55 protein-coding genes are annotated in these 55,522 nt (G+C 69.5%); 16 read left to right on the forward strand and 39 right to left on the reverse strand.

The window, feature by feature from the left end:
• Nucleotides 1-95: 95 nt before the first annotated feature.
• A complete protein-coding gene (locus E3O44_RS15030) occupies nt 96-683 on the reverse strand; it encodes an NUDIX hydrolase family protein (RefSeq protein WP_134446366.1) in 588 nt (195 codons plus the stop codon).
• A 215-nt stretch (nt 684-898) separates the two neighbouring features.
• Here E3O44_RS15030 and E3O44_RS15035 point away from each other — a divergent pair, with 215 nt between their 5' ends.
• On the forward strand, nt 899-1,657 hold the full coding sequence (locus E3O44_RS15035; RefSeq protein WP_134535598.1) for an alpha/beta hydrolase: 759 nt from the start codon (nt 899-901) through the stop codon (nt 1,655-1,657).
• Nucleotides 1,658-1,962: 305 nt separating this feature from the next.
• On the opposite strand, the gene E3O44_RS15040 is transcribed toward E3O44_RS15035, so the two are convergent.
• Entirely contained in the window at nt 1,963-2,403 is a 441-nt protein-coding gene (locus E3O44_RS15040; protein ID WP_174775088.1) for a DUF5997 family protein, read from the reverse strand.
• 87 nt (nt 2,404-2,490) lie between these two features.
• On the opposite strand from E3O44_RS15040, the gene E3O44_RS15045 reads away from it, so the two are divergent.
• On the forward strand, nt 2,491-3,282 hold the full coding sequence (locus E3O44_RS15045) for a LysR family substrate-binding domain-containing protein (protein ID WP_166792677.1): 792 nt from the start codon (nt 2,491-2,493) through the stop codon (nt 3,280-3,282).
• Nucleotides 3,283-3,552: 270 nt separating this feature from the next.
• Here E3O44_RS15045 and E3O44_RS15050 read toward each other — a convergent pair whose 3' ends face one another.
• The 4 genes from E3O44_RS15050 to E3O44_RS15065 form a co-directional block, all read right to left on the reverse strand.
• Nucleotides 3,553-4,257: a GyrI-like domain-containing protein gene (locus tag E3O44_RS15050; RefSeq protein WP_134535600.1), complete on the reverse strand. Its 705-nt coding sequence runs from the start codon at nt 4,255-4,257 to the stop codon at nt 3,553-3,555.
• Nucleotides 4,250-4,678, reverse strand: a complete 429-nt coding sequence (locus E3O44_RS15055) for a VOC family protein (protein WP_134535601.1) — start codon at nt 4,676-4,678, stop codon at nt 4,250-4,252. Before E3O44_RS15055 ends, E3O44_RS15050 begins: the two co-directional genes overlap by 8 nt.
• A 110-nt stretch (nt 4,679-4,788) precedes the next feature.
• Complete coding sequence (locus tag E3O44_RS15060) at nt 4,789-5,619, reverse strand: ABC transporter permease (protein ID WP_134535602.1); 831 nt, start codon at nt 5,617-5,619, stop codon at nt 4,789-4,791.
• Nucleotides 5,616-6,632 carry an ATP-binding cassette domain-containing protein gene (locus E3O44_RS15065; RefSeq protein ID WP_134535603.1) on the reverse strand — a complete coding sequence of 339 codons (1,017 nt, stop codon included), beginning with the start codon at nt 6,630-6,632 and terminating at the stop codon, nt 5,616-5,618. The genes E3O44_RS15060 and E3O44_RS15065 overlap by 4 nt, the downstream gene beginning before the upstream one ends.
• Nucleotides 6,633-6,701: 69 nt before the next feature.
• On the opposite strand from E3O44_RS15065, the gene E3O44_RS15070 reads away from it, so the two are divergent.
• On the forward strand, nt 6,702-7,385 hold the full coding sequence (locus E3O44_RS15070; protein WP_134535604.1) for a TetR/AcrR family transcriptional regulator: 684 nt from the start codon (nt 6,702-6,704) through the stop codon (nt 7,383-7,385).
• Nucleotides 7,386-7,546: 161 nt separating this feature from the next.
• Here the strand turns inward: E3O44_RS15070 and E3O44_RS15075 are convergent, their stop codons facing one another.
• Nucleotides 7,547-8,848, reverse strand: a complete 1,302-nt coding sequence (locus E3O44_RS15075) for an ABC transporter permease (RefSeq protein WP_134535605.1) — start codon at nt 8,846-8,848, stop codon at nt 7,547-7,549.
• Nucleotides 8,845-9,543 carry an ABC transporter ATP-binding protein gene (locus E3O44_RS15080; protein ID WP_134535606.1) on the reverse strand — a complete coding sequence of 233 codons (699 nt, stop codon included), beginning with the start codon at nt 9,541-9,543 and terminating at the stop codon, nt 8,845-8,847. Before E3O44_RS15080 ends, E3O44_RS15075 begins: the two co-directional genes overlap by 4 nt.
• A gap of 236 nt (nt 9,544-9,779) precedes the next feature.
• Between E3O44_RS15080 and E3O44_RS15085 the strand changes: the two genes are divergently transcribed.
• The 3 genes from E3O44_RS15085 (at nt 9,780) to E3O44_RS15095 (ending at nt 12,456) form a co-directional block, all read left to right on the forward strand.
• The gene (locus E3O44_RS15085) at nt 9,780-11,048 is read left to right on the forward strand and encodes a sensor histidine kinase (protein ID WP_134535607.1); all 1,269 of its coding nucleotides are present in this window, start codon (nt 9,780-9,782) and stop codon (nt 11,046-11,048) included.
• Nucleotides 11,045-11,719: a response regulator transcription factor gene (locus tag E3O44_RS15090; protein ID WP_198415958.1), complete on the forward strand. Its 675-nt coding sequence runs from the start codon at nt 11,045-11,047 to the stop codon at nt 11,717-11,719. Before E3O44_RS15085 ends, E3O44_RS15090 begins: the two co-directional genes overlap by 4 nt.
• Nucleotides 11,720-11,814: 95 nt before the next feature.
• On the forward strand, nt 11,815-12,456 hold the full coding sequence (locus tag E3O44_RS15095; RefSeq protein ID WP_198415960.1) for a potassium channel family protein: 642 nt from the start codon (nt 11,815-11,817) through the stop codon (nt 12,454-12,456).
• 166 nt (nt 12,457-12,622) lie between these two features.
• Here E3O44_RS15095 and E3O44_RS15100 read toward each other — a convergent pair whose 3' ends face one another.
• Nucleotides 12,623-13,420, reverse strand: a complete 798-nt coding sequence (locus E3O44_RS15100) for a transglutaminase-like domain-containing protein (protein WP_134535609.1) — start codon at nt 13,418-13,420, stop codon at nt 12,623-12,625.
• Nucleotides 13,421-13,565: 145 nt separating this feature from the next.
• On the opposite strand from E3O44_RS15100, the gene E3O44_RS15105 reads away from it, so the two are divergent.
• Nucleotides 13,566-14,102, forward strand: a complete 537-nt coding sequence (locus E3O44_RS15105) for a pyridoxamine 5'-phosphate oxidase family protein (RefSeq protein WP_198415961.1) — start codon at nt 13,566-13,568, stop codon at nt 14,100-14,102.
• Here E3O44_RS15105 and panD read toward each other — a convergent pair.
• The 18 genes from panD to E3O44_RS15195 form a co-directional block, all read right to left on the reverse strand.
• Complete coding sequence (panD, locus tag E3O44_RS15110; protein ID WP_134535610.1) at nt 14,055-14,465, reverse strand: aspartate 1-decarboxylase; 411 nt, start codon at nt 14,463-14,465, stop codon at nt 14,055-14,057. The genes E3O44_RS15105 and panD overlap by 48 nt on opposite strands.
• Before the next feature lie 82 nt (nt 14,466-14,547).
• Nucleotides 14,548-15,519 (reverse strand): FKBP-type peptidyl-prolyl cis-trans isomerase, encoded by a 972-nt coding sequence (locus tag E3O44_RS15115; protein ID WP_241976361.1) that lies wholly within the window; start codon nt 15,517-15,519, stop codon nt 14,548-14,550.
• A 102-nt stretch (nt 15,520-15,621) separates the two neighbouring features.
• Entirely contained in the window at nt 15,622-16,254 is a 633-nt protein-coding gene (locus E3O44_RS15120) for an FKBP-type peptidyl-prolyl cis-trans isomerase (RefSeq protein ID WP_134535612.1), read from the reverse strand.
• A 51-nt stretch (nt 16,255-16,305) separates the two neighbouring features.
• Complete coding sequence (locus E3O44_RS15125) at nt 16,306-17,250, reverse strand: glycoside hydrolase family 16 protein (protein WP_134535613.1); 945 nt, start codon at nt 17,248-17,250, stop codon at nt 16,306-16,308.
• Nucleotides 17,243-18,619: a hypothetical protein gene (locus E3O44_RS15130; protein ID WP_134535614.1), complete on the reverse strand. Its 1,377-nt coding sequence runs from the start codon at nt 18,617-18,619 to the stop codon at nt 17,243-17,245. Before E3O44_RS15130 ends, E3O44_RS15125 begins: the two co-directional genes overlap by 8 nt.
• Nucleotides 18,616-20,457 (reverse strand): hypothetical protein, encoded by a 1,842-nt coding sequence (locus E3O44_RS15135; RefSeq protein WP_134535615.1) that lies wholly within the window; start codon nt 20,455-20,457, stop codon nt 18,616-18,618. The genes E3O44_RS15130 and E3O44_RS15135 overlap by 4 nt, the downstream gene beginning before the upstream one ends.
• Complete coding sequence (locus E3O44_RS19390; RefSeq protein ID WP_174775089.1) at nt 20,454-20,909, reverse strand: hypothetical protein; 456 nt, start codon at nt 20,907-20,909, stop codon at nt 20,454-20,456. The genes E3O44_RS15135 and E3O44_RS19390 overlap by 4 nt, the downstream gene beginning before the upstream one ends.
• The gene (locus E3O44_RS15145; protein ID WP_134535616.1) at nt 20,906-22,390 is read right to left on the reverse strand and encodes a glycosyltransferase family 2 protein; all 1,485 of its coding nucleotides are present in this window, start codon (nt 22,388-22,390) and stop codon (nt 20,906-20,908) included. The genes E3O44_RS19390 and E3O44_RS15145 overlap by 4 nt, the downstream gene beginning before the upstream one ends.
• The gene (locus E3O44_RS15150; RefSeq protein ID WP_134535617.1) at nt 22,387-23,970 is read right to left on the reverse strand and encodes a lipopolysaccharide biosynthesis protein; all 1,584 of its coding nucleotides are present in this window, start codon (nt 23,968-23,970) and stop codon (nt 22,387-22,389) included. Before E3O44_RS15150 ends, E3O44_RS15145 begins: the two co-directional genes overlap by 4 nt.
• Nucleotides 23,967-24,962 (reverse strand): glycosyltransferase family 2 protein, encoded by a 996-nt coding sequence (locus E3O44_RS15155; RefSeq protein ID WP_134535618.1) that lies wholly within the window; start codon nt 24,960-24,962, stop codon nt 23,967-23,969. The genes E3O44_RS15150 and E3O44_RS15155 overlap by 4 nt, the downstream gene beginning before the upstream one ends.
• Nucleotides 24,959-25,825, reverse strand: a complete 867-nt coding sequence (locus tag E3O44_RS15160; RefSeq protein ID WP_134535619.1) for a glycosyltransferase family 2 protein — start codon at nt 25,823-25,825, stop codon at nt 24,959-24,961. Before E3O44_RS15160 ends, E3O44_RS15155 begins: the two co-directional genes overlap by 4 nt.
• Nucleotides 25,826-26,223: 398 nt before the next feature.
• The gene (locus E3O44_RS15165; RefSeq protein WP_134535620.1) at nt 26,224-28,062 is read right to left on the reverse strand and encodes a MinD/ParA family ATP-binding protein; all 1,839 of its coding nucleotides are present in this window, start codon (nt 28,060-28,062) and stop codon (nt 26,224-26,226) included.
• A 443-nt stretch (nt 28,063-28,505) separates the two neighbouring features.
• A complete protein-coding gene (locus E3O44_RS15170; RefSeq protein WP_134535621.1) occupies nt 28,506-28,703 on the reverse strand; it encodes a hypothetical protein in 198 nt (65 codons plus the stop codon).
• A 369-nt stretch (nt 28,704-29,072) separates the two neighbouring features.
• Nucleotides 29,073-29,804: a PRC-barrel domain-containing protein gene (locus tag E3O44_RS15175; RefSeq protein ID WP_134535622.1), complete on the reverse strand. Its 732-nt coding sequence runs from the start codon at nt 29,802-29,804 to the stop codon at nt 29,073-29,075.
• Nucleotides 29,805-29,889: 85 nt separating this feature from the next.
• Nucleotides 29,890-31,080 (reverse strand): ArsB/NhaD family transporter, encoded by a 1,191-nt coding sequence (locus tag E3O44_RS15180; RefSeq protein ID WP_134535623.1) that lies wholly within the window; start codon nt 31,078-31,080, stop codon nt 29,890-29,892.
• A 122-nt stretch (nt 31,081-31,202) separates the two neighbouring features.
• The gene (locus E3O44_RS15185; protein ID WP_134535624.1) at nt 31,203-32,384 is read right to left on the reverse strand and encodes an acyl-CoA dehydrogenase family protein; all 1,182 of its coding nucleotides are present in this window, start codon (nt 32,382-32,384) and stop codon (nt 31,203-31,205) included.
• Between the two features lie 62 nt (nt 32,385-32,446).
• The gene (locus E3O44_RS15190) at nt 32,447-33,382 is read right to left on the reverse strand and encodes a TetR/AcrR family transcriptional regulator (RefSeq protein WP_134535625.1); all 936 of its coding nucleotides are present in this window, start codon (nt 33,380-33,382) and stop codon (nt 32,447-32,449) included.
• A 74-nt stretch (nt 33,383-33,456) separates the two neighbouring features.
• Nucleotides 33,457-34,428 carry a S1C family serine protease gene (locus E3O44_RS15195; protein ID WP_134535626.1) on the reverse strand — a complete coding sequence of 324 codons (972 nt, stop codon included), beginning with the start codon at nt 34,426-34,428 and terminating at the stop codon, nt 33,457-33,459.
• A gap of 310 nt (nt 34,429-34,738) precedes the next feature.
• Here E3O44_RS15195 and E3O44_RS15200 point away from each other — a divergent pair, with 310 nt between their 5' ends.
• Nucleotides 34,739-35,518 (forward strand): COG4705 family protein, encoded by a 780-nt coding sequence (locus tag E3O44_RS15200; protein WP_241976362.1) that lies wholly within the window; start codon nt 34,739-34,741, stop codon nt 35,516-35,518.
• Between the two features lie 47 nt (nt 35,519-35,565).
• Here the strand turns inward: E3O44_RS15200 and E3O44_RS15205 are convergent, their stop codons facing one another.
• Complete coding sequence (locus E3O44_RS15205; protein WP_241976363.1) at nt 35,566-36,666, reverse strand: ABC transporter substrate-binding protein; 1,101 nt, start codon at nt 36,664-36,666, stop codon at nt 35,566-35,568.
• Between the two features lie 257 nt (nt 36,667-36,923).
• On the opposite strand from E3O44_RS15205, the gene E3O44_RS15210 reads away from it, so the two are divergent.
• Nucleotides 36,924-37,901, forward strand: coding sequence for a magnesium transporter CorA family protein (locus tag E3O44_RS15210; RefSeq protein ID WP_134535628.1), 978 nt, complete (start codon nt 36,924-36,926; stop codon nt 37,899-37,901).
• A 74-nt stretch (nt 37,902-37,975) separates the two neighbouring features.
• Here the strand turns inward: E3O44_RS15210 and E3O44_RS15215 are convergent, their stop codons facing one another.
• From E3O44_RS15215 to E3O44_RS19435, 3 genes are all read right to left on the reverse strand, one after another.
• A complete protein-coding gene (locus tag E3O44_RS15215; RefSeq protein ID WP_134535629.1) occupies nt 37,976-39,874 on the reverse strand; it encodes a polysaccharide deacetylase family protein in 1,899 nt (632 codons plus the stop codon).
• Between the two features lie 148 nt (nt 39,875-40,022).
• Nucleotides 40,023-40,289 carry a GlsB/YeaQ/YmgE family stress response membrane protein gene (locus E3O44_RS15220; RefSeq protein WP_134446342.1) on the reverse strand — a complete coding sequence of 89 codons (267 nt, stop codon included), beginning with the start codon at nt 40,287-40,289 and terminating at the stop codon, nt 40,023-40,025.
• A 160-nt stretch (nt 40,290-40,449) separates the two neighbouring features.
• Nucleotides 40,450-41,106 carry an Asp23/Gls24 family envelope stress response protein gene (locus tag E3O44_RS19435; RefSeq protein WP_134535630.1) on the reverse strand — a complete coding sequence of 219 codons (657 nt, stop codon included), beginning with the start codon at nt 41,104-41,106 and terminating at the stop codon, nt 40,450-40,452.
• Nucleotides 41,107-41,249: 143 nt separating this feature from the next.
• Here E3O44_RS19435 and E3O44_RS15230 point away from each other — a divergent pair, with 143 nt between their 5' ends.
• From E3O44_RS15230 to E3O44_RS15240, 3 genes are read left to right on the forward strand one after another with little or no spacing between them, the layout of a single operon-like run.
• Nucleotides 41,250-41,825, forward strand: coding sequence for an RNA polymerase sigma factor (locus tag E3O44_RS15230; RefSeq protein WP_134535631.1), 576 nt, complete (start codon nt 41,250-41,252; stop codon nt 41,823-41,825).
• The gene (locus tag E3O44_RS15235; protein WP_241976364.1) at nt 41,822-42,481 is read left to right on the forward strand and encodes an Asp23/Gls24 family envelope stress response protein; all 660 of its coding nucleotides are present in this window, start codon (nt 41,822-41,824) and stop codon (nt 42,479-42,481) included. Before E3O44_RS15230 ends, E3O44_RS15235 begins: the two co-directional genes overlap by 4 nt.
• Nucleotides 42,474-42,803, forward strand: coding sequence for a hypothetical protein (locus E3O44_RS15240; RefSeq protein ID WP_134535632.1), 330 nt, complete (start codon nt 42,474-42,476; stop codon nt 42,801-42,803). The genes E3O44_RS15235 and E3O44_RS15240 overlap by 8 nt, the downstream gene beginning before the upstream one ends.
• A 30-nt stretch (nt 42,804-42,833) precedes the next feature.
• On the opposite strand, the gene E3O44_RS15245 is transcribed toward E3O44_RS15240, so the two are convergent.
• Nucleotides 42,834-43,817, reverse strand: a complete 984-nt coding sequence (locus E3O44_RS15245) for a GGDEF domain-containing protein (protein ID WP_134535633.1) — start codon at nt 43,815-43,817, stop codon at nt 42,834-42,836.
• Nucleotides 43,818-43,952: 135 nt separating this feature from the next.
• On the opposite strand from E3O44_RS15245, the gene E3O44_RS15250 reads away from it, so the two are divergent.
• On the forward strand, nt 43,953-44,366 hold the full coding sequence (locus E3O44_RS15250) for a DUF1304 domain-containing protein (protein ID WP_241976365.1): 414 nt from the start codon (nt 43,953-43,955) through the stop codon (nt 44,364-44,366).
• Between the two features lie 30 nt (nt 44,367-44,396).
• Here E3O44_RS15250 and E3O44_RS15255 read toward each other — a convergent pair whose 3' ends face one another.
• Genes E3O44_RS15255 through E3O44_RS15265 form a run of 3 tightly spaced genes read right to left on the reverse strand, consistent with a single transcriptional unit; the run spans nt 44,397 to nt 46,398 of the window.
• A complete protein-coding gene (locus E3O44_RS15255; protein WP_241976366.1) occupies nt 44,397-44,852 on the reverse strand; it encodes a hypothetical protein in 456 nt (151 codons plus the stop codon).
• On the reverse strand, nt 44,849-45,904 hold the full coding sequence (locus E3O44_RS15260) for an MAB_1171c family putative transporter (RefSeq protein WP_134535634.1): 1,056 nt from the start codon (nt 45,902-45,904) through the stop codon (nt 44,849-44,851). The genes E3O44_RS15255 and E3O44_RS15260 overlap by 4 nt, the downstream gene beginning before the upstream one ends.
• Nucleotides 45,904-46,398 carry a hypothetical protein gene (locus E3O44_RS15265; RefSeq protein ID WP_134535635.1) on the reverse strand — a complete coding sequence of 165 codons (495 nt, stop codon included), beginning with the start codon at nt 46,396-46,398 and terminating at the stop codon, nt 45,904-45,906. Before E3O44_RS15265 ends, E3O44_RS15260 begins: the two co-directional genes overlap by 1 nt.
• Nucleotides 46,399-46,951: 553 nt before the next feature.
• On the opposite strand from E3O44_RS15265, the gene nrdD reads away from it, so the two are divergent.
• The 3 genes from nrdD to E3O44_RS15280 all read left to right on the forward strand — a co-directional run bounded on the left by nrdD (nt 46,952) and on the right by E3O44_RS15280 (nt 51,509).
• Complete coding sequence (gene nrdD / locus E3O44_RS15270) at nt 46,952-49,189, forward strand: anaerobic ribonucleoside-triphosphate reductase (RefSeq protein ID WP_134535689.1); 2,238 nt, start codon at nt 46,952-46,954, stop codon at nt 49,187-49,189.
• Complete coding sequence (gene nrdG, locus E3O44_RS15275; RefSeq protein WP_134535636.1) at nt 49,182-49,784, forward strand: anaerobic ribonucleoside-triphosphate reductase activating protein; 603 nt, start codon at nt 49,182-49,184, stop codon at nt 49,782-49,784. Before nrdD ends, nrdG begins: the two co-directional genes overlap by 8 nt.
• Nucleotides 49,785-50,186: 402 nt before the next feature.
• Nucleotides 50,187-51,509, forward strand: a complete 1,323-nt coding sequence (locus E3O44_RS15280; RefSeq protein WP_478213357.1) for an HNH endonuclease signature motif containing protein — start codon at nt 50,187-50,189, stop codon at nt 51,507-51,509.
• A 169-nt stretch (nt 51,510-51,678) separates the two neighbouring features.
• On the opposite strand, the gene E3O44_RS15285 is transcribed toward E3O44_RS15280, so the two are convergent.
• From E3O44_RS15285 to E3O44_RS15300, 4 genes are all read right to left on the reverse strand, one after another.
• Nucleotides 51,679-53,136, reverse strand: a complete 1,458-nt coding sequence (locus tag E3O44_RS15285) for a glycoside-pentoside-hexuronide (GPH):cation symporter (protein WP_134535638.1) — start codon at nt 53,134-53,136, stop codon at nt 51,679-51,681.
• 257 nt (nt 53,137-53,393) lie between these two features.
• Nucleotides 53,394-53,867, reverse strand: coding sequence for a peroxiredoxin family protein (locus E3O44_RS15290; protein ID WP_134535639.1), 474 nt, complete (start codon nt 53,865-53,867; stop codon nt 53,394-53,396).
• 144 nt (nt 53,868-54,011) lie between these two features.
• Nucleotides 54,012-54,482 (reverse strand): MarR family winged helix-turn-helix transcriptional regulator, encoded by a 471-nt coding sequence (locus tag E3O44_RS19815; RefSeq protein WP_134535640.1) that lies wholly within the window; start codon nt 54,480-54,482, stop codon nt 54,012-54,014.
• Nucleotides 54,483-54,558: 76 nt separating this feature from the next.
• Nucleotides 54,559-55,395 carry a DUF1684 domain-containing protein gene (locus E3O44_RS15300; protein ID WP_134535641.1) on the reverse strand — a complete coding sequence of 279 codons (837 nt, stop codon included), beginning with the start codon at nt 55,393-55,395 and terminating at the stop codon, nt 54,559-54,561.
• Nucleotides 55,396-55,522: the final 127 nt, after the last annotated feature.

Here is a 55,522-nt window from a genome sequence, read left to right on the forward strand (position 1 = left end):
CGCCGGCCCCCGCTCCCACGGCCGGTTCGTAGCGGCGGGTGCGGCGGCTGCGGCCGCGGCTGCGGCTGCGGCAGGCGGCTCGCCCACCGGGCGCGTCAGCGCAGCTGACCGACCGAGGCGAGCGCCATCCGCAGCAGGGAGCCGCGGCCGCCCTCCATCTCGGCGGACACGGCCTCGGATGCCGCCTCGAGCGGCGTCATCCAGGTGAGTTCGAGCGCGTCCTGGCGGGGGTCGCAGGTGCCGGTGACGGGCACGACGTAGGCCAGCGAGACGGCGTGCTGGCGCTCATCCGTGAAGGCGGTGATGCCGGGCAGCGGGAAGTACTCGGCGACCGAGAACGGCACCGGGCTCGCGGGCAGCTGCGGGAACGCCATCGGCCCGAGGTCCTTCTCGAGGTGCCGGAACAGCGCGTCGCGCAGGGTCTCGCCGTAGAGCACGCGCCCGGAGACCAGGGTGCGCGTCATCTCGCCGGTCGGCCGCGCGCGCAGCAGCACGCCGAGTTCGACGACCTGGCCGAGCCCGTCGACCCGCACGGGGACGGCCTCGATGTAGAGGATCGGCAGGCGCCGGCGGATGTCCGCGAGTTCGACATCGCTCAGCCAGCCCTGATTCTGATTGGGTGGCTGGATGTTCTCGGGGCCAGGCGTCCAGTCCGGGTCGGGGTCAGGGGTGCGCACGCTCATGCACTCATTCTCCCCTAACCGGGGAACGGATGCGCCCTGCTCCGTTTGGGGCGAGTCGCGTTCGCCCGCAGGCTCCTCCTGTAAGCCTGCGGAGTAGTCGCGCTCCTCGGGCGGGCGGCGCAGAATGCGGGGTCGGCGCAGCATCCGGGGTCGAGGCAGTGGAAGTATTGACTGGTCGACGCGTTCCGGCCTCGGCGCACGGCAGGAGGACCGACATGGACGACCACGATCTGGAGAACACCGGCGGCACCGGGAACACCGGGAGCACCGGGAGCACCGATGACGGTGCATCCATCTCTGCCGCCCTCGCTATCGATCCCGGCGCGGTGCTCTGGTCGGCGTCCGACGCCGACCGGGTCGGGCGGCCGCTACTGCTGATCCTGCACGGCTATGGCTCCCACGAGGGCGACCTCTTCTCGCTCGCGCCGCACCTCCCGCTCACACCGGTCCTTGCGGCGCTGCGCGCACCGCTGCCGGTCGGCGACGGCTGGGCCTGGTTCCCGATCGGCGTCCCCGGCGAGAACGTCAACCCGAGCTCCCCGAGCGCGTCCGCTATCGAGGCGGCAACGGACGGCGTGCTCGCCTGGCTCGACGCGCTCGTCGTGCCGCCGGCATCCGTCGGGCTGCTCGGCTTCTCGCAGGGCGGCGCGATGGCGCTGCAGCTGCTGCGCCAGGCACCCGACCGGTTCACGTTCGCGGTGCAGCTCTCGGGCTTCGTCGCCGCGGCGCCCCAGCCCGGTGACGCCGACCTCGCCGAACGGCCCGTCCCGGTGTTCTGGGGGCGCGGCACCGCAGACCCGGTGATCCAGGCGGATGCCGTCGGCCGCACCCAGGACTGGCTGCCCGGCCACTCAGTGCTCACCGAGCGCATCTACGAGGGCATGGGCCACTCGATCTCGCAGGGCGAACTCTCCGACATCGTCGGATTCCTCCGCACCCAGTACGCGGGCGCACCAGCAGGCACCGACGCGTAACAACGTCGGAGTTTTTCGCGCGCAGCACGCCGACGCGCCGTCCCCGCACTGCCGCGGGGTCTCCCGCGTCGCAAAGTCGGAGTTTTTCGCGACACGCCGTCTGCGACGGCAGCGGATGCCGCGAGTCGCGAAAAACTCCGACATTGCGTTCCCCGCCACCGGCGGCGCGCGTCCAGGCATCCGCTCGACCCCACCAATTCGATGAAGTTTCTGCCGGAAAGCGCTTAACCCGGGCTCTTGCGTACCAAGAACCAAAGAGTCCGTCGAATTGGTACGGGCACAGCGTGGGAAAGCGAGCGCGCGGGCTAGCGCTTCTTCGCGGCGGCCTTCTCGTTCTGGGCGGCGAACCGGGCGGCGTGCGCGGCCTTGCGGGCGCGCTCGGCGTCGCGGTCCTTGACGCGGATCTGCTCCTCGCGCACCTCGAACTGGGTGGCGCGCTCGGTGACCAGCCACGCCGGCGGCTGCTGCAGCAGCGCGAGGATCTCGGCGCTCGTGAGCGGCTCGGTGACCTTGCCGCGCGTGAGCCCGGAGATCGAGACGCCGAGCTTCGCGGCGACGACCTGCTTGGGGTGCGGGCCGTTGGCGCGCAGTTCGACGAGCCACTCCGGCGGGTTCGTGTCGAGTTCGGTGAGCTCGGTGCGCGAAATCAGGGTGTTCTGGAAGTCTTCGGGGGCTGCCTCGAGCAGAATCCCGAGCTTCTGGGCCGCCGTTGCGGGCTTCATGGTCTGGGTCTTCTTCTCGCTCATCAGTCCAGCGTATAGCCTGAGAGCACCACCGCTTCGGCGGATCATAACGGTGAGCCGCCCCGCGCGCCACAAACAGAGAGGATGCCGGTGACCTTTTCCATCGCCTTCGCCGCCGGCGTCACGCCGACCAAGTGGACCCGCGCCTGGGCAGAACGGCGCCCCGACCAGCCCCTCGAGGTCTTCCGCACCATGCCGGACGAGCAGTCCGCCGTGCTCCACGACGGCCGCGCGCAGGTCAGCATCGTGCGGCTCCCGGTCGACGAGCACGACCTGAGCCTGATCGCGCTGTACCGGGAAATCCCGGTCGTCGTCGCCGCGAAGGACCATTTCATCGCCGACGCCGACAGCCTGCTCGTCGCCGACCTCGCCGACGAGCACCTGCTGCAGGACCCCGACGCCGTTCCCGAGTGGCGCGACGTGGCGACCGAGGTGCGCGACGGCATCCGCCGCCCGCTCGCCGCTGTGCGCGACATGGACGAGACCATGGAGCTCGTCGCCGCGGGCGTCGGCATCGTGATCGTGCCGCATTCGATCGCCCGGCTGCACAGCCGCAAGGACCTCGTCTCCCGCCCCGTCGAGGACGTCGCCGAGAGCCAGGTCTCCCTCGCGTGGCTCGCCGCCGAGACGACCGAGGACATCGAAGAGTTCATCGGCATCGTGCGCGGCCGTACGAAGGCCAGTTCCCGGGTCGACTCGGTGCCGGCCGGCGGCGAGAAGGTCAAGAAGGAAAAGAAGACCGACAAGGCCAAGGCGGCCGCGAAGGCGTTGCGCGTCGCCGCCGCGAAGGCGAAGCCGGCCGTGGCCAAGAAGACCCAGTCCGCGCCCGGCCGCACCCGCAGCACCGCGAACCTCAAGCTCGGCAAGCGCACCGGCCGCTGAGCCGCGCGGCTGCCGGCTGCCGGCTGCCGGCAGCGGATGCCGGGCTCGGCCACCGCATCCGCCGCGCGCAGGTCTTCGCGCGCCACAAGCGCCGCTTCGCGCCAGGCACGCGTGGCGCGAAGCGGCGCAACTGGCGCGCGGACCGGATTCTGCCGACACAGTTGGCGCGGAACGGCGCAACCGGCGCGCGGACCGGATTCTGCCGACACAGTTGGCGCGAAGCGGCGCAACTGGCTCGGGAGGCCGGCAGCGCCGCGGCAGATGCCGGACTCAGGCGGGGCCGACCGGCTGCCGCAGGACCGTCTTGAGTTTGTCCGGGGCGGCTCGCCGCGGGTCCCCGAGGTACACCTCGTGGTGCATTCCGTTCAGGCGCAGCCCGTGTTCGGTCAGGAACTCCCCGTGCAGCCGCGCGAGCGCGGGCGCCTCGTCGTCGTAGGGTCCGACGTGCAGCAGTTGCGCGCAGAGGCCCTCGTCGAGGGACTCGATGCGCACGCTCCCGAGGGCGGGAAGCTTCTTCTTCGCCACCGTCGCCGTGACGGCGTCAGTGATGAAGGCATCCGTCACCCAGTCTGGCTGGCTGATCAGCATCGTCCAGCTCCACGCCGCCTTGTCGCCCGCGGCGAACGCGGCATAGCCGGCCGGGTCGGCGGCGTACCAGAGCCCTTCGAGCGGGGCGACGACGAGGTCGCGCCCGAGGCCGCGCTTGGCCGCGAACTTGATCGCATACGCGACGGCATAGAGGGCCTCGACCGCCTCGGTGTACGCGGGCGCGACGTTCGGGTCGCCGCGCCCGTCGACCGCGATGAACCGCTGCGCGGGAACCTCGATCAGCTCCCAGTCACGGTTCGTCGGCGCATACAGGGCCTTGTCCTCCCGCTTCACGTCGTAGGGTCCCGTCGACCGCGGCGCGGTGTTCCGCGGCGCACGCAATTGGCCGGTGCGCCGGTCGGTCGTGAACGGCACCTCGTTACTCATCGGGCTGTGCCGAATCCTCGAGCACCGAGAGGATGTTGCCGGCCGGGTCCGTGAACCAGGCGATCGTCGGTCCGTACCCGCGCATGATGCCCTTCTCGTCCTGAGGCGAGCCCGCGTAGCGTTCGAAGACCACTCCCCGGGCCGTGAGCGCGTCGACGGCGACGTCGACGTCCCCGACCGCAAGGTTGAGCATGGTGTACGTCGCCGGAACGTGATCGGCCTTCGGATAGGCGATCACGTGCGCCCCGCCGGGCAGCTCGATGCGCAGCAGGCCCATACCGCCGTCGGTCACGGTGAGTCCGAGCGTGCCGCCGTAGAAGGCGCGCGCCGCCTCGATGTCGGGCACCGCGAAACCACTGAATGCCTCGAGGATGCCGATCCCCCGGTCGGTCGTCGCCGCTCCGGTCTCTGACTCAGTCATGTCGATCTCCCTTGTGTGAGTGGATGGAACAGGTCGCCCCGACCGGCGGAGGTCAACCGCTGCGGACTCCAAACCGAGGCGGTCGTCGACCGACATCGCCCGTCGTCACGCTACCGCGAACTGATCGATGCGAACTTGCGGATGCAGAGCGGCACGAACACGACGAGCATGACGGTGATGCCGATCAACACCGTCTGGATCGGATGCTGCATGGTCCAGATATCGGGCACCGGCGCGGTGCCCTCATTGCCGAAGAGCTGCCGCGCCGCCTGCACGAGCGAGGAAACCGGGTTCCACTCCGCGAAGATCCGCAGCGGGGTGGGCAGGGTGTCGCTCGGCACGAAGGCGTTCGAGACGAAGGTCAGCGGGAACAGGATCAGGAACGAGGCGTTGTTGATCACCTCGGGGCTCTTCACGCTCATGCCGAGCAGCGCCATCACCCAGCTGAACGCGTAGCTGAACAGCAGCAACAGCCCGACCCCGGCCAGGAACTCGGCCGGCGAGGAGTTCACCCGCCAGCCGACGGCGAGGCCGGTCGCCATCATGATGACCATCGAAATGGTGTTGAGCACGAGGTCGCTGTTCGTCCGCCCGATCAGCACAGCGGACGAGCTCATCGGCAGGCTGCGGAACCGGTCGATGATGCCCTCCTTGAGATCGAGCGCCATCGCCGACCCGGAAAACGTCGACCCGAAGACGACGGTCTGGGCGAAGATGCCCGCCATCAGGAACTGGGTGTAATCGGTGCCCTGCACCTGGATCGCACCGCCGTAGACCTGGCTGAAGAGCAGCACGAACATCACCGGCTGGATCACGGCGAAGACGAGCATGTCCGGGGAGCGCTTGATCTTGATCAGGTTGCGCTTGGTGACGGTCCAGCCGTCGGAGTACCACAGCGAGAACGGGTTCCAGCTCGGCAGGGTTGTGGAGATCGCGCTCATCGGGTCTTCACCGCTTCCTTCTTGTCGAGAGTGTCGTCATCCGCTGCGCCCTGCGCCTTGTCAGCCTTGTGCCCGGTGAGTTTGAGGAAGACGTCGTCGAGGGTCGGGCGGCGCATGCCGGCGTCGTGCAGCTCGATGCCCGCGTCGCCGAGGGCGGCGAGCACGTGCTGCAGGGCGAGCGGGCCGTCCGTCACCGCGACCTCGAGGCCGCGGCCGTCGCTCGTGACAATCGGTTCGCCGTCGCCGAAGCGGGCGAGGATGCCGCGGGCCGCCTCGCTCGCGCCGGCGCCGGCGTCGACGAGGGCGACTTCGAGGCGGTGCCCGCCGATCTGCGCCTTGAGCTGGTCGGAGGTGCCCTCCGCGATGACCCGACCGTCGTCGACCACGACGATGTCGTCGGCGAGCTGGTCGGCCTCTTCGAGGTACTGTGTCGTGAGCAGCACGGTCGTGCCGTCGGCGACGAGTCGCTTGATCACGTTCCAGAGAGCGATGCGGCTGCGCGGGTCGAGCCCGGTGGTCGGCTCGTCGAGGAAGAGCACCTTGGGGTTGATCACGAGCGCGCCCGCGAGGTCGATTCTCCGGCGCATGCCTCCGGAGAAGCCCTTGACCGGGCGGTTGCCCGCCGCGGTGAGTTCGAAGAGGTCGATGAGTTCCTGGGCGCGACGCCGGGCCGCCGGGCCGCCGAGGTGGTAGAGCCGGCCGACCATTTCGAGGTTCTCGAAGCCGGTCAGGTTCTCGTCGACGGCCGCGTACTGGCCGGACACCCCGATGATCCGGCGCACGGCCTTCGGGTCGGCGACGACGTCGATGCCGTCGACGAACGCCGTACCGGAATCGGGCCGGATCAGGGTCGTGAGCATCTTCACGACGGTGGTCTTGCCCGCACCGTTCGGACCGAGCAGGGCCTTCACGCTGCCCCGCGGCACCGAGAGGTCGAGCCCGGCAAGCGCATGCACCGGCCCGCTCTTGGAGCGGTACGTCTTGGTCAGGCCCGTGGCCTCGATGATCGTCATCGTGTCTATCCCCGCGCTATTGTGGACGTTGTACACATTCGGTCTCCAGCGTAACGAGGCGGCCTCACTTTGACAACCACGAACACCGATCCAGCCACCGAATCCCATGGTCGCACGACCTACCGACACGGCGACCTGAGGCGTGCCCTGATCGACGCCGGTCTCGAGCTCGCCCGCTCGGGCGGTCCGGCCGCGGTCGTGCTCCGCGAGGCGACCCGCCGCGCCGGGGTCTCCCCCAACGCCGCATACCGGCACTTCGCAGACCGGCAGGCTCTCCTCGAGGCGGTCTGCTCGGAGTGCCAGTCCGGCGTCGCCCGCGCGATCGAGGACGAGCAGGCGGCGATTCCGGTGGCGGATGCCGCCGCATCCGCCTCGGGGACGACGATGGACGCGACCACGGCCCGGCTTCGATTTCGCGCCGTCGGAACCGGCTACCTGCGTTTCGCCCTGGCCGAACCGGGGCTGTTCCGCACCGCTTTCACGGCCTCGTCCGACCTCGAGAGCGCGACGAGCGCCGCACGGGCCGGCGCGCGCGGACTGACCCCGTTCCAGCTGCTCAGCGAGGCGCTCGACGATCTCGTGACCACGGGAGCCCTCCCCGCCGAGCGTCGGCCGGGCGCCGAGTTCCTGGCCTGGTCAGCGGTGCACGGCCTTGCCTCGCTGCTCTTGGACGGCCCGCTCCGGGCTTTGCCGCCGCAGGCGGCCCAGGCGCTGATCGGCCGGGTCGTGACGATGGTCGAGCAGGGCCTGTAGCCGACGCACCCCGCGCCCGGCGCATCCGCTCGCCCGGCGAGCACCCCCGCGCCGGTTTCCGCAAGCCGCGCCCCCTTCATGGCACCCCCGCGCCGGTTTCCGCAAGCCGCTACCGCCCTTTCGGGCGCGGCCTGCCGAAACCGGCGCGGCGACCGACCCCGCTACTCGTAGCGGAGCGACTCGATCGGGTCCTGCCGTGCGGCACGCCAGGCCGGCAGAGTGCCGGCGAGGAAGGCGATGCCCATCACGATCAGGATGATCGCGATGATCGACCCCGGCGTGAACGCGATCAGGGTGAGCCCGGGCAGGTTCGCGAACAGCGCACCCGAGAGCGCGGTGCTCACGACCGTGCCCACGATCATGGCGATGCCGGCGCCGATCGCGCTGCCGAGGAAGCCGATGAACGCGGCCTCGATGCTGAACAGGCCGAAGATCCGGCCGGCTCCCATGCCCATCGCCTTCATCAGACCGATCTCGCGGGTGCGCTCCTGCACGCTCATCAGGAGCGTGTTGACGATGCCGAAGCTCGCGGCGAGCAGCGCGATCACGGCGAACGCGTTGAGCACGAGCACGATCGCGTCGATCACCGACTTGAAGGTGCCGATCTGGTCGGCGACCGTCCTGGCGGTGAAGCCCGCGGCGGTGAAGCGACCCTGGAGCGCGGTGACCTCGCTCGCCGAGGCGTTCTGGTCGAAGTGCACGACGGCCTGGGCGTAACTGTCCTTCGCGGTCGCGCTGCGTCCGACGCTCTGCACGTCGTAGAGCGCGGTCGTGAGCGCGGTGTTCGCGGTCGCGTTCCCGGTCGCACCGAGACCGGCCTCCGAGACCCCGACGACGGTCGCGTCGATGACACTCTGCGTTCCCGAGGCCGAAGTGATGCCGATCTGCACGGTGGTGCCGATCGCATCCGCGTCGCTCGCGAACCCGAGCGGCTCGACGAACGACACCGGCAGCGCGATCTGCAGCTCTGACGAGTCCGGGTCGAGCTGGGCGCCCGCGGACAGTTGCAGCGTCGTGCCGGTGACGAAGCTGCCGAGCCCGAGCCGGTACTTCTTGCTGCTGCCCGTCGTCACATAGTCCGGGGTGACCGAGAGGCTCGGCTGCACGGACGTGACCCCGTCGATGGCGGCGATCGTGGTGAGGTCCGCCGGGGTGATCGCGGCGACGGTCGTCCTCCCCGCGGCGCCCCCGGCCGCGCCCCCACCACTGGTGATCTGGTCGGGCGAGTACTCCTGCGGGCCGGTCGTCGTCGCATCCGCCGACACCTTCGTCACGGTGAGCACGTCATTCGCGCCGATGGCTGCGACGGTGTCGGTGATGTAGGCGTTGATCCCGGTGCCGAGGCCGTTGGTAATGGTGAGCGTGAACGCGCCGATGAAGATCGCGAGCACGGTGAGCGTGGTGCGCAGGCGGCTGCGGAAGCTGTTGCCGATGGCCGAGCCGACGACGTCGATGGCCCTCATGCTGCCACCCGGGCTTCCTCGGTGACGACGAGGCCGTCGCGAATGTACACCCGGCGGTCGCAGCGGGCGGCGAGGTCCTCGTCGTGGGTCACGATGATCAGGGTGATGCCCTGCTCGCGGTTGAGCCCGAAGAGGATGTCCTCGACGATCGCGCCGGTGGCACTGTCGAGGTTGCCGGTGGGCTCGTCGGCGAAGATGATCCGCGGATCGTTGACGAGGGCGCGGGCGATCACGGCCCGCTGCTTCTGGCCGCCGGACAGGGCGTTGGCCTTGCTCTTCGCCTTGTCGCCGAGTTCGAGGCGGTCGAGTGCCGCGTGTCCCCGCACCTTGCGGCTCCGCGAGCCGATGCCGGCGATCTTGAGCGGCAACACGACGTTCTCGAGCACGGATGCCCCCGGCGTGAGGAAGAACTGCTGGAAGACGAACCCGAAGGTCTTGTTGCGCGTCTCGTTGAGCCGCTTCCCCTTCAGGGTCGCGGTGTCGCTGCCGCCGAGCTCGACGGTGCCGGTGCTCGGCTTGTCGAGCAGGGCGAGCAGGTGCATCAGGGTGGACTTGCCCGAGCCGCTCTTGCCGACGATGGCGACGGACTCGCCGGCGAAGATCTCCAGGGTGACCCCCTTGAGCGCGTCGAATCGGTTCGGGCCGCGACCGTACGACTTCTTCAGGTCGTAGGCGGCGAGTATGGGATGGGACATCGAGTTCTCCTCCGGGTGATGTAGCGCTGTGGGCTGCGTGGGTGGCGGCGTGCCGGGCTGCATGGGTGCGCCGGGTGGGGCCTGGCGGATGCCGCGAGCCGGCACTGTTCCAGCGTCGCGGCATCCGTCGCGCCGGGCATCCTCCTGCGGCAGCAACCTGCCGTACCGCAGGCGCGGTACGGCCTCTCGTCCCCCGGGAGGATGCCGCAGCCCGGCGCAGGGGGCATCCTTGGGAGATGACCTCGATGTACAGCCACGCGCACCTGCCGCGCTGGGCCACCGACACACTGATCACCCTCGTGGTGCTCGCGAGCGCGTTCCTCCCCGCCGGCGGCAACTTCCGGGTGGTGCCGAGCGTCGCAGGCACCCTCGTCGCCGTCACCGCCGCCGCGGCGCTGCTGGTGCGGCGGCGCTGGCCGCTGCAGGTTCTCGCGGTCTGCGTCGCCCTGTTCATGATCGCCGGCAGCCTCGGCGTGCCCCTCACCGCCTTCGTCGCGCCCACGGCGTTCGCCGCCTTCAACGTCGCCGAGCGCACCGACCGGCGCACGACCATCGTGGCCACCTCGCTCAACGCGTTCGCCCTCGTGGTGACCAGCCTGGTCGTCACCCCGGGCAGCCTGCTCGAACCCCGGGTGCTGCAGTTCGCGGCGATCATCGGGTTCGCCGGTGCGACCGGTGACGCGGTGCGGTCGCGCCGCGCGTACATCACCGCGATCACCGAACGCGCCAGGAACGCGGAGGAGACCCGCGAATCCGAGGCGCTGCGCCGGGTCGCCGAAGACCGGCTACGCATCGCCCGCGAGCTGCACGACGCCGTCGCCCACCAGATGGCCGTGATCAACCTGCACGCCGGGGTCGCCACCCAGGCCCTGCCCGACCGGCCCGCCGACGCACAGGAATCGCTCACCACGATCCGTCAGGCCGCCCAGGCGGTGCTGCGCGAGATCGGCACAATGCTCGCCGTACTCAGGGACGACTCGGCCGGCCGCCCCCGGCCCCCGGCCGCCGAAATCGGCCTCGGCCGGGTCGACGCGCTGCTGGCCGACTTCGCCCGCGACGGCCTCGCCGTGACCGTGCGCGTGCGCGGCGCGGGCACCCGGCTGCCCGCCCCCATCGACACCATCGCCTACCGGATCGTGCAGGAGGCCCTCACCAACGCGCACAAGCACGGCGCCGGCCACACCGCAGAGCTCCGCATCAGCTACGGCAGCGACAGCGTCGACATCGAGGTCGAGAACCCGGTCGCCTTCCACGCGATCGATCCCGCAGCGGATGCCCCGACCGGCCATGGTCTCGCCGGCGTCGCCGAGCGCGCGGGCACCATCGGCGGCACGGTGGAGTTCGGCGTGCGTCCCCCGGACACGTTCCGGCTCGCCGTGAGCCTGCCCGTTGCGAGCCCGATGCCGGGCCCGGACCTGCACCCGACGGCCCCCGACAATGCGGCACAGTCCGGTGCGACGACGACATGCGGGACCGCGACCCCGGCCGGCGAGGCGACTTCGTGATCCGGGTCCTGATCGCGGACGACCAGACCCTCATCCGCACGGCCGTGCGCGAACTGGTCAGGCACGAGCCCGACCTCGAGGTCGTCGGCGAAGCCGCTGACGGGGCCGAAGCGCTCGCCCAGTCCCGGCTGCTGCTGCCCGATGTAGTCCTGATGGACATCCGCATGCCCGTGCTCGACGGCATCGAGGCGACCCGCGCGATCTGCGCGGATCCCGGGCTCGCGGCCGTCCGCATCCTGATCCTGACGACCTTCGAGGAAGACGAGTACGTCGTGCAGGCGCTGCGGGCCGGTGCCGGCGGTTTCATCGGCAAGGGCACGGAGGCCGCCGACCTGATGCGGGCAATCCGCACGATCCACCAGGGCGACGCCCTGCTCTCCCCCACGGCGACGCAGAGCCTGATCCGCCGGTACGTACTCCCCGCGGAGCCCGGGCGCGCGGCCGCGGTGCCGCCGAGCCTCGCGCACCTGACCGAGCGGGAACGGGAGGTCCTCACGCTCGTCGCGCGCGGGCGGTCGAACGACGAGATCGCCGCCGGCCTGTTCATCTCGCCGCTGACCGCGAAGACCCACGTCAACCGCACTATGGCCAAGCTCTACGCGCACGACCGGGCGCAGCTCGTCGTGATCGCCTACGAGAGCGGGCTGCTCGTTCCCGGCGCCGGCGGCTGACCCGCGCGTCGCGGCATCCGCCGCCCCGGCAGCAGGCATGCGGATGCCGCCGACCGGCCCTGCCGCGCGGGCGGCGGTCCTCCTAGAGTGTGGGCATGACTCAAGAACGCTGGCAGCAGCTCGTGCAGTGGCCGCTCCTCGGGGCGGCCACGATCTTCCTGGTCGACTACGCCTGGAAGGTTCTCGCCGATGTCCAGGGCGAACCCGGGCTCATCCTGACCTTCGTGCTCGAAGCGGCCTGGTCGGTGTTCCTTCTCGACTACCTGATGAACCTCGTGCTCGCGCCCCAGCACTGGTTGTGGTTTCGAACGCACCTCTTCGACCTGCTCGTCGTCGTGCTGCCGGTACTGCGTTCGTTGCGCCTGCTCCGCCTCGTGACCGCCCTGTCCGTCTTTCCCCGCTCGCCGGGGACGGCGGTGCGATCCCGGGTCGGCATCTACGTCACGACCGCGACGGTCCTGCTCGTGTTCCTCGCCTCGCTCGCGGTGCTCGACGCCGAGCGGCACGCCCCCGGCGCGAACATCACCTCGTTCGGCAACGCGCTCTGGTGGACCTTCGTCACGATCGCGACCGTCGGCTACGGCGACTTCACCCCCGTGACGATCGAGGGCCGGCTGATCGCCGTCGCCCTCATGCTCGGCGGGATCGCCCTCGTCGGTGTCGTGACGGCGACGCTCGCTTCGTGGATCGTCGACCGGGTCGCCGAGCTCACCCGAGACCAGGGCGCCGGCAAGTGAGGCGACCGGGCGGCTGAGATCGCCGCGCCCCGCTTCCGCGACCGAATCCGCAGCCCGCTCCCGAAACGGCGGGCGCGGCCTGCCGAAACGTGCGCGGCGGCGGATGCGCACGGGCGCGGGCTGCCGAAACCGGCGCGGCGACGGATGCGCGAGGGGGCGCATCCGCTCAGTGCAGGCGCACCAGCGAGTACCGGTCGTCGCGGGGCAGGGTGTCCACGGTCGCGGTCACGGTCAGGTCGCGGAGGAACACTGCCCCGCCGATCGTGGTGAGGAAGGCGGTGTCCGCGGCGTCGCGGCCGGTCGCGATGCGCAGGAGCGTCTGCCGCGGGGCGAGCCCGGTCGCGTCCACGACATGCCAGGCGTCGTCGACGAAGACCTCGGCGACCGCGTGGAAGTCCATCGGCGAGAGCCCGGGCGCGTAGACGGAGACGACCCTGGCCGGAACGTCCCGCGCGCGGAGCAGCGCGACGACGAGGTGCGCGAAGTCCCGGCAGACGCCCTGCCGGTCGATCAGGGTACGCACGGCGCCGTCGGTCGGCAGGCTCGACCCCGGCTCGTAGCGCAGCTTCCCGCCGACCCACGCGGCAACGGCGTTCATGAGAACGGTGCCGGAGAGCCCGGCGAATTCGGCGGCCGCCGTGCCCCAGAGCCGGTCGGATTCGCAGTACCGGCTCGGGCGCAGGTAGCGCACGAGGTCGATCTCCGAGAAGCCGGCGTCGCTCGCCTGCCCGGTCGCGGTGACGAGGTAGTCGATGTCGATGGAGCCCGCCTCCGCCTCGACGACGTGCAGCCGCGTGCCGTGCTGGTCGAACACGATCCGCGCCGCCAGGGGCGTGCCGTCCTGCGTCGCCGTGAAGGTCTCCACGACCGAGACGGCCGGGTCTTCGGCGACGCCGATCGAGAGAATCAGGCGGGCGGGCGCCCGCACGTCGAGGGCGAGGCGAGCGGATGCGTTACGTTCCATCCCACGATGATGGCATGCGCCCGGCGCCTCGCGGTACCGCCCTCGCCAGCGCGTCGCGCCGGTCGCAGGGACACGCCGGATGAGCCGATCCCGGGCACTGGTGCGCCTCGCCGGGCGGGTCCATGCTGGGGTCATGCTCGGGGAATTGAACACTCGTGAAATCGATGCAGTACTGCACACCAGCGTCGTCGGCCGGATCGGCTGCCACAGCGACGGCCGCACCTATATCGTGCCGATCACCTACGCCTTCGACGGCGACTCCGTCTATGCGCACAGCGCCGCGGGCACGAAGGTCGAGATGATGCGGGCCAACCCCGCCGTCTGCTTCGAGGTCGAGCAGCTCGACGACCTCGCGAACTGGCGCACCGTCGTCGCGTGGGGCGAGTTCGAGGAACTCCACGGCGCGGATGCCGACGACGGCCTCCGCAAGCTGCTCGCCCGGCTCGCACCCTACGTGACCTCGACGACGGCGCAGCCGGTCTCGGGTCCCGACGGAACGTTCCACGGGATCCGGACGACCGCGTCGGAGCCGATGCCGCCCTCGGCGGGCCGGGTGGCGGCATCCGGTCAGGCGCCGGTTCTGTACCGGATCCGGCTGACCGAGAAGACCGGCCGGTTCGAGGAGCGCTCGACGTCAGGCAGTGAGCGGCGGACGGCTCAGGCCGGCGACATGTACACCTGAGGGGTCTGCGTCGACCGCAACGATCCGGTTGTCGGCATCGACGTGCACGACGACGGGGACGTAGCTGCGGGCTTCCTCGTCGCTCATCTGCGCGTAGGAGATGATGATGATCAGGTCGCCCTGCATGCCGAGGCGGGCGGCGGCCCCGTTCAGGCCGATGACCCCGCTGCCGCGCTTGCCAGCGATGAGGTAGGTCTCGAAGCGGCTGCCGTTGTTGACGTCGACGATGCTCACGCGTTCACCGGCGAGCAGGTCACCGGCCTCCATCAGGTCCTCGTCGACGGTCAGCGAGCCGACGTAGTGCAGGTCGGACTGCGTCACGGTGGCGCGGTGGATCTTGGACTTGAACATGGTGCGCTGCATGGTGGAACTGGGCCTTCCGGCGGCGGCCCGAAGGCCGCCGCCTGGTACGGGTGTCTGGTTAGGCGATGACGCTGCTCGGCGACTACGCGGTCGCGAGGATGTCGACGACGAACACGAGCGTGTCCGTTCCCGAGATGCCCGCGGTCTCGTTGCCGGTGCTGCCGTAGCCGAGTGCCGGCGGGATGACGATGACGACCTGCGAGCCGACGGTCTGGCCGATCAGGCCCTGGGCGAAGCCGGGGACGACATTGGCCGTCGCGAAGGTGGCCGGGCCGCCCTTGCCCCAGCTCTGGTCGAAGACCTTTCCGGTGGCCCAGACGACGCCCGCGTACTGCACGGTCACGGTCGCGCCGTCGGCGACGGTCGCGCCGTCGCCCTTCTTGAGGACCTCGGTCTTGAGCTCGGTCGGCGCGTCGGCCTTCGGGATGGTGATCGTCGGGGCGCCGTCGTCGGCGAGCGCGACGGTGGGGAAACCGTCCTGCGGTGCCTGGTCTGCTCCGCTCGCGCGGGTGGGCACCTTGCCCTTGACGTCGATCACGAAGATGATGTTGTCGGTCGCGGACACGTTGAGGTCCGTGTTGCCCGTGGTGCCGAACGCGTCGACCGGCGGCACGACGACGGCGACGCGCGAGCCGATGGTGGAGCACGCGATGCCCTTGAGGATGCCGGGGATGACGGAGCCGGTTTCGGCGACCGTGACGGTCAGGCCGGCTTCTGCGCCGTACCCGCCGGCGTTGAGCTTGGTGCCCGAGGTGGCGTTGTAGGCGGTGTACGCGATCTCGACGGCGTCACCGGTGTTGACGGCGTCGCCGTCGCCCTTGGTGATCACGGTGCGTTCGGTCGCGGTCGCGGTGAGCGGCGCCGTGAAGGTGACCGTCGGCTCGACACCGGCGTCACCGGCGACGGTCACGGCATTGGAGCTCGTGCCGGGGTCCGTGCAGGTCAGCGCGGCAGCGGCGGATGCCGTCGGAGTCGACGACGGGGATCCGCTGCACCCGGTGAGGGCGAGCACCGCGACGGTTGCGACGGTGATGAGGGCTGGAAGTTTGCGCACGCTGATCTTTCTTTTTCGAGAGTGGTCTCTGCGATGATGGGCCTCGGTCAGTATGGACCATGCATCTATGAGTAGCCTGAATCGGCCGCCCGCCGGCCGTCGCTAACCGACGTTGGTGTCGGGTGCGCCTGTCGCGGGGACATCGGTCGCGACGGGCGGGGTCGCCGCTGCCGCGAGCACGTCGACGACGATGACGACGTTGTCGTTCGCGTGGAGGTCGAGGTCGACGTTCTCCTTCGCTCCCCAGGCATCCGCCGGGTTCGCGACGACGGCGACCCGGGAGCCCACCGTGGAGCAGGTGACGCCCTTGAGGATGGCGGGCAGGGTGCCGGCCGGTGCTGCGAGGTTCACCCCGACGGGGGCTCCGGTGTCGAGGCCGGAGGTGCCGGGCCCGAAGCCTCGGGCGTCGATCTTCGCACCGGTCCTGCCGTTGTAGAACGCCACGCCGATTTCCACGTAGTCGCCGGTCTGCACCGGGACCCCGGTGCCGGCGGTCAGGACGGTGCGCTCGGTGTCCGCGGCGGTCAGTGGCGTCGTGAAGCTGACCTCCGGCACAGTGCCGACGGCCCCCGGCGCGGCCACGGCATCGGAGGCCGCCCCGGGCTGGGCGCAGCCGGCAGGGGCGGCCGGTGACCGGGTCGCGGCCGGGCTGCACCCGGTGAGGGCGAGCACGACGCAGACCGCGACGAGACCTGCGGAGGCTCCGAGGGAGATGAGGGCGGGGTAGCTGCGCACGCGTGGACCTTCTTGTCGGCGGGCGGCCCCGATTGGCGTGCCCGCCGTGCATTATGGCGTATCCGGGCGAACGGAAAGGTTCGCGCCTCCGGGGTCCGGGGTGAGGCGAACCCAGTCGACGATCAGCTGGGAGATCGCGGGGGTCGTCGCGTCGAGGGCGCCGGGCCAGTCGCCGCCGATGGCGACGTCGAGCAGCACCTGGAAGGGCCCGTCGAAGGCCCAGGCGAGGTCCGCGGGCGCGGTCTCCGGGGTCGCCGAGAGCACGGCCCGCCCGTCGACCCGGATGGTGACCCTGCCGGGTTCACGCTCGACGGAGTAGAGGTGGAAGTCCCCGCTCAGGGCCGGGGAGTGCGCAACATCCGCGGACAGGCTCCGGTCGGCGCTCCGGTCCGTCGTCGCGGCCGCGTGCAGGTGATGCGCGCTCCTGGCCGTGCTCCCCGGCGTTTCGACGACGTCGATCTCCCCCGCGGCAGGCCAGCCGACGGTGTCGACGGTGTCGCCGAGCAGCCAGAACGCCGGCAGAAGTCCCCGGCCGTCCGGCAGGCGGATGCGTGCCTCGAGTGTCCCGTACTGCACCGTGACCTTCCCCGCCGTGGTCAGCCGCGAGGAGGTGTAGCTCGGGCGCCCGCCGGCATCCGTGCCGATCGCCGCGGTGATCACGAGGTGCGAGTCGCCGTCGAGCCGGGCGTTGGTATCGGTGTAGGTCTGCAGTTCGTGGTTGCCCCACCCGCCCGCACCGAGCTGGAAGGTCCAGTTCGCTGGGTTCGGGAGCGACCCGGCCGGGCCGTCGAATTCGTCGGACCAGACGGTCAGCGGGTCGGGGTGGGCGAGCGCGGCCGTTCCGCTCGAGGCGACGACGACGCCGAACACCCCGGCGAGGAGCGCGAGCGCGGTCCCGGCCGCTGCGGCCACGACGATGCGGCGGCGGACCGGGGATGCCGGCGGCGCGGAGTGCACAGGGGCACCGGAGCCGTGGGTCCGGCCGGCATCAGGCATCCGCAGGATCGAGCAGAAGCGTCTCCGGTTCCGCCGCCATCAGGCGCAGTGCGCCCGCCACGGCGGCGGGATCGAAGACGTTGCCGTGGAAGGTCGCGGTGATGTGCACGTCGCCGTCGAGGATCGTGAGCAGCACGCTCAACTGTTCGGCGCCGACGGTGCGGACGCCGAAGATGGCGTGGTGCGGGGTGCCCTCGGTGCGGGTCCACGGCAGCTGCTGCAGCGACCGGGACACGCCGGCGTTGCTCAGCACCAGGGTCGCGACCGGATCGACGGGCACCCGGTCCGGAACGGGGACCGGTGCCTGCCGCAGGCGGTGCTTGGCGGCCCCGGCGAGGAGCGCGGCGAGCGGGCGGGCGGAGGCGACGGTCTCCTGGATCCTGGCGTCGAGCTGTTCCGGGTCGTCGGGGTTCGCCACCCGCAGCGGAATGCCCGTGATGAAGTTGCCGAACACCGTCGAGCCCGGCGGCAGGTAGCGACGGAGGTCGTAGACGAGGGTGCTCGCCGGGGCGACCGGAACGCCGCTCCGCTCGAGCGCGCGCCGGAGCATCATCGTCAGGACCGCCGTGAACGAGGCGCCGCCCGCGTGCTTCCGGGACCAGCTCCGGATCAGCTTGGCGCTGTCCTTCGTGATCGTGACCGCGGAGAACGCGGGCTCGGGTCGCCAGGGGCGGGTCTCCCGCGGCCGCGGCCGCACCGGATCGGGGAGGCCGACGGCCTCCGCTCGCGCGTCGAGCTCGGCCCGGGGATCCTGGCGTGCGTTGACCGCGGCGAGGAACTGGCCGGGATGCCGGAGGAACGTGTGCCGCACGGCGTCGGCGAGCGGATGCCGCGCGGTGCGTTCCCCGAGCCACTCCGGCAGCGGACCCCCGGCGGCAACCCCGAGGATCGCGGCCGGGAGGCTCAGCAGCAGGACGCTGTCCCCCACGCTGTGATCGAAGAACTGGAGCAGGTAGTCACCGGCGAGCTGGTAGTGCAGCGGCCGGTCCGCGTCGATGTCGAGGGCCCGGCGGCAGAGGTCGCCGGCGAGGTCGTCGGGGTCGAGCGGCTCGGCGATCGAGACGGCCCCGGCGCAGTGCGCGGCGAGGCCGGCCGGGTCGTGGATCCAGCCGGAACCGGTCGCGGCGAACGCGAGTCCCGCGCGGGATTCCGGGCTCGCCGTCGATATCCGCACCAGGGCGTCGACGATCGCGGTGCGGTCCGGCAGGTCGAGGGGGCCGAAGGCGCACGCGATCATGCCGCCCCTGCCCATCCGGTCGCCGATCGCCATCGGGAGACGGAGGACCGGGCCGGCGGGTGCCGGGGCGACGGCTGCCGTGTCGGGGCGGGCCGGGGTCGGCCGGGCGAGGTCTTCGCGGGGTGTGCTCATCGGCGGTCCTTCAGCGTGAAGAGGTGCACGGTCGGGGTATCGACGAGGGTCGTCCAGCCGGGGTTCGCGGCCAGTTGGGCGGTAAACCGGTCGACGGCCCCCGCGGGGTAGAGGCCGTAGTAGTCGCTGTAGTCGGCCATCTGGCTCGTGACGAAGACGTAGATCGGCCTGTCGGAGTCGGCGAGGTCGGTCGTGAGCCGGTCGGTGGCATCCGTCGTCTCGAACCCCTGACCGAGCCAGCCGGACCAGCTGGTCATGCTCGCGTCGTACTGGCCGTCGATCGCGGCGAAGTCGGCGTATTCGGCGAGCATCCGGCTCGGGCCGACCGGGGCGATGCTCAGGATCAGCGCCGGGGCCTTCCCGGTGCGGAGCAGGCTCTCGGCGACGGCGAGCGAGTCGCTGCGGATCAGGTTCGAGAACCAGGCGCCGTAGTACGCCTGCAGGGAGGCGGCGGAGAGGAGGAGTGCGACGAGCGTCGCCGCGACCGCCCCGTGCCGGGGACGCCGACGCACGGCCGGGTCGCCCGCGTTGGCCGGGTTGGCCGGGTTGGCCGGGCCGAACGGGCCGGCCGGCCGTCCCGCGGACAGCGCCCGCTCCACGAGCGGTGCGACAAGGAGGGCGCAGCCGGGGATGGAGTAGAGGAAAACCCGGTAGATCGCCTCACCGCCGTAGTTCTGTCCGGCGAGCAGGGCGAAGGAGGAGAACGCCAGGACGAGGGCGATCCAGGTTGGTGCGCGCATCCGCTTCGCTCGGACGATGGCGAGGACGGCGGCGAGCGCCGCACCACCCCAGAGTGCGATCGCCGAGGCACGGGCGGCGAGGGCGGTCAGGGTCTGCCCGAGGCTTCCGGAGCCCGCGAACCCGCTGTGGGCGTTGGCGACCGGGTCGAACCCCGAGAGCAGGCCGAACGACGCGACGGCGTCGTAGTTGGCGGCGAGGTAGCCGCCGGCGATCAGCGCGAAGACGAGACCGAGGTAGCGCGGGCGGACCTGCCGGGTGAGGCCGAGCGCGAGGGTGATGCCGATCAGCCAGTAAGGGGTGAGTTGGTGGCTGACCGTGATCGCCGCGAAAAGGGGAACGGAGAGCCAGCCGAACACGGGCCGTTCGCGGCTGCGCAGGAGCAGCGTGAGCAGGATGACGGCGAGCAGGTAGGTCAGGGCCTGTGGGGAGAGGTAGTCCTGGCCGATCCAGTTCGCCGTCTCTGCGACGAACGCCCCGACGAGGGCCGTGAGGGGGGCCAGGCCGAAGGCCCGGCAGAGGGCGAAGACGGCCACCGCGAGGGCGAGATGGATGCCGAGCGAGAACCACTGGGCGATCACGACGACCGGAACCCCGGTCACGGTGCCGAACCAGGCGATCGCGGCGAACACGCCGGGCCAGCCGGAGTAGATGTCGATCCCCTGTAGGAGCGTGCCGTGGCGTTCGATGTAGTCGACGACGCCCAGGTGCTTGTAGGTCCAGCCATAAATCGGTTCGGGAGCGGCGAGGGCGACCGGAAGCCGGAAGCACGCGATATAGACGAGCAGGGCGACGGATGCCTCGAGCGGGTTCCGGCGGCGCACCGCGAGGCAGAACGCGAGCACGGCGAGGAGCACCGCGCCGACGAACACCGCACCGGCCGGCAGACCCGGTGCGCTCGAGAAGAGCAGTCCGTTCTGGGTGGGGACGGCGTCGGCCAGGCCCGGAAGCGCAACCGCGAAGACGAGGGCCGCGAGAAGGCTCAGCAGGAGCGGCGCGGTCATGAGACGGCGCACGCTGCGGCCGGTGCGACCGGCGCGACCGGCGGGGGCCGGATCCGGTGTCGGGGGCGCGACCGCCCCGGACTGAAGCGCGGTCATGGCGCCTCCTCCGTCCGGGTCGGGGCGATCCCGGCCGGGCCAACCGGCCCTTCCGGCCCTGCAAGCCCTGCAAGCCCGGCCAGCCCGGCCGGGCCCGCAGGGACGGGCGCGTCGGGTGCACCGCGTGCGGCCCGCCAGCGGCTCAGGCCGCCGACGATCGCGACTCCCGACAGCGTGAGGAGGGAGGCGGCCGGCTGCCAGTGGCCGAGGGTCTCCATCGCCGTCGTCAGGAGGATGAGCGTCGTCAGCCCGATGGCCGGGACGAGGACGGCGGCGGTCGAGGCGGGCATCGGAACCCAGATCCGCAGGACGGACCCCGGCCCCGCAAGCACGAGGGCCGCGACGAGCACTGCCTGCACGGGCGTCGGGAGCAGTCCGGTGGCGGCCACGAGCCCCGCGGCCCCGGCCGCGATCGCGACGATCCCCCACGGGGTGGGCCGGCGCCCGTTCACGAGGCCGCCTCCGTTCCCCGGTCCCGCTCACGGAATGGCATAACTCCTCCAGATTCCGCACGGCCGAGGGGAGTCCCCCGGAATTCCGGGGGAGTTTGGCCGGGCGGTTCGGATCTGCAGGAGTTATGCAGTTGTGCACCGGCCCGGCGCTGGCGGAGGTAGGCCCAGGGCCCGCGCGCAACGCAGGCGAGTTCGTACCAGCCGACGCGATTGATCTCGCGGCGGAGCGCGGCGTCCGTCGCCGAGCCGGCCGCCGGCATCCGCTCCCCGGAATCGGGCAGCGCACCGCCGCCCTTCCTGACCAGGTGCACGAGCGCGGTCGGGCTGCGGCGCAGGGCGATGCGGGCGGTCCGCGGGTTGAGCGCGATCTTGGTCAGCCACGCCCCGAGGCCGGTGCCGTAGCCGCGGGCCTGGTGGCGGAGCGCGGCGAGGTCGTCGCGGTGCCGGTGCCAGACGAGCGCGGACGGCTCGACGACGAGGCCGCGCCCGGCGAGGATCACCCGGGTGAACATGTCGAGGTCTTCTCCTCCCCCGGTGCGGGTGCCGACGCCGAAGGCCGTGTCGAAGCCGCCGATCCCGAGCGCGTAGCTGCGGCGCAGCGCGAAGTTCGCGCCGGTTCCGAACTCCCCCACCGAGAACGGGAACATCGGCAGTCCCTCCGGCGGGTCGGCGAGACGGAAGTGCCGCGGGCGCAGGTTGCGCGACCAGCTCACCCGGCCGTCGAAGAAGGCCTGAACGGCGGTGCGGAGTTCGCCGCTCGGCACGAGGCCGGCGACGCACTCGACATCCTCGCCGCGCGCGAAGCCCGTGGCGAGCGCGTGCAGCCAGAATGGGTCGACCGTGACGTCGTCGTCGGTGAAGGCGACAAGCTCGCCGAGGGCGTTCCGGAGGCCGGTGTTACGGGCCTGGGACAGGCCGGGGACGGGTTCCTCGATCCGGCGCACCCGACCGGCGAACTCGCTCGCGAGCAGGTCGCGAGTCTCGTGCGTCGCCGGGGCGTTGTCGACCACGAGCACCTCGAAGTGCGGGTAGTCGATGGCGAGCACAGACAGGAGTGCGCTGCGGAGCAGGGCGGTCCGGTCACGGGTGCAGACCACGACGGTGAACGCGGGCAGCGTGTCCGGCGCGGGGACGGGCCCGATGCGTGCGTCCGGCGGCGGGAGCAGGGCGACGCGCGCGTGCAGATCGGCGAGGTCGAGGCATCCGTCGGTCAGGGCGACGTCGACGAACCCACGGATGTCCGCCCCGCGTCGCACCAGGAGGCGCGCCCGGGCGTAGCCGGTCGCGTCGACGCACTCGGCGAGGGTGTCGACTGACCTTCCTGCCCCTGCCGCCGCGGTGGATGCGGCCGACGCGGGGGATGCAGGGGATGCGACGGCGCGCGCGAGTGTGAACTCGTCGATGGTGCCGACCCAGCTGGCCCCTGGCCAGTCGGGGGCGATCGGGTTGTGCATGGCCGGTTCGAGCCGCAGGCGGGTCATGCGCGGACCCCGGTCTCCGCAGGCATGGTCTCCGCGGGCATGGGAACCGCGGGCACGGGCACAACGGATGCAGGCACGGCGGGCGCCGACCGGCGGCCCGCGAGCAGGGGACGGAGCAACCCGACGACACCGGCGACGCCCAGGCCGACCGTCACGACGAGCAGCGCCGCGGCCGCACCAACGGCCCCGAAGCGCGGGGTCAGCACGAGCACGAGCGGCACGAGGCCGGCGGCGAACAGGGCGGTGCAGATCAGGACGATCGTGGTGTGCTGCCGGGCACGCAGGGTCGCACTCCAGATCTCGAAGCTCGTGCGGAGCACCGAACCGGCGGCGAGGAGCACGATCACGGTGATGCCGGCGCTGCCTTCGTAGAACCGGCCGAGGGCGCCGAGCAGGAACGGGGCCACCGCGATGAGCGCCACCGCCCCGAACGTCACGACGGCGAGTACCTGGAGCCAGACCCGCATCGCGGCGGCGGGCGCTCCGACTTCCGCACCGGCCGAGTGGGTCGCGAGGGCCGCTCCCACCCCGATCACGACGAGGTCGAGCACGAGACTGATCTGGAAGCACAGCGCGAACACGGCGCCCTGCTCCGCCCCGGCGAGCGCGGTCACGAGAAAGGGTAGTGCGAGGATCACGCCGAGGTAGAGCCCGTTGGCGGTGCCGTCCCGCAGCACGAACAGGGCGAACGCGCGCCGGTTGCGTTCCAGCCAGCCGCTCGGGGTTTCCGGGACGGCCTCCGGGACGGTCTCCGTGACGGTCTCCGGTTCCGAAACCGAAACCGGGGAGATCCCATCACCTGAAGCCGTGGCGGCCTCGTCTCGGCTCTGATCCGCTCTGTCGGCAGGCCGGGCGGCCCCGTCGGGCGTGCGGCGCAGCAACCGCGGCAGGCTGAACCCGAAGACGAGCAGGCAGGCGAGCACGGCCGGGGCGACGCTTGCCACGACGACGGGCAGGGCGGATGTGCCGGCCACGACGACGAGGAGCGGCAGCAGTCCCAGCTTGGCCACGTTCACGGGCCCGTTCACGGCGAGCGTGTAGCGGGCGTGCCCGAGGGCGGTGAGCACGGGGTCCTTGACCACGAAGAGCGACCAGACGACGGTGACCAGGGCGACGCCGAGGACCGTGACGACCGGAGGTCCCTGCGGAGCGACGAACAGGGCGACCAGCACGCCGGCGATGAGACCGGTGACGGTCGCGATGCACATTCCGGTGCCCGCGCCGAGCCGCAGCAGCCGGGCGCGGGCGCCGCCGCTCACCGGAAGCATCACGAGCAGCGCGTTGCCGACCCCGCTCGCGGCCACGGCGGCGGCGGCCGTGACGATCGAGTAGATCGCGGTGTTGAGTCCGAGCTCGGCGGGCGGGACCAGCCGGGCGGCGACGATCCAGAAGACGAACCCGGCACCGCTGGTGACGGCGTACCCGGCGAGTATCCAGAGTGAATCGACGGTCACGCGCCGGTTGAGCGACGGGCCTGCCGCGCGGTCCACGGCGCGGTCGACGGCCGGGTCGGCTGCCGGGGTCGCCGGCACGGTCGTGGACGCGCGCGCGGGACCGGCCGTCGCCCCCTGTCCCGTCACGAGGACACCCCTGTCCCCGGTGCCGCGGACGTCGCGGAGACCGCGGAGACCGAACGCAGCGCGCGGGCGACCCGGGCCGGTCGGCGCACGCTGCCGCGCAGGTAGCCGGAGCCGACGGCACCGAGACTCAGCACGATCGCCGCCGCGCGGGTGGCGCCGCCGGAACCGGTGCCGCGCAACTCGCGGACCACGGCGCGCGGGAGCACCGTGCGCACATACGAGGACTCGGCGGCGAGGGCGTCGCGGCGGCCGAGAGTGCGGCTCAGCGCCGCCTTGGACACGCCCTCGAAGTAGCTGCGGCTGAACAGGTACGACCAGCCCGTGCGGTCGGGGCTCACCCGGTGGTGCACGGTCGCGCGCGGTTCGTAGACGACGCGCGCGGTCGCATCCGCCTGGCGCACCCGGATGCACAGCTCGGTCTCCTCGCACCCGAGCGGCAGCCGGCCGACCCTGCCCGTGTCGAGGTTGAAGCCGCCGCTGGAGAGCAGGACGTCACGGCGGAAGGCCATCGAGCAGCCCATCACGTTCCGCACGTCGGCGCGTTCGACCGGCAGGCCGCGGTAGCTGCAGCCGACGATCCAGAGCAGCTCGGGGGCCAGCAGGCGAGCGGATGCCTCGGCCGGCCAGACCGGGTCGGCCCGCCCGCCGACGGCGGCCACGTTCGGATCCGCGAAGGGGTCGACGAGCCAGTGCAGCCAGTCGGCGGCCGCTGCGGCGTCGTCGTCGAGGAAGGCGACGATGCCGCAGCCGGCCGCGCGAATGCCGGTGTTGCGGGCGCCGGACAGGCCCTGCCTCTCCTCGTTGGGGAGCACGGTGAGTTCGGGCCAGGCCAGGTACGCGCGGCGGAGCAGCTCGGGTTCGTGGTCGATGACGACGATCACCTCGGCGGTCTCCGGCTGGGCGGCGGCCGAGGCGACGGCGAGGGTGAGTTCCTCCCAGCGGCGCTGCGTGTATGCGCAGATCACGACGCTGACCGGGACGAGCCCGCTCACGCCGCCTCCTCCGTCGGCTCCTGCTCGAGGCCGCGCAGGCTCGGGCGGCGGAGCGCGGCGAGGAGCTGCAGACGCTGGAGTGCCTGCATCCGCTGGATCGCCGGGCGCGAACGTCCGGATTCGGGGCGGCGGCGCTCGTCGAGGATGGTCTTGAGCACGCGGAAGCCGTCGCGGACGGCGCTGAGGTTGCTGACCCCGTGGATGCGGAGTTTCTCGACGCTCGGGACCTCGGCGATGACGAGCCCGGCGACGGCGATGCGGCAGTTGAGGATCGTCTCGATCTCGAAACCGTCGCCCCAGTGCATCCGGCCGTCCTCACGTTCGGGCAGCCCGGGATCCGGTAGGTCGAGGTGCGGCAGCGCCTCGGTCCAGAATGCGTTGTAGCCGTAGCAGAGGTCGGTGTACCGCGTGCCCAGCAGCACGTTCGTCACGAGGTTGAGGCCGAGGTTGCCGATCCGCCGGATCACGGTGAGGTCGGCGCTGCCGCCGCCGGGCAGGAAGCGGCTGCCCTTGGCCAGGTGCGCCCCGCCGAGGAGGGCCTCGACGAACGCGGGGATCTCCCCGCTGTCCGCCGAGCCGTCCGCGTCGAACATGACGACGATGTCCCCCGTCACCGCGGCGAACCCGCAGGCGAGGGCGTTGCCCTTGCCGCGACGGGTCTGCTGGATCACCTCGATGCCGGGAAGCACCCGGAGGGCGGTCTCGACGGTCCCGTCCACGGAATGACCGTCGACGAGGATGACCTGATGGACCGCGGGCAGGGTGGGCAGCACCACCTCGAGGTTCCTGGCTTCGTTGCGGGCCGGGATCACGATCGAGATCCGCGGAATTCCAGGCGCAGGCGCGCCGCTGTGCTGGCTCATAATTTCGTCCTGTCGACTATCGGGGTCGCGTGGAACAGGAAGGGATTGTCAGCCGCAGCGTCCTTGGTGCAACGTCAACTTGGGTAAGTTGGCACCACTGTACGGGTCACGGCCGTTCGGGGGAGGGACCAGTTCGGGGGGATTGCAGCATCCGCGAACCGCGTGTATCACGCGCGTGGACAGAGTGACCGGACCGGAGCACGAGCCCGGGCGCCCCGGGACTATCCTTGGAGAAATTCACGGATGAGGCCCCATGAAATCTGCAATCGAGGCTGGCGAAGCGCTCTGCACGTGCGGGCACGTCCGGGCGGCGCACGAGCATTACCGTCCCGGAACGGACTGCAGCCTGTGCCCGGCCGGGGGTTGCGACCGCTTCACCGCCGCCCGGTAGTCGCGGTTTACAGGCCTTCGGCGATCGCCGCGGTCGCGTAGAGCCATGCCTCGCGGGTGCGCGGGGCAAGGGCGTCGATGTTGAGCGGGCCGCCGGCGACGAGCGCCGGGTCGTACGGCACGTCGACGACGGTGCGGGTGAGCTGGCTGAAGTGGTCGTGCAACCGGGCGGACAGGGCCCGGTCGGCGGTCTTGGCCGGGGACGCGAGCACGGTCACGGCCTGGGCGACCTTGTCCCCGTGCCCCTTGAGCCGCAGCCCGTCGAGGAGCGAGGCCGCGCCGTAGGCGGTGTCCTCGCGGATCGTCGAGACGACCACGAGCTGGTCGGCGGTTTCGACGGCGGCCTCCCAGTTCGAGGCGCGCATGTTGTTGCCGGTGTCGATGATCAGGATCCGGTAGAAGCGGCTGAGCGCGGCGTGGAGCTTGCCGAACGCGACATCGTCGATGCTCGCGGCACCGGCGGGGTCGAGGTCGGAGGCGAGCGCGTCGAAGCGGGCGTCGCCCTGGTTGCGCACGTACTTGTCGAGGTCGCCGACCCTGGCCGACGTCGAGTACGCGAAGTCCTCGAGGTCGCGCAGCAGGTCGACGGCCGTGTTCGTGTGCTGGGCGCCCTGCGCCCGCACGCCGAGGGTGCCCATCGTCTCGTTGTTGTCCCAGGCGAGGGTGTACCCGCCACGGTGGATGCCGAAGGTCGCGGCGATCAGCAGGGTCGCGGTGGTCTTGTGCGCGCCACCCTTGGGGTTGAGCACCACGATCGTGCGCGGACCGCTGAGGCTGCGCTGCACCGCAGCGATCGCGGCGCGGCGGGCGAGTTCGCTCCGGCCGGGCGACGGGTTCACGAGGCCGCCGGTGACCCGGCGCACGGTGCCCTGCCAGCCGAGCAGGGCGGGTCCAGCGACGATCGCGGGACGGGAGCTCATGAAGTCGGCGAGGTTCGGCCCGTCTTCCGCGGCGACCAGGGTCGTGTGCGGTGCTGGGACGAGCAGGGCGGAGGACGCGGAGACCGGCGTGGAGCGGAAGGCGGCGACCGAACCGGACGCGATTTCCACATCGTCGTCGTCGGCGTCGAGATCGCCGTGTTCGAAGATGATGTCCTCGAAGAGTCCGGGCGGCGGCCCCGGCGTGCGGCGGGGGCCGGCCGGCAGGGACTCGGCGGGCAGCGACTCAGGGGTCAGTGACTCGGCGGTCAGGGACTCGGCGGGCTGCGAGGCATCGTGCCCGGGTGCGGCCTCGGGCGCGGCAGCCGTGGGGACGGCAGCATCGGCGTCCGCGTCAGCGTCAGCGTCAGCGTCGGCGTCAGCGTCAGCGTCGGCGTCAGCGTGGGAGTGGGAGTGGGATTCGGCTTCGCGTTCCGTCGCGGACTCGGCCTCGGCCTCGTCGGCCGAGAACTGCGCCGCGGCGTCGAGGGGATCGCCGAGGGCTGCCAGCTCGGCCAGTTCCTCGAGGGCGTCGATCGGTTCCATCGGTTCGGCCAGGGATGCCGCGGCGCTGCGGTCTCCGGTGTGGGCCATGGCGCGCTTGGCGATCTTGCCCTGCGCTGCGGATTCCTCGGCTTCGAGTGCTGCGCTTGAGAGCGCGGCGGCGGGGATGAAGTCGCCTGCGGCCTCGACTTCGCCGTCCGGGTGCACGACGAGGGGCCATTGGCCCTGCTCGTCGTCGGCGGTCAGCCGCACCGGGCGGCCGAGTTCACGGGCGGCATCCGTCACGCGGTTGATGATCTCTTCCCGAACACCGGCTTCGTCGCCGGCCGTCACCTGCTGACCCACCCCGTCGATGATCAGTTCGCCGGTTCCGTTGCTACGAATCGTTGCCTGGATGCGAGGAGGTACGGATACTTCGTGTTTCATGGTCAGCCTTTTTTCCGTCGAGCTCAGCTCTTCGTGCTTTGGTGCGCTCCGGAATAACTGGACCGCGCCACGGACCAGCCTAACGGGCGGAAGTGATTACCCCTCGTTTAGGCGTGATTCTTCCTCAGTTGCACCCTCGGCGGACGCGCACTGACGCCCCGGATTCCCCGGGAATCGCCGTCCGCGTCCACTGTCGCCGTACACCGGGGTCACTCGGCGGAAACGGCGACTCTCGGCGAGATTCACGGATGCGTGACGCCGCCCGGGCGCGCACCGCGCTCCGCGAGGATCCCACTTCGCGCCCAGCGTCGCCTACTCATCGGGGCCACTCGGCGAAGACGGCGACTCTGGGTGATTATCGCGCGCTCGCATAGACGGCCACAACCCTGTGCGGATGCCGAGCCGGGCTTCCGTTCCGCTATCGGCGAACTCGGTTCGCTGGCTCAGCCCGCGAGCGGCAGGTTCTCGGTCCCGGGGTGCCAGCGGATGGCGCGGATCCCCGCGCGCGTGGCGTGGGTGTCGTCATGGCCGTTCTGGCGGCGGCACTCCACGAGTTCCTGGGTCGCCGTGATGTGCGGGTCGCGGCAGGAGTTGGCGTAACTCGTGTAGTCCGTCTCGAGCAGGAGTTCATCATCGGTCATGGTTGCGTGTTTCTGGTTCACAGCACTGTTTCTGGTTCACGACACCGCCGGCTTGCGTCGTGCGCCGGCAACGGTGCCTGGTGGTTCAACTGAATCGGACGGCGGTGAGCGACGCCCACTGCGGGCATCGAGCCGGTCGTCACTTTCGCGGGGGAGCCGTCGAGGGATCGACGTCTCGTGCGAGGCAGTTATGTTGCTGACCAGAGTAGGGCGGCGCTACACCGAACGCGCAGCGAAACTGATGAATCGTCACATAAACGTCACTGTGTTACGGGCGCGTCACCGAACCGATTCGACGGAGATTTTCGTTTCTGAACCGATTCAGGGGCGTTCCCACGTGCCGAAACCGCAGAATCTCCGTCGAATTCGTCAGGGACGGGGGCGCGGTGGCGGCGGGTCATCGTGCGGAGGCGGCGGGTGCGGGCTGTCGTGGGGGTGCGGGCGGCCGTCGACCTCGTGCTTGCGCAGGTGCGGCGGGACCGGGGGCGGCCCATCGTGCGGTCCGTGCGGATGCGGGCCGTCGTGCGGAGGGTGCGGGTGGGGATGCGGGCCGTCGTACGGGCGAGGAGGCGGGTGCGGGCCGTCGTACGGGTGAGGGTGCGGTTGCCCAGGGGTTGGCGGCGTGCCCGGGGACGGCAGCCGCGTCTCGGGACGGACGGCGGCATCCGTTGTGATCGCGCCGGACTCGACCGGGACGCCGGCCTCGCCTGGCTCGCCGGGAACAACCGACTCGGCAGGCTCGGTCACCTCCTCTGCCGCAGCCGCACCAGCCGACTCCGGCGCGGCCGTGCCGTAGTAGCCGTAGAGTTCGTTCTCCTCGTCGGCGGTGATCGATCCCCGGTCGCTCTCGATGCGGGGGCCGTTGCGGATGCGGTCGCGGTCGAAGGCCACGACCACGCGCGGGCCGTCGATGGTCGCACCGTAGAGCGGAACGAACGACTCGAGCATGCCGAACAGGCCGGTGCGCACCGTGACGAAGGCCGGCTGGCCGGAGTCCTCGCTCAGGAAGACCTGTTCGACCGAGCCGAGCTTCACCCCGTCGCTCGTCACGACGACACCGCCGTTGACGACGATGTCGTCGATCCCTTCGAGGGTGATCATTCGGTCATTCCTTCCCTGGAGGCACGCGCTCGAGGCACGGCTGGGTTCCTGTATTCTCGCACCGCACCGGGCGGCCGGGCGGGTGTCACGCGGTGACGAGGATCATCGTGAGCACGCTCAACCCGACCGTGACCGGGGCGAGCACGAGGCCGAAGAGTGCATACCCGCGCCACGTGATCAGCACGTTCATCTTCTCGAGCCTGCTGTGCCAGAGCAAGGTCGCGAGGGAGGCCCACGGGGTGATCAGCGGGCCGACGTTCGCGCCGATCAGCACGGCCAGCAGCCGCGGGGTCGAGTCGGCGACCGGCTCGAGCGCGAGGTAGGCGGGCAGGTTGTTGACCAGGTTCGAGCCGACCAGGCTCGTGCCGGCCAGGCGGAACAGGTCGCCCGGAGCGTTCCCCGCCCCGGCGAGCGCGGTGAGCAGCACCGGCAGCCCGAGGTTCTGCAGCGCCTCCATCGCAAGGAACAGGCCGGCGCTGAACAACAGCAGCGACCACGGAATCAGGGTGATGCGGAGCACGCTCCGGCGCCGCACGGCGAACACGACGGCCAGCACGAGCGCGGCAATGCTCGACGGCAGCCACACCGGGAGGCCGACGACGAGAGCGGGCAGCAGGGCCGCGAGCACGAACGCGCTCGTCCCGAGCAGCACCCGGTCGACGGATGCCGCCGCTCCCGACGTGCCCGCCACGCGCATCCGCTGCACGGGCACGCTCGCATACCGCTTGCTGAGGTCTTTGCGGAAGATGAGCGCGACCATGGCCATCGGCACGATCACGGCGACGAGGGCGGGGGCCGCGGTCAGACCGGCGAAGGCGATCGGGGAGATGCCGCCGAGGCGGTTCTGGGCGAGCAGGTTGGTCAGGTTGCTGATCGGGAGCAGCAGGCTCCCGGTGTTGGCGAGCCACACCGTCGTCAGGGCGAACGGCAGCGGCGGCAGGCCCGCCTGCCGCGCGACCACGACGACGACCGGCGTCAGGAGCACGGCGGTCGTGTCGAGCGAGAGGAACACGGTCGTGACGATCGCGATCCCGGCGACCCACAGCCAGAGCAGCCAGGCCCGGCCGCCGCCCCAGTGCCGCAGCCGGCGGGCGATCCAGCGGAACACCCCCGCCTCGCTGCAGAGCTCCGTGACGACGGTCATGGCCACGACGAACGCCAGGATCGGCGCCACCCGGTCGACGAGCACGAGCAGTTCGTCTAGCGGGAGCAGGCCGGTCGCCACGGCGACGGTGCCGAGCAGGAGTAGACCGGCACCGATGAGGGACAAAACCATGAATCGGAGTGTATCGGTCGGGAGCCCTCCGCCTCGCGAGAGCGCACTTGTGGCCCTTAAACCGCGGTTTTAGGGGCCACAAGTGCGCTCTCGCGGCGGGGGTGAGCGGAAGCGCGAGCGGGTCAGCGGAAGGCGCTCACGCCCGTCAGGTCGCGGCCGATCAGGAGGGACTGCACGCTCTCGGTGCCCTCGTAGGTGTGCAGGGATTCGATGTCGGCGAGGTGCCGGATCACGTGATTCTCGAGCAGGATTCCGTTGCCGCCGAGCACGTCGCGCGCGGTTGCCGCGATCTCGCGGGCGGCCCGGGTGTTGTGGTACTTGGCGAGGGACGCCTGGATCGGTCGCATGGTTCCGGCGGCGTCGAGTTCGGCGAGGCGCAGGCAGTAGAGCTGCATCGCGGTCAGCTGGGACAGCATCCGCGTGAGTCGTTCCTGCACGAGCTGGAACCCGGCGAGGGGCTTGCCGAACTGGATGCGCTGGTTCGAGTAGCTGAGAGCCGCCTCGAAGACCGCGGTGGCGTGGCCGAGCGCCGACCAGGCAACGCCGAGGCGGGTGGCGAAGAGCACGGTCGCGGTGTCCTTGAAGGTGCGGGTGCCCGGCAGCAGGGCGTCGAGGGGCACGCGCACGTTGTCGAGCACGATGCGGGCCTGGTGGATGCCGCGCAGGGAGCCCTTTCCGGTGATCGTCTGGGCCTGGTACCCGGGGGTGTCCTGCGGCACGAGGAACCCGCGCACATTGCCGTCGTCGTCGCGGGCCCAGACCACGGTCACGTCGCCCACGGAGCCGTTGCCGATCCACTTCTTCTCGCCGGTGATCACCCACGCGTCACCCTCGCGGGTCGCGGTGGTCTCGAGCGCGACGGAGTCGGAGCCGTGGTCGGGCTCGGTGAGAGCGAAGGCGCCGAGCTTCTCGGCGCGGGCCAGGGGCACGAGCCACTCCGCCTTCTGCGCCTCGCTGCCATACAGGGCGATGCTGCGAAGCGCGAGCCCGCCCTGCACGGCCACGACCGTGCCCATCGAGCCGTCACCGCGGGAGATCTCCATGTTGACGAGTCCGGCGGCGAGGGGGGACATCGCGGTGAGGCCGGGGCCGGCGACGCCGTCGGTGAGCAGGTCGAGCTCGCCGAGCCGGCGGACGAGGTGCAGCGGATACTCGGCCTTGTCCCAGGCTTCGGTGACCTCATCGAGGGTTTCGATCGCAAAGGCGCGGGCCCGGTCCCAGAATGCGCGGTCGGCCGCGGGCACGTCCCGGAAGAGTTCGTAGTAGTCGGTGTCAAGCGGCACGGATACGTCGTAGTCGGGCACGGTTCCCCTTCGTTGGGTTCGGCTGGTGTGACACTCAGTGTCGGGTCAAATGACACTGAGTGTCAAGTTGCGGGTCCCGATGTGTGCGCGGCGCGGCGACCGCCGAGGGCGCGGGCGACCTCTCGGGAGAGCTCGTCCGGGGAGATCGTTCCCGGGAACACCGCGACCACGAGCTCGGCCGGGGCCTCCCCCGCCGGCTGCTTCCCGTCCGCCGGCTGCCGGGCCGGGGCGGATGCTGCGTCCGGGTGGAACAGGCGCCCCACTTCGCGGAGTTCCGCGGCGAGCTCCGCCGCCAGATGCGCGGCATGCTCGGCGTCTGTCGCGGCATCCGGCTCGACACCGATCGTCGAGCCCCTCTCGGCGCCCGGCTCGGCACTCGCCTCGGACTCGGCCGCGGAGACTGTCGCGGCAGCGGCCGCAGGATCCGGCTCGGCGCCCGACGCGGCATCCGCCCGAGACGAAGTGGGGGCGGCACCTCGGATCAGGCGGCGAAGTTCGTAGTTGTGCGTCGCGGTGACTGCCGCGGCGTAGCGAATGGCGGTGAGCGGGGGCACCTCCGGGCGGGCGGAGCGGAGGTAGGCGGCGAACATCTGCTCGTATCGGATGGCCATGATCGTCTCGCGGTCGCGAAGGGTCGGGGTGTCACGGACGACGAGGTCGCGCACGCGGACGCTGTCGAGCCGTTCGCGGAACCGCTCGAAGACCATCGTCGCGGCGTCACGGACCGCGAGCCAGGGGTCGTCGTGGCGCACGGCGAAGTACGCGGCGATCTGCACGGCGAGTTCGTCGTGGTCTGCGAAGATCACGTCTTCCTTGGATCGGAACTGGCGGAAGAAGGTGCTGCGCGAGACGCCGGCCGCGCGGGCGATGTCGCTCGCGGTCGTGGCCTCGTAGCCGTTGGTGCGGAACAGGCGCACGGCGATGTCGGCCACCTCGACGCGGGAGCGGGAGCGCGCCGGACGGGGCCGGGCGGGGACTTCTGCTGCGGGAACGGACATCAGTCGAGAAATTAGCACGGAATCGCGCCCACTCCCGCGCACCTGGTCGTCTGGAGCAGTGCGGGCTCAGCGGCTCAGCGCACGGCGGCGAGCTCCTCCGGCTCGGCGATCACGTCGACCATTGCCGTTCCCCGGAGCACGGTGACCGGAAGCGGCCGGCCGATGGCGTCGCCGAACAGGAGACGCTGGAGTCCCTGCGCGTCCCTGACCGGTTCGCGCCCCGCTGCGAGGATCAGGTCGTTGGGCTTGAGGCCGGCCCGATCGGCGGGCGAACGCGCGATCACGTCTACGACCCGCAGGGCCACGTCCTGGTGCACGCGGGCGGCAACGTCGGGCGGCAGCGGTATCGGTGTACTGACGAGGCCGAGGTATGCCCGGCGCACCCGGCCATCCCGCTGCAAAGCGTCGATGATGCGTCGGGACGTGGGATTGATCGGCACGGCGAGGCCGAGGCCGACGCCGGCGACGGCCGTGTTGATGCCCACGACGATGCCCCGCGAGTCGGCGAGCGCCCCGCCGGAATTGCCGGGGTTGAGTGCGGCATCCGTCTGGATGACGTCTTCGATGACCCGGGCCGCCGAACCGGACCTGGTCGGCAGCGAGCGCCCGAGCGCGCTGACGACGCCGGCGGTCACCGAGCCGGCGAGGCCCATCGGGTTGCCGACCGCGACGACGAGCTGGCCGACGCGGAGAGTGTCGGCGTTGCCGAGCCGGGCGGGTTCCGGCAGGGTCAGGGCAGGGGAACGGAGCACGGCGAGGTCGGAGAGCGGATCGGAGCCGACGATCTCGAGTGCGCTGCTCGTGCCGTCGGAGAAGAGGGCGAGGCCGGCATCCGCCCCGAGCACGACGTGGGCATTCGTGAGCAGGTAGCCCTCTGCGGAGTAGAGCACGGCCGAACCGGCGCCGCGGCGCACCCGGCCGCGCGGCGTGGTGACCGACATCTCGATCGCCGCGACCTGGCGGGTCACGGTCGCGGCGACCTCGGTCACGACCCGGGAGTACGCGTCGAGCGGGCCCTCGGTGGTCTCGTCCCCTGCCTCGGTCATCGCCCGTCTTCCCCTTTCCCTTGCCCGCAGTCACTGCGGATGCCGGCCAATGTACTCGGGCTCTGCCTGCGTTGGCCCTCCCCGGCTCACGCCCTCGGCGAACACGGGAGCGGGGCCGTGCGCGCGATCCTCCCCGGACGGCCGCACCGGTCCTCGATCGACGCGATCGCCACTGACGATCGGTGCTCCGGCCGCTGATGCACGGCTACTCCGTGGTGGTGCGCCTGACCGCAACCTGACCGCGGACCCCATTCGCCACCGTTCCGCGCCCGCCGCTCCGTAGCGTGGAGGGCTGACGAGCGGAGCGTACGTGGCAGAGATCGAGCAGAGCACCCGGCCGATGCTGAGCAAGGTCCCCCAGGTGACCGCCGCGTTCTGGGTCGCCAAGGTGCTCACGACCGGGATGGGCGAGACGACAGCCGACTACCTCGTGCACCAGATCGACCCGCCCCTCGCCGTCGGCCTCGCGGGCCTCGGCCTGCTGGCCATTCTGCTCCTGCAGTTCGCCCTCCGCAGGTACGTCGCGTGGGCCTACTGGCTCGCCGTCGTCCTGGTGAGCATCTTCGGCACCATGGCAGCGGATGCCGTGCACGTCGGCCTCGGAATCCCCTACCTCGTGTCCACGGTCGCCTTCGTCCTCGCACTCGCCGCCCTCTTCCTGGCCTGGCGGACGACCGAGAAGTCACTCTCCATCCACAGCATCGTGACCCGCCCCCGCGAGTGCTTCTACTGGGCGACGGTGCTCACGACCTTCGCGCTCGGCACGGCGGCCGGCGACCTGACCGCGATGACCTTCGGGCTCGGCTACCTCGCGTCCGGGATCGTCTTCGCTGTGCTCATCGCGATCCCCGCAGTGGCGTATCTCCGCTTCGGCATGAATGCGACGTTCGCATTCTGGTTCGCGTATGTCCTGACGCGGCCGCTCGGGGCATCCTTCGCCGACTGGGCCGCCGTCTCACCCGCGCGGGGCGGCCTCGACCTCGGCACGGGCCCGGTGAGCCTCGTCCTCGCTCTGGCGATCCTCGCTCTCGTCGCCCGCCTCGCCTCCCCCTCACGCGAAAGCGGGCGAATCGTCGGTTTGACGCACTGAAACCGACGATTCACCCGCTTTCGCGGCGGAGACGCGGCGGCTCGGCGCTACTCGGCGCCGAGGCCGGCCGCGGAGACCGGGGGCTCGCCGGCCGCCGTGCGCACCTTGTTGAGCGCCGTGAGATCGAAGAGGCTCGTCAGGTCGCCGGTCTTGGTGGTACCGGCCGTGACGCCGTTCTTGAGGCTCACCGCGAACGTCGACGCGAGCGGATCGGTCGAGAACGTCACCTTGGTCAGTGCGCGGGTGATCACGGTGTCGGAGAGTGCCTTGCCGCTGTCGGCGGTGAGCTTCTTGTTGATCACGGTCGCGGCATCCGCCGGGTTCTTCGTCAGCCAGTCGACGGATGCCGCGTTGCCGGCCACGAGCGCCTGCACGGTGTCCGGGTGCTCGGTCAGGAAGGCCTTGCGGACGAGCAGCACCGTCGTCGGGAATGAGCCGTCCGGCCAGAGCGAGGACTCGTCGACGAGCACCTTCGCGCCCGCGTCGACGACGAGGCGGGAGACCCAGGGCTCCGGGAGCCAGGCGCCGTCGATGGCGCCGCTCTGGAACAGGGTGAGCGTCTGGGCGTTGTCGGTCGGCGTGATCTTCACGTCACCACCGCCGGACGTGTCCGTCGTGAAGCCCTGGCTGCTGAGCCAGGAGCGCAATGCGACATCCTGGGTGTTGCCGAGCTGCGGGGAGGCGAGGATCTTGCCCTTCAGGTCCGCTGCGGAGTTAATGCCGTCGCGCACGACGAGGGCCGCTCCCCCGCTCGTCGCGCCTGCGACGATCTTGATCGACTCGCCCTTGCTCTTGATATAGCTGTTCACGGCCGGGCTCGGGCCGATGTATGCCGCGTCGATCGCCCCGGCGCTGAGCGCCTCGATCGTCGCGGGGCCGGCGTTGAAGATCTGGGTGCTGAGCTTGGTACTGCCGAGGGATTCCTGCAGCAGGCCGTTCTCGAGTCCGACGAGCGCGGGGGCGTGGGTGACGTTGTCGAAGTAGCCGAGCCGAAGCTCTGCGGCGGGGCCTGCCGAGGCGCTGGCCGATGCAGCATCGGCCGAGGCGGCGCATCCGCTCAGGGTGCTGGCGAGCAGGGCGACGGATGCCGCGCCGAGGGCGAGGCGCATCCCCGCGCGACGAGCAGTGGTGGGGGTCTTGGTGGACATGGGCTTCACTTCCATTCGGTGGACGGCGTGCCCCGAGGCACCCGGACTGGTCACGAGACCTGGGTGGCCTCGAGACGACGTTATTCATCGAATGCCCCGGGCGACATTCCCGCCGGTCACGCCCGGTCACGAAACGTAAAGCAACGTCACACAACCTCGACGAGCCCGGCGCGGCGGCCTGGGACTCGGCCCGGGCGGCGCTGAGACTCGGCAGGGGCGTTGGCCCCGCAGCCGCACGGATGCTGATTGACTGAGGTGTGCGCACACCGAAAACCCGCTGTTACCGGAACGGAGACCTCGTCGACGAGGGCTTCCCGCTCGCCGACGTCTCCGAACACCTCGCCGACGAGGGCTGCGTGGTCTGGGTGGACCTCTGCTCGCCCGAAGAAGCCGACCTCGACCTGCTCGCAGAGGAACTCGGCCTGCACGCCCTCGCCGTCGAGGACGCCATGAAGCTGCACCAGCGTCCCAAACTCGACCGGTATTCCGACCACCTGTTCCTGTCCGCGTATGCGATCACCTTCTCGCCGGAGACGGCCGCCGTGGAAACGTCGGAGATCGCCGCCTTCATCACCGACCGCGCGTTCGTCACCGTGCACAAGGACCCCGATTTCAACATCGACGCCGTCGTCGCACGTTGGGATTCCTCCCCCGACCTCGCCTCGAACGGTGTCGCGTTCCTCCTGCACGGCCTCCTCGACTTCCTCGTCGACGGTTATTTCGAGGCCGTCGAGGCCCTCGACGACCAGGTCGAGGAGCTCGAGAGCCAGCTCTTCGAACCGAGGAGCGACCAGGAGGCCGTGCAGCGCCGCTCCTTCGATCTCCGGAAGAGCCTCGTGTTGATGCGCCGGGTGATCCTGCCGATGCGTGAGGTCGTCAACACCCTGCTGCGCCGGGACGTGCACCTGCTGCCGAACGACATGGCGCCGTACTTCCAGGACGTCTACGACCACGTGCTGCGCGCGATGGAGTGGACCGAGAGCCTCAGGGACCTCGCCACGAGCGTGCTCGAGGCCAACCTCGCGATCCAGGGCAACCGGCTCAACGTGATCACGAAGAAGGTCACCGGGTACGCGGCGATCATCGCAGTGCCCACGGCGATCACCGGTTTCTACGGCCAGAATGTCCCGTACCCCGGCTTCAGCGAACTGGGCGGTTTCTACAGCTCAATCGCGCTCATCGTGGGCCTCTCCACGCTCCTCTACCTGCTCTTCAAGCGCAACGACTGGATCTGAGACAGGTACGACCGGGCAACGACCAGCGGATGCCGGGCGCGGCCCCAGGGGGTCGCGCCCGGCATCCGCCACCGCTACAGCGCGGGGGCCCCGACCGTGTCGAAGATCGCGTAGTCGTCGGTCACGAGGGTTCCGTTGCTGAACAGGTTCAGCCCGAAACTGATCGCGGTGGCGCCGGCCGGGAGCACCGGGGTGGTGAAGCTCGCCTGGGTGAAAGCGGATGCCGTCGCGAGCCACGGGCTCGACGTCCAGTACTGCCAGGTCCCGCTCGCATCGCGGTAGTAGACGGCGAACTGGGTGGACGTCGTCGACGTGTACCAGGCCCGGAGCGAGTAGGTGTGCCCGGCGATCGCGGGCGGGGCGCAGGCCCCGCTGTCCAGGCTCGGCAGCAGCTTCGCGTCGCCGTTGGCGTAGTTCGTCACGACGAGCTTTTCCGCCTTGGTTCCGGTGTGCGCCGTCGCGACGGTCGTGAACGTGGCGGTGTTGGAGCCGTAGCCGCCGATCTGGTAGCACTGCGGGAGGGCGGCGACGCCGGCGGTCTCCAGGCTCGAGTTCTGAACCAGGTTGGTTCCGGGGGCCGGCGGCGGCGGTACGGGCAGGGTTGCGGCGTCGAAGGCCGAGTAGTCATCCGTGGTCAGGGTGCCGTTGCTCAGGAGGTTGAGCCCGAACGTGATCGCGCTCGCGCCCGCCGGCAGGGCCGGGGTCGTCCAGCTCGCCTTCTGGTAGGTCGCGGACGCCGCGAAGAGCGGGCTCGCGGTCCAGTAGGTCCAGGACCCGAGTCCGGTGCGGTAGTAGACCTCGATCTGCGTCGCCGCCGTGGACTTGTACCAGGCCGCGAGCGCGTAGGCCGTGCCCGGGGTGGCTGCCGGGGCGCATCCGCCGAGGTCGGGGGTCGGCAGCCATTTCGCGTCACCGTTGGAGTAGCCCGTCACGGTCAGGCGGCCGGCCCGGTTGCCGCTGCGGCCCGGAGTGACCGTGGTGAAGGCAGGGGTGTTCGTGCCGAATGAGGCACCCTGCCAGCACTGCGGAACCCCGGCCGTGAGGGTTTCGAAGCCGGGGTTGGACACGAGGTTGCTGCCGGCCGGCTTGGGCGTGACGGCCGGGCCGGAGACGACGGCCTTCACCGTGCCGCCGATGACCTGGTCGACCGTCTTGATCGTCGTCGTGGCCGGGCGGGTCTTCAGCCACTGCACGAACTGGGTGAACAGCGTCGGGCTGATCGTGAGCGGGTCGGTGAGCCCGGTCGCGATGTGGTGGAAGGTCAGCTGCTGCCAGCCGCCTGCGGTCTCGGCCTGGGTGACGGTGTTCTTGAGATCCGTCAGGCTCCAGGTGTTGTCGACCTCGTCGGGGGCCTGGGTCAGGTACGGGTCCGCCGGCGGGATGGTCTCGGCGAGCGCGCAGCCGGTGCAGCCGAACCGGGTCTGGATGTCGCCGAGGCCGCGGGCGCTGTTGTACCCGCAGTTCTTGACGATGGTCTCGGTCGCGGGCGTGAGCAGCGAGGCGAAGGGGTAGGCGAAGCTCGTCACCCGGAATCCCCAGTTGGTGAGGTTGACCCGGTCATTGCAGACCTGGCGGGTGGCCTCGTCCGTCGGCAGGGTCGCGAGGTCGGGGTGCGTCACGGTGTGTCCGCCGATCTCGTTGCCGTCGGCGACGAGGCTCTGCATTTGCGCGACCGTCAGATAGCCCGGCTGATTGACGTAGCCGGACGGTGTGTAGAAGGTGCCGTGCAGCCCGTTCGCCTTGAGGATCGAGGCGGCGGTCATCTGGTCCGCGTTCGCGTCGTCGAACGTGAGCGTGATGACGGCGGGAACGGCGGCGCTTGCGGGAAGGGCGGCGAATCCGTCGGCGACTCCGACGGAGACGAGTGCGAGCACGAAGGTCGAGACCCAGGCGATCCAGCGGGGGCGGCTTCTCCTGAATCCGCCGGTCGGCCGGTGACTACCGGCCGCAGGAATGCCTGGCTGAACGTCCATTTCGCTGAGCTCCATTCTGGGCCCCTGTCTTCCGCGCCGGGGCGGCACGGAAGACAGTCGGGTTGGGGCGCCGGAGGAACCATTAACGGGTGACCTTTCAGCCCTGTCAATGCGCGGCGCCCCACCAGAATGGGGGGCAAACGGATGCTTAGGCCGCGCGGCGACGACCCGTCGCGAGGCCGTAGATCAGGAGGACGACGATGGAGCCGCCGATGGCGAGGAGCCAGGTCTGCAGCGAGAAGAAGTCCTGCAGCGGGGCGTTGAACAGGATGCCGCCGAGGAACCCGCCGAGGAGCGCTCCCACGACACCGAGGAGCAGGGTCACAAACCAGCCGCCGCCCTGCTGGCCGGGGAGGATGAGTTTGGCGATGGCCCCGGCGATCAGGCCGAGGAGAAGGAAACCGAAGAAGCCCATGGGGTGCTCTTTTCTATATTGGTCACGCGTGGTTGCGAATGATGTGGTGAAACGGTGGTGCCGTGAATCGGTCGTGCGGTGAAACGGTCCTGCGGTGAAGCAGTCGTGCGGTGACACGACATCGGCGCGGCAGGCCGGGGCCCGCCGCGCCGAAACAGGACTAGTCCTTGAAGACGTCCTTGATGTTCTCGCCGGCCTTCTTGGCGCTCGCGGCTGCCTGCTCCGCGCGCCCCTTTGCGACCTTGGAGTCGTCGTTGGTGGCCTTGCCGATGGCCTCGTTGGCCTTGCCCTTGAGGTCTTCGGCCGCGTTCTTGATCTTGTCCGATGCGCTCATCGTGTTGTCACTTTCTCTCGGTGTTTCTCTGGGAATGCCCGACGCGGTTGCGCGGGAAGTCTGGTCGTCTTCTGAGGGGTGGTGCACGTCGTTGACCGTGACGTTCACCGCCGACACCGCGAGGCCGACGAAGTCCTCGATCGCCCGGGTGATGCTCGCCCGCACCTCGGCCGCGACCTCATGCACGGGAACGGGGTACTCCGCCACAATGACGATGTCGACGACGACGTCCGTGTCGCCGACCGTCACGCTGACGCCCTGGCTCAGGTCCGTTCCGCTCAGGGCCTCCCGGATGGCGCCGAAGGCACGGACGGGCGCGCTGCCGAGGGAGTGCACCCCGGTCACGCCACGGGCGGCGACCCCCGCGACCTTGGCGACGACACTGTCGCTGATGACGGTCTGCCCGCCGGGCGAATCGCCACCGGACGCACCGCCAGACGAGTCGCGATCGGAAATACCGCGAAGAGCACGGGAAAGCGCCATGATAGGTATTCTTTCGTTGTCGATGGGCGATGATCGTGGTGATCGTGGTGATCGTCACTGGTATGACGGAGTCCGCAACCGTTTCGTCACGCGGAGATCGAAAATTGATTCAACCCACCACCGGGTGATTCGGGAAGGACGTGATGACAACAGTTACCAGGCTCGCCGTCGCATCCGCTCTGGACACCGCCTCCGATGCCCTCCTCGCCGACCGTGCGGCCGACGGCGATGTGCGCGCCTTCGAGGTCCTCGTGCGCCGCCACGGCCCGCTGATGCGGGTGCACGCGACCCGGATCCTGGGTTCGAACGACGAAACGGACGATGTGGTGCAGGAGTCGTTCATCACGGCCTGGCGGCAACTGCCGACCCTCGAGAACGGCGCGGCCGTGAAGAGCTGGCTGATGCGCATCTGCGGGCGCAAGAGCATCGACCGGGTGCGCGCCCGCCGCGACCACGCCGACATCACCGAGACGGATGCCGCGGCCCCGGCCGCCCTCACGCCGCACCACGTCGCCGAGACGCAGGAACAGGCCGAGGCCCTCGCACGCTGCCTCGCGGAACTGCCCGACGACCAGCGGCGTTGCTGGACGCTGCGGGAACTCGGCGAATACAGCTACACCGATATCGCCGAAGAACTCGACCTGCCCGTGTCGACCGTGCGAGGCTTGTTGGCACGCGCCCGAAAAACCCTGCTGCGGGAATTGGAGGACTGGCGATGAACACCCCAGACACCCCCTTTGTGGCGTTCGATCCCGAGGAACAGGCCGAGGAACAGGCCCGCCTGTCCGGGCACACTATCGAGGACCTCAACGACTACCTCGACCGCGGCCGCACCCCGAGCGATTCGAGCATCGACGACTCCCCGGCATGCACGACGGCACTCACCCGGCTCGAGCGGCTCCGCTCAGCGCTGCGCCGGGTCGATTCGGCCGCCGTGGACCGGGAAGCAGCGCGGAACGACGGCTGGGTCGCGACCATCATCGACAGCATCCGGCTTGAAACCCGGGCCGGCCGACGGATCCCGCTCGCGTCCGACTCACCGGTCGCCCGGCTGGCGCTGACCGAAGGCGCGGTGATCGGTGTCCTGCGCACCGCGGGGGACGGAATCGACGGCATCCTGATCAGTCGCTGCCGCCTCGACGGCGACGTCACCGAGCCGGGGGCGCCGATCACGGTGCGCCTCGAGGTCTCGGTGGGTACCGACGGGATGGATGCCGGCGAGAGCGTCCCGGTACTCACGGCCCGCCTGCGCGCGGCGGTCTACGCGGTGCTCGTGCAGCAGACCGAACTCTCGATCGCCGCCGTCGACATCACGGTCACCGACCTGTACCTCAGGACGACCCCGTCGACCCCCGAAGGAGACGCCGATGAGTGAGCCCGCCGTCGCACCCGATCGACTCGACGACGACATCCTCGCCGTCCCCGGCGTCGACGCGCTCTACCCGGCCGGCCCCCTCCTGGCCACGGTCGTCACCTCGGTCGTCGCCGCGCTGATCCCGAGCGTGGACGCTCCCAATCCGGTCGTCGTCGTCGAGCGCTCCGGCGGACTCTCCATCGCCGCGAATATCGGCGTCGGCCCCGACCATGCTGCACCGGATGTCTGCCGCCGCGTTCACGACGCCATCGCGGAGCACTTCAGTCGCGCCGGAGACCCGGTCATCGCCGAGATCGCGGTCACGGTCGCCCGCATCGGCTGACGACCCCGAGGGCACGCGCGGACGGCGCGGTCAGAATCCCTGAGCCGAGGACGCTGCGGCGAGCATGGCCGGCTTCGCCGACCGGCTTCCCGCCTGTTTCTGGGCTCGCATGGCGTCGTCGGCGTTCCTGAGGAGCACCTCGAGCCGAGGCAGGTCGCCGGACTCCCCCGTGTCTTCGGCCATCGCGATTCCGATCGTCGCGGAGACGTGCAGGTGCCGCCCCTCGCAGGCGAAGGGACTGGCCGCACTCGCGTGGATGCGCTCGGCGAAGGATGCGGCCTGGGCCTTCGTGACGCTGTCGAGGAGCACGACGAATTCGTCCCCGCCCAGGCGGCCGAGGATATCTGCCGGCCGAGAGTGCTCCCGCAGGCGATCGGCGAAGGCGACGAGCACCTGGTCGCCCACCCGGTGACCGTGACTGTCGTTGACGGCTTTGAACCCGTCCAGGTCGATGTACAGCGCGGCCATACCGGCGAAGTCTCTGCCGGCCTCGAGGATCGCGGCCGCGCGTTCCTCGAGCTGGCGACGATTGGGCAGCCCGGTCAGGGAATCGTGCAGGGCCGCGTAACGGAAGTCAGCGGAGAGTTGCTGGAAGATCTGGGACACCGACACGACCCGGGGGCCCTCCTCGGTGAGCACGAGCACGTCGCGGTACCGGACGTCTTCGGGCAGGACGAGGATGCGCTGGGCCGCCTGGGCGAGGTTCATGCTCCCGTCGAGCGCCAGCGACCGTTCGGGGACGAGCTGGGCCGCGGTCGACCGGCTGTGCAGTCCGCGGCCGTAGCCGAGTCGTCCGGTCAGGGTGTATTCAACCTGATCGCGGGAGAGCAGCGAATAGATCTCACCCTCCTGGACGACGACGGAGCGGAGCTGGCGCTCGGACCGGAAGATCCTGTCAATTTCGGAAACCGGGGTACTCGCGGAGATGAGTTGCGCATCCGTGGCCAGATCGGTGAGGCAGACCACACGATCACCCGTATGGGGGCCGATCCAGGGGTCGAGAAGTGATCGCATGATTGATCATGGCCGTGTCGACGGCCCGCGAACCTCGAAACCGCCACTGTTTGCCGTCTGTTCAGCACCCCGGTGGCCGTCGTTTCCTGTGGTCGCGCTCGGGACGCGGATACGGCAGAATAGATTCCGTACCGATTGGTCCACAATCTTCCGGAGGAATTCATGCTCATCGCCGCCCAAATCGTCGCCACCGTCGCCGCCCTGCTGCACGTCGTCTTCTTCGTGTTCGAGAGCGTGCTGTGGATGCGGCCGTCCGTCTACGGACGATTCGGGATCGCCTCACACGAGGAAGCGGCAACGATCCGGTCGATGGCATACAACCAGGGCTTCTACAACCTCGCGCTCGCCGGCGGGGTACTCGTCGGTGTCGTGCTGCTCGCGCAGTCCGGATCCGCGTTCACTGCGGGCAAGACGGCCGTCATCTTCGGCACGGCCTGCATGTCGATCGCCGGGATCGTCCTCGCTTCGACGGGCCGCTCCTACCGACGTGCGGCCTCGCTCCAGTTCTTCCCCGCCGCCCTCGCACTCGTCCTGACGATCGCCGCCTGAGTTCGCTCGGCCGAGCGGGATCGGGCCGAGCTACTCGAGGCCGTCGTCTTCCAGCAGCTGGGTGATGGTGCGCAGGGTCTCCGGAGAAACGTCACCCAGGGTCCGCGCGGCGAAGGTGACCACGCGCTGGGCGCGGATCTTCTTCACGAAGGCGAGTTGGGCATCCACTCGTTCAGGGAGGTCGTCGTCAGACCCCAGGAGGTACGCGGGCGGAATCCGGAAGAACTCGGCGATTCCGGTCAGGAGTTCCACGTCCGTGACGAGCGGACCGGACCCCGCGATCATGTACGCCCACCGGGCGCGGGAGAGCGACAGGGACTTCTCCCGAAGGCCTTCGGCGATTTCACGGTAGGTGTGCGGGGTGTTCCCCTCTGCGACCACGACATCGAGGAGCAGATTGAGCTTGCGAGCGAGCTCAAGCTGTGGGCTCGACGGCTGGGCGGTCGATCGCGTCGTGCCGGTCACGTCGTCCATCTCCCTCGTCATCGGTTCGTCAGTCGTTGCGGTTCGCTTCGCGTCACGGGCAACGCCTCGGCAAGCGGGTCAGCCGGGAGGTGTCGTTCCGGTCGGCTGGGCGCAGTGTGGCGCTCCGCGGCATCGAGGACAGCCTGATCCGACTGAGATATGCCCTGAGGATACAGCAGCAGGCAATCCCGAACCTCGACGTACCGACGATAGAGCCGGGCTTCCGCGCCGCGCGCCAGCACGAGGCCGATCCTTGAGCCGTGGCGGTCGAGACTGAGCTCAGGCGATTCCGCGAGCAGACGTTCCCAGAGCGGGGCCAGCCGCCAGAGAAGCACGCGGACTCTGAGGGTTCGCTGAGCCGAGGCGAGACCGTCGACGACGGCAGTCAGGCCCAGGCCGATGGCCAGACTCACGGGCGCGATCAGCAAGGACGCGAAGTAGATGCCGCGTGACCAGGTCGCGAAGTCTGAATTGTGGTTGAGGTTGGCCATCACCGCATTCGCGAGGCTGACGGCCGCGTAGAGCAGGACTCCGCCGCAGCCGAGGATGACGAAGCCGAGCGAAAGCCGGGTCAGTCGCCGGCTTTGCCTGCGCCGGTCCGCAAGACACGCCGCGGCCACCGTGACGGAGAAGTAGGCGAGGGCGACCCAGGTCGTCGCCGCGTACAAGGTGTAATCCCAACGATCGAGAAAGACGATGTCCGGCAACAGCCGCCAATCGCTGCCGAAGAACAAGACGGCCTGGAGGACGATCACCGTGGCGGGGAAGAGCGCGGCCGTCGGCTTGATCCGCCGCTCACTGGGACGGACCGATGTCGCGGTCAGCACGAGTTCGTTGAGCAGCGTCACTGCGATGATCGCGGTGACGTGGAAGGCGAAGTACGTGACATTCACTCCGCCGAGGGCCGCGTCGAGGGTGTCGAAGACGATATCGGTCTGCAGGGTCATCGTGAGCGCGAAGACCGCAAGCGACCAGAAGAGCAGGCGTCGACGCCCGCGGAACGCCGACGGCAGGCAGAAGATGGCGCCGAGCCACAACAGCGCACTGACGGCACCGGCGATCATGGAGGCCATCAGAGCACCCGTCCGAACCCGGTTCGAGCGCCATGCCGGACCTCGGCACGGTCCTCGAGCATGGTCAGCGCCAGCCGGTCGCCGATCGCCTCGGCGAGTGCTTCCTGCTCATCCGTGAAATTGCTGCGCGCGAGGGCGCGCACGATGGCGTCGTACGGGATCAACGGCGCCAGCAGCGCGACGCGCTCAGCAGTCAGCAGTTCTTTGTTCTCGCTGAGGATCATGTGTCCGTACTCGTGGTTAATGAACTGCTGCCGGTGCACCTCGGAAGACGTCGGGGCGTAGTGGATCCGTTCGAAGCCCTCACCCTCGACCTCAAGCCAGAGTCCGCACACCCCGGATTCCATCATCCGGGCACTCGCCGCGCGGATGACGATCCGCTTGTGCCGCAGCCCTTCCATGTGCCGGTGGAGCAGCTCCGCGGTCAGCGGCCGTGGCAGATCGAGCGCCGCGACCAGTTCGCTGGCCCGCTGTCGACGTTCGTCGTGATCCATGGTGATTCCCCTATCCATGCCACATCAAGGTCGGCTCCGAAACCGCACATTGGACATGTCTAACGCCTGCTATGCTTGCCCTCGGTTGGACATGTCTAGGTTACAGTTCCGGGGGGAACGCCGTAACCGGCATGTCCGGACCAGGCACGACGCGAGTTCATGCGCGATAGCGGGGCATCGCCGTGCGCGTGGTGCGGAGTTGCCCACAGGCCTCCGCACCACGCAGCCCCTCGCCAGGCTGCCCCTCGCCAGGCGTCACCACGCAGCCCCTCGCCAGGCCGCCCGCGCGCCACACAAGTCACGCGCCGCGCTGCCGACTCGCCGCGCAGCCCCACCCTGCAGGCCTTCGACCGGGCCCGAGTGCGGTCCGCAACGATTGATGCCGCCGTCTCGATTCCTGCGACGCGATGCAGAATATGCCGCTGTGGTCTGACCACAACAGGTAGTATCGATCTCACGCCCCAACCACTAGATATGGTCTTTCGCCCGACTTACTGTCCCGCTCGATTGTCGTGGGGAGTATTAGTCAAGGAGACGGCAGCGCGTGTTGAAGATGGAAACCCCCGGCACCGGGACACTTACGGCTGGCAGCAGTCTCAGCACACTCATGGTGGCGAAACGCGACGGTCGCCGGCTCGCATTCGATGACGCACGAATCTACGCCGCGCTAGCCAAGAGCTTCACGGAAGTGAACGGTGAACTGACCCCGCTCACGCACCGGATTATCCGCGACCTGGTCGCCCGCGTCGACCGCGAGATAGCGTCCCGCTTCGCCGTGGACATCAAGATCTACGAGGTCCAGAACATCGTGGAACACGCCCTGCTGGACAGCAAGGAATACGACGCCGCCGAGGCGTACATCAATTACCGGATCCAGCGCGACTTCGCGCGCAGCAAGTCAACCGACATCAACCACTCGATTATCAAGCTGATCAGTAAAGACGAAACGGTCGTCAACGAGAACGCCAACAAGGACAGCGACGTCTTCAACACCCAGCGCGACCTGACCGCCGGAGCGGTGGGCAAGGCGATCGGGCTGAAGATGCTGCCGCCGCACGTGGCCAACGCCCACCAGAAGGGCGACCTGCACTACCACGACCTCGACTACCACCCCTATGCCCCGATGACGAACTGCTGCCTCATCGACTTCAAGACGATGCTCAGCACCGGCTTCCGGATCGGCAACGCCGACGTCGACCCGCCCCGCTCGATCCAGACGGCCACCGCTCAGATCTCGCAGATCATCGCGAACGTGTCGTCCAGCCAGTACGGCGGATGCTCGGGCAACCGCATCGACGAGGTGCTCGCCCCCTACGCGGAGAAGAACCTCCAGAAGCATCTGGCCGACGCCCGGACGTGGATCGCCGACGAGTCCCAGCACCAGCAGTTCGCGGAGGAGAAGACCCTCAAGGACACCTACGACGCGATGCAGAGCCTCGAATACGAGATCAACACCCTGTTCACGTCGAACGGGCAGACCCCGTTCACCTCGCTCGGCTTCGGCCTCGGCACCAGCTGGTTCGAGCGCGAGATCCAGAAGGCGATCCTGCAGATCCGTATTGAGGGACTCGGCCGGGAGAAGCGCACAGCGATCTTCCCGAAGCTGATCTTCACGGTCAAGCGCGGCCTCAACCTCGACCCGACCGACCCGAACTACGACATCAAGCAGCTCGCGCTCGAGTGTTCGACCAAGCGCATGTATCCGGACATCCTGAACTACGACAAGATCGTCGAGCTCACCGGTAGCTTCAAGGTGCCGATGGGCTGCCGGTCCTTCCTCCAGGGCTGGACAGACGAAGACGGCAACGACGTCTCAGAGGGCAGGATGAACCTCGGAGTCGTGACGCTCAACCTGCCGCGGATCGCCCTCGAGGCTGCCGGAAGCAAGGACAAGTTCTGGAGTATCCTCGCCGAGCGCGTGAGCATCGCCCGCGATGCCCTGCTCTTCCGGATCGAGCGCTGCAAGGAAGCGACCCCGGAGAACGCACCGATCCTCTACGTCTACGGCGCATTCGGTCAGCACCTGGAAGCCGGCCAGTCGGTCGACACCCTGTTCAAGGACAAGCGCGCCACGGTGTCGCTCGGCTACATCGGCCTCTACGAAGTGGCTGCGGCGTTCTATGGCGGAGCCTGGGAGTCCAACCCTGAAGCGAAGGACTTCACCGTCGACATCCTGCGCACGCTCCACGACCGCACCCAGGAATGGAGCGACGAGTACGGCTACCAGTTCAGCGTGTACTCGACCCCGAGCGAGAGCCTGACCGACCGGTTCTGCCGGCTCGACACCGCGAAGTTCGGCACGGTGGCCGACATCACCGACAAGGACTACTACACCAACAGCTTCCACTACGACGTGCGCAAGAGCCCGACGCCGTTCGAGAAGCTCGACTTCGAGAAGGACTACCCTCAGTTCGCGTCGGGCGGGTTCATCCACTACTGCGAATACCCGATCCTGCAGCAGAACCCCAAGGCCCTCGAGGCGGTCTGGGACTACTCCTACGACCGGATCGGCTACCTCGGCACCAACACCCCGATCGACCGTTGTTACGCCTGCGGTTTCTCCGGCGACTTCGACGCGACGGAACGCGGCTTCGAGTGCCCCGAGTGCGGCAATGCCGACCCGATGACCTGCGACGTCGTCAAGCGCACGTGCGGCTACCTCGGCAACCCGCAGGCTCGTCCGATGGTGCACGGCCGGCACATGGAGATCACGTCCCGGGTCAAGCACATGGCGGGCACCACGGGCGTCAGCGGGGCGGATGCCACGGCATCGGTCTCCGAGGATGCGTAACCCGCAGCCCGGCGAGTGGCTGTCGGAGAAACTGAGCCAGCGGTACGTCGGGGATTACAAGCCCTTCGTCTTCGTCGACGGCGAAGGCGTGCGGTGCAGCCTGTACCTGTCCGGGTGCCTCTTCGCCTGCGAGGGCTGTTTCAATGAAGCCACCTGGAGCTTCCGCTACGGCCAGGAATACAGCCAGGCGCTCGAAGACCAGATCCTCGCGGACCTCGGTCAGGAGTACGTCCAGGGTCTGACCCTGCTCGGCGGCGAACCCTTCCTCAACACCGGGGTGTGCCTCGGGTTGATCGATCGGGTCCGCCGGGAGTTCGGCTCGTCGAAGGACGTGTGGTCCTGGACCGGGTACACCTTCGAGGAGCTGCTGCTCGAGAGCCCGGACAAGCTGGCCATGCTCCGCGGAATCGACGTCCTGGTCGACGGCCGGTTCGAGCTCGCGCAACGCGACCTGAAACTGCAGTTCCGGGGCAGTAGCAACCAGCGGATCCTCGATGTCCCCGCTTCCCTGGCCGCCGGACAGGCGGTCCTGTGGGGCGGACTCCGGGACGCGACGAGCACCTTCGAACAGATCGAGAAGCGGCAGCTGATCTAGTCCAGGGGCCGGGGAACACAGCGTGCTCGCCACGACCGACCCCGGCAGCGGCCCGTCCTCAACAAAGTTTCTCTGACCGGGTTTTCCACAGGGCATGTGTGGGGTGGCGGATGCCGGTGAAATGTCGGTGGTGGTCCATAGAGTGCCCCCATGACAGTTGAAAAACCCTCAGAAACTCACCTGGACAGCACGGCGGAACCACCGCCAGGGACCCCTCCCAGGACCCCTGCCGACACCCCTCCGGACATCCCGCCCGACGTCCCGCCCGACGTCCCTCCCGACATCCCTCCCGACGTGCCTCCTGACGTCCCTCCCGACAGCTACCTCAACGCCCGCCACCTCGGCCTGGTGGAGCCGTCCCTCGCCGAAGTGTATGACGCGATCAAGGAGGCGGACCGGGAGATGAACCGGGCCGCCGCGAAACGGGCTGATGCGATCTATACCGCGCAGCGGGTACTGGCCGACGTCGGCCGGGCCCGGGCGGAGGCCGCGGTGCAGGCCGGTGGGCGGCGCCCGCCGTGGTCGCCGGAGGAGGCCACGAAGGAAGAGTTCACCTGCGAGGTCGGCGCCCTGCTCCGGCTGCCGCGGCGCACGACGGAGACCCTGATCGAAGCTAGCCGCACCCTGGCCGAGGAACTCCCTGCAACCCGGGAAGCCCTTGCAACCGGGGCGATCAGTTACCGGCACGCGCAGGTGATCATGGATCAGGCGTGGGGCATCACCGTCGACGGCGACCCGGTTGCGGCCGCCCGGGCCCGGGCCGTGTTCGAGGACGTCCTCGTGCCGGTCGCGGAGTTTCTGACCGTGGCTAAGCTCGCCGACCGGGCGCGGAGGGTCCGGGAACGCACGCACCCGGAGACCATCACCGCCCGGCACCAGAAAAGCGTCGAGGACCGACACCTGGTGTTCCAGGCCCTCAACGACAGCATGGCGTCCCTGTATGTGACCGGCGACGCGGAGAAGATCCAGGCCGCATACCACCGCACCCTCGACACCGCCCTCANATACCACCGCACCCTCGACACCGCCCTCACCCTGCAAGGCCCGGACGAAACCCGCACGCTGACCCAGCTCGCCGCGGACGTGCTCACCGACGTGTTGATCGGTGGGGTCACCCCGGACGGGACCGGTGCCGGGGTCGCCGCGCAGGTGAACGTCACCGTCCCGGTTCTCACTTTGCTGGGCAAGAGTGAGGAACCCGGGTATCTGGCCGGGTACGGGCCGATCGACCCCGACACCGCGAGGCGGCTCGCGGCCGGGGCGCCGAGTTTCACGCGGCTACTCACCCACCCGGAAACCGGGGTCGTGCTCTCCATGGGCCGCGACACCTACAAAGTCCCGGCCGCGCTCAAGAAGTGGCTGGAGGTGCGGGATGAAACCTGCACCTTCCCCGGCTGCCGCCGCTCCGCCAAACGCTCCGACGTGGACCACAGCGTCGAATGGCAACACGGCGGCCAAACCGACGCGATGAATCTCGCCCACCTCTGCCCGTATCACCACGCGGTGAAGAGCTACACCCGCTGGACACCACGACACCTCGGTGACGGTCGCATCGAATGGACTTCCCCGGCCGGATACCGCTACATCGTCGAACCCTCCGCCGACATGCGACCACCCCGGAAACCCCGACCGCAGCCCAGACCCCCGACCCCGGTCGTCGACGTCTGGAACCTCGACCCCGAACCCGAAGACCCCGACAACCCCGACGGCCCAAGCCCGTTTTAGTCAGCAGCGCAGCCGGAGAGGCGCCAGCTGGCTGATGCCTGCGGACGCCCCTGGGTGCGGTGATGCTGGGTGCAGCCCGACTTGGTACTGCGATGCTTGGCACTGCGCTGCTTGTACTGCGCTGCTTGACGATCCCTACTTGGTACTGCGCTACCTAGTTGATACTGCGCTACTTGGTCGGGGTTGCGCTCGTGCTCTCACCGATGATGCCGTGTTCCCAGCGGCCCTCGTCGAGGTCGTTGGCGATCCTGCGGTACTTGTCGTCGGACACGTTGTAGATGAAGTAGATGATGATGGCGGCGATGGCCAGCGCGAGGGCCGGATACAGCGTCATGACCGCCTTGATACCTTCGAGCGTCTCGCCCGACTGGCTGGTGGCCTTGGCCACATACCCCGTGACGGCAAGCATGCCGGCGCCGACGACAGCGGCGAGGGACTGGGCGAGCTTGCGCGAGAAGCTGAAGGCTGCGTAGGTCATGCCTTCCTTGCGCACCCCGGTGTGCCATTCGCCGTAGTCGATCGTGTCGGAGACGAAGGCCCAGGTGATGCCGTTCGGGATGGCCAGGGCGGCGTAACCGATGGTGACGAGGATCATGAACGTCCACAGGTTGGTCGGGATGATGAAGTTGAGGCCGTTGGCGACGATCGCGATGATAAAGCTGCCCATCACCGTGCGCTTCTTACCGAAGCGCATGACGAGCTTCGGGATGAACATGATGCCCACGATCGAGGCGCCGATCATGACGAGGTTCAGGACGGCCTGGAGGGCGATGTTGCCGAGGTTGTACTGGGCGAAGAAGATCATCATCATGTTGTTGACGTTCATCGAGGAGATCGTGAAGAGCGACATCAGCACAAGCCCGAGCAGCGGGCGGTTGGTGAGCACGGCGCGTGCGTAGTCCTTGATGCCGTTCTTGCTCGAGCTGGCCGCGCGGTTGATGACGACGTTCTCTTTGGTGCCGCGGTAGCAGAGCACGAAGGAAACCATGCCGAGGAGTGCCATCGCGAGGGAAGCCCACATGTAATTCTCCGCGGTCATCCCACCGAGCATCATCATGATCGGGATGAAGGCGAATCCGCAGATCCACTGAGCACCGAGCGAACCGGCCTGGCGAGAGGTGGCCAGCTGAGCGCGCTCCTTGATGTTGCGGGTCATCACGGAGGCGAGCGATCCGTACGGGCCGTTGACGAACGAGTAGACGCCGCCCCAGATCGCGTACGAGCCCGCGGCGAAGGCGATCTTCCAACCCATTTCCACATCGGGCATGGTGAAGGTGACGACGGTCATGATCGCGAGGAGGAACGCGCTGACCATCATCACCGGGCGGAACTTGCCCCGCTTCCCGATCTTCCGGCTGTCGATGAAGATCGCTGCGAGCGGGTCCATGACGGCGTCGAAGAGTTTCACAAGCACGAAGATCAAGGCGACGACCGCCGGGCCGATGCCCGCGGTGTCGATCCAGAACTTGGTCAGGTACGCCTGGCCCAGGTCGAACATGAACCCGTTGCCCAGGTCGCCGAAGCCATAGGCGACTTTCTCCTTGGCATTGAGCCGGGCCTCGGAACCGAAGATGGCCGGGGTGGGCTCCGCATCGGAGACAACTTCCGCGTTCTCTTGGATAGTCATGGTCGCTTTCCTCTTTCCACTCTGAGCGTCATTGCTGATTTGTGGGGAGTGTCCGCGTGGCGGAACATGCTTCCATCAGTCGCTACCATACTAGTGGAACGTTTCAAACAATCACAAGCACCGTCTGTCTTCGACCGGGCACACCGAAACGGGGACATTCCGCCATACGGAATGCCGTTCTGAAATTTGAACACGTCGAGACCAGAAAAAAGGGGGCCGCGGCCAGATGGCCACGACCCCCAAGAGACGGAGAAATGCTAGGCGGCCGCGCCCGCCGACAACGCATCGATGGCCGCAGCCAGGTCGGCCTTGTTGTAGCTGGCGCCGGGATTGGTCGAAATGTGGGAGTAGCGGACCGTGCCCTCTTTGTCGAGCAGAACGCCGCCGGACTGCTGGATAGCGCCGAAGACTTTGCGGAGCAATCCCGCTTCGGCGTGGGCCGTTCCACCCCTGCCGATCACGACGGGAAACGGCACACCGCGCTTCGTCTTCCACGCGGTCGCCGAGGCCTCGTCTTCCGGCACAGCCACGATGACCTGAACTCCCGCGGCCGCCAGCTCATCCTGCTGCGTGGTGAGGGTACGAACCGCGGAGTTGCACTGAGCGCAGGACAGTGCGCGCATGAAGTAGACGAAGACGTTCGAGGTTCCGCGGTAGTCGGTGAGGTCCAGGTCTCCCCCGCCGACCTCCCGAAGCTGCAAGTTCAGGGTGGAGCCGATTTCGAGTGGCATGTGATTCCTCCGGTTGGGTCGTGCTCGGATGCTGGGTGCTGGGACAGTGGGTGACGTGTGGCGGGACAGTGGATGACGGAACGGTGGATCCCGGATGGTGGACGCCCGGCCAGAGGTGGCACGACCGCCCGCTGACAAACGCAGCTAGCGCGTGAGCTCGCTTCGCGACGACGAGCGCAGGGCATCGGTGAGGTCGGACATACCCGAGGTGATGCCGTGCAGACTCCCCAGCAGGTCGCGCAGTTCCTCGACCGTCGTGATCCCGTAGGCAGGATCCAGGCAGCGTACGACCGAGGTGACCCGGTCGTGCAGGAGCCGGCCCTCGGGGGCCAGCGCCACGATCACCGTGCGCTCGTCACCCTTCCGGCGTTCCCGGGTCAGGATCTGGCGCGCCTCGAGCCGCTGCAGGAGCGGGGACAGGGTGCCCGAGTCGAGGAACATGGCGCTCGCGAGCGCACTCACCGAGGACTCGCCCTCGGACGCCAGCACGACGAGCACCAGGAACTGGGGGTAGGTGAGGTCCTCGTCGGCCAGCACGGCACGGTACGCCTGGGTCACGGCGCGGGAGGCCGCGTACAGGGCGAAGCACGGCATCTCGCTCAGCGGACTGGTCATCTCATAACCTTGGCACACAAAGCCTTTGTGCACAACACGTGAGCCAACTGCCGGCGGCGGGCCGGGGCCGGCGAGGTCAGAGGGTGACGGCCACACGGGCCACGGGAATCTTCTCGCCCGCCTCGACGGCGAAGGGAAGCCGGTTCTCCGCGGGCGGAAGCGGGCAGGTCGCGTAGTCGGTATACGCGCACGGCAGGTTGACGGCGCGGGTGAAGTCAAGGGTTGTGAGCCCCTCAGCGTCAGGAGCGGCGACCGTCAGCGCCCGGTTCGCGGCGTAGGTCGTGACGCCGCTCGTCGCATCCGTGAAGAGCACCAGGAAGGAGCCCGGGGTGTGGCCGTTGAACGCGGTCAGGCGGTAGGGCTTGCCATCGCGGGCGAATTCGAGTTGACCGGGCGCGGAGTAGACATGCTGCAGTCCTTCGACCGCGGCACCGACCGTGACGTCTCGCGGCGGATCGAAGGGCAGGAAGCGCGCCTCGACGCGCCAGCCCGGGTTCGGCAGGTACGTCGGAGTGCCGGAGTATGCAGCACGGAACGCGGTGTCCGGGTGCCGCGGGCGCACGATCAGCTCGCCGCCGCGCCGGGCGATCTCGATGACCGCGTCACCGGCCCGCGCGTTCACGCCGTCGCGTTCGGCGATCGCGCCGAACGAGTGCCGGCCCGACAGCGCGACGCCGTCGACGCTCAGCTGTTCATCCGCGGAGAGTTCAACGACCGGGCCGACCTCGTCGACGGACCAGGCGCCGGGCGCGTCCTCGAAGCGCGCCGGCTCGGTCGTCAGGAAGTGCAGGCCCGTGACGGCCAGGAAACCGTCCGCCGCCGCGCGCTGGGTCTCGTGCGTGGCATGCCAGTCCTCCCAGTCCGAAACGAAGCCTGCGGGATCGATGGTCGGGGAAATCGTGTCTGTCGTCATGCCCCTGAGGCTAGTTTCGATGTGCCCGTGGACGAGCGGATATCGACACGAACGGTCATGTGCGCAACATGCGTTCATCCCGCTTGCGCCCTGCTCTCGCAACCGCAATCATCCGTTCGATCGACTC

This window comes from Cryobacterium algoricola (assembly GCF_004402485.1).
Classification (GTDB): domain Bacteria; phylum Actinomycetota; class Actinomycetes; order Actinomycetales; family Microbacteriaceae; genus Cryobacterium; species Cryobacterium algoricola.

Excerpts from the sequence above, each read along its gene's own strand:
- E3O44_RS15030 (WP_134446366.1), bottom strand. The coding sequence starts at position 683 with ATGAGCGTGCGCACCCCTGACCCCGACCCGGACTGGACGCCTGGCCCC.
- E3O44_RS15035 (WP_134535598.1), top strand. The coding sequence starts at position 899 with ATGGACGACCACGATCTGGAGAACACCGGCGGCACCGGGAACACCGGG.
- E3O44_RS15040 (WP_174775088.1), bottom strand. The coding sequence starts at position 2,403 with ATGAGCGAGAAGAAGACCCAGACCATGAAGCCCGCAACGGCGGCCCAG.
- E3O44_RS15050 (WP_134535600.1), bottom strand. The coding sequence starts at position 4,257 with ATGAGTAACGAGGTGCCGTTCACGACCGACCGGCGCACCGGCCAATTG.
- E3O44_RS15055 (WP_134535601.1), bottom strand. The coding sequence starts at position 4,678 with ATGACTGAGTCAGAGACCGGAGCGGCGACGACCGACCGGGGGATCGGC.
- E3O44_RS15060 (WP_134535602.1), bottom strand. The coding sequence starts at position 5,619 with ATGAGCGCGATCTCCACAACCCTGCCGAGCTGGAACCCGTTCTCGCTG.
- E3O44_RS15065 (WP_134535603.1), bottom strand. The coding sequence starts at position 6,632 with ATGACGATCATCGAGGCCACGGGCCTGACCAAGACGTACCGCTCCAAG.
- E3O44_RS15075 (WP_134535605.1), bottom strand. The coding sequence starts at position 8,848 with ATGAGGGCCATCGACGTCGTCGGCTCGGCCATCGGCAACAGCTTCCGC.
- E3O44_RS15080 (WP_134535606.1), bottom strand. The coding sequence starts at position 9,543 with ATGTCCCATCCCATACTCGCCGCCTACGACCTGAAGAAGTCGTACGGT.
- E3O44_RS15085 (WP_134535607.1), top strand. The coding sequence starts at position 9,780 with ATGACCTCGATGTACAGCCACGCGCACCTGCCGCGCTGGGCCACCGAC.
- E3O44_RS15095 (WP_198415960.1), top strand. The coding sequence starts at position 11,815 with ATGACTCAAGAACGCTGGCAGCAGCTCGTGCAGTGGCCGCTCCTCGGG.
- E3O44_RS15100 (WP_134535609.1), bottom strand. The coding sequence starts at position 13,420 with ATGGAACGTAACGCATCCGCTCGCCTCGCCCTCGACGTGCGGGCGCCC.
- panD (WP_134535610.1), bottom strand. The coding sequence starts at position 14,465 with ATGCAGCGCACCATGTTCAAGTCCAAGATCCACCGCGCCACCGTGACG.
- E3O44_RS15125 (WP_134535613.1), bottom strand. The coding sequence starts at position 17,250 with ATGCCTGATGCCGGCCGGACCCACGGCTCCGGTGCCCCTGTGCACTCC.
- E3O44_RS15130 (WP_134535614.1), bottom strand. The coding sequence starts at position 18,619 with ATGAGCACACCCCGCGAAGACCTCGCCCGGCCGACCCCGGCCCGCCCC.
- E3O44_RS15135 (WP_134535615.1), bottom strand. The coding sequence starts at position 20,457 with ATGACCGCGCTTCAGTCCGGGGCGGTCGCGCCCCCGACACCGGATCCG.
- E3O44_RS15145 (WP_134535616.1), bottom strand. The coding sequence starts at position 22,390 with ATGACCCGCCTGCGGCTCGAACCGGCCATGCACAACCCGATCGCCCCC.
- E3O44_RS15160 (WP_134535619.1), bottom strand. The coding sequence starts at position 25,825 with ATGAGCCAGCACAGCGGCGCGCCTGCGCCTGGAATTCCGCGGATCTCG.
- E3O44_RS15165 (WP_134535620.1), bottom strand. The coding sequence starts at position 28,062 with ATGAAACACGAAGTATCCGTACCTCCTCGCATCCAGGCAACGATTCGT.
- E3O44_RS15170 (WP_134535621.1), bottom strand. The coding sequence starts at position 28,703 with ATGACCGATGATGAACTCCTGCTCGAGACGGACTACACGAGTTACGCC.
- E3O44_RS15175 (WP_134535622.1), bottom strand. The coding sequence starts at position 29,804 with ATGATCACCCTCGAAGGGATCGACGACATCGTCGTCAACGGCGGTGTC.
- E3O44_RS15180 (WP_134535623.1), bottom strand. The coding sequence starts at position 31,080 with ATGGTTTTGTCCCTCATCGGTGCCGGTCTACTCCTGCTCGGCACCGTC.
- E3O44_RS15190 (WP_134535625.1), bottom strand. The coding sequence starts at position 33,382 with ATGTCCGTTCCCGCAGCAGAAGTCCCCGCCCGGCCCCGTCCGGCGCGC.
- E3O44_RS15195 (WP_134535626.1), bottom strand. The coding sequence starts at position 34,428 with ATGACCGAGGCAGGGGACGAGACCACCGAGGGCCCGCTCGACGCGTAC.
- E3O44_RS15205 (WP_241976363.1), bottom strand. The coding sequence starts at position 36,666 with ATGTCCACCAAGACCCCCACCACTGCTCGTCGCGCGGGGATGCGCCTC.
- E3O44_RS15215 (WP_134535629.1), bottom strand. The coding sequence starts at position 39,874 with ATGGACGTTCAGCCAGGCATTCCTGCGGCCGGTAGTCACCGGCCGACC.
- E3O44_RS15220 (WP_134446342.1), bottom strand. The coding sequence starts at position 40,289 with ATGGGCTTCTTCGGTTTCCTTCTCCTCGGCCTGATCGCCGGGGCCATC.
- E3O44_RS19435 (WP_134535630.1), bottom strand. The coding sequence starts at position 41,106 with ATGGCGCTTTCCCGTGCTCTTCGCGGTATTTCCGATCGCGACTCGTCT.
- E3O44_RS15230 (WP_134535631.1), top strand. The coding sequence starts at position 41,250 with ATGACAACAGTTACCAGGCTCGCCGTCGCATCCGCTCTGGACACCGCC.
- E3O44_RS15235 (WP_241976364.1), top strand. The coding sequence starts at position 41,822 with ATGAACACCCCAGACACCCCCTTTGTGGCGTTCGATCCCGAGGAACAG.
- E3O44_RS15240 (WP_134535632.1), top strand. The coding sequence starts at position 42,474 with ATGAGTGAGCCCGCCGTCGCACCCGATCGACTCGACGACGACATCCTC.
- E3O44_RS15245 (WP_134535633.1), bottom strand. The coding sequence starts at position 43,817 with ATGCGATCACTTCTCGACCCCTGGATCGGCCCCCATACGGGTGATCGT.
- E3O44_RS15255 (WP_241976366.1), bottom strand. The coding sequence starts at position 44,852 with ATGACGAGGGAGATGGACGACGTGACCGGCACGACGCGATCGACCGCC.
- E3O44_RS15260 (WP_134535634.1), bottom strand. The coding sequence starts at position 45,904 with ATGGCCTCCATGATCGCCGGTGCCGTCAGTGCGCTGTTGTGGCTCGGC.
- E3O44_RS15265 (WP_134535635.1), bottom strand. The coding sequence starts at position 46,398 with ATGGATCACGACGAACGTCGACAGCGGGCCAGCGAACTGGTCGCGGCG.
- nrdD (WP_134535689.1), top strand. The coding sequence starts at position 46,952 with ATGGAAACCCCCGGCACCGGGACACTTACGGCTGGCAGCAGTCTCAGC.
- nrdG (WP_134535636.1), top strand. The coding sequence starts at position 49,182 with ATGCGTAACCCGCAGCCCGGCGAGTGGCTGTCGGAGAAACTGAGCCAG.
- E3O44_RS15285 (WP_134535638.1), bottom strand. The coding sequence starts at position 53,136 with ATGACTATCCAAGAGAACGCGGAAGTTGTCTCCGATGCGGAGCCCACC.
- E3O44_RS15290 (WP_134535639.1), bottom strand. The coding sequence starts at position 53,867 with ATGCCACTCGAAATCGGCTCCACCCTGAACTTGCAGCTTCGGGAGGTC.
- E3O44_RS19815 (WP_134535640.1), bottom strand. The coding sequence starts at position 54,482 with ATGACCAGTCCGCTGAGCGAGATGCCGTGCTTCGCCCTGTACGCGGCC.
- E3O44_RS15300 (WP_134535641.1), bottom strand. The coding sequence starts at position 55,395 with ATGACGACAGACACGATTTCCCCGACCATCGATCCCGCAGGCTTCGTT.